The 57,671-nt window shown below is 70.5% G+C and carries 44 protein-coding genes and 2 pseudogenes (2 of these 46 only partly in view); 17 read left to right on the forward strand and 29 right to left on the reverse strand.

The genetic code is table 11. The features are described 5' to 3' along the window. The 7 genes from HNP84_RS31470 to HNP84_RS31495 all read right to left on the reverse strand — a co-directional run. On the reverse strand, positions 1–2,057 hold the 5' portion of the coding sequence (locus tag HNP84_RS31470) for an alpha/beta hydrolase (RefSeq protein WP_185053579.1). 130 nt of this gene lie to the left of the window's left edge; only the first 2,057 of its 2,187 coding nucleotides appear in the window; its start codon is at positions 2,055–2,057; its stop codon lies off the left edge, out of view. 194 nt (positions 2,058–2,251) lie between these two features. Next, a complete protein-coding gene (locus HNP84_RS31475; RefSeq protein ID WP_185053580.1) occupies positions 2,252–3,274 on the reverse strand; it encodes a LacI family DNA-binding transcriptional regulator in 1,023 nt (340 codons plus the stop codon). A 352-nt stretch (positions 3,275–3,626) separates the two neighbouring features. After that, on the reverse strand, positions 3,627–6,038 hold the full coding sequence (locus tag HNP84_RS31480; protein ID WP_221336985.1) for a glycoside hydrolase family 3 N-terminal domain-containing protein: 2,412 nt from the start codon (positions 6,036–6,038) through the stop codon (positions 3,627–3,629). Between the two features lie 550 nt (positions 6,039–6,588). After that, on the reverse strand, positions 6,589–6,723 hold the full coding sequence (locus HNP84_RS55360; RefSeq protein WP_281396331.1) for a hypothetical protein: 135 nt from the start codon (positions 6,721–6,723) through the stop codon (positions 6,589–6,591). A gap of 172 nt (positions 6,724–6,895) precedes the next feature. Continuing rightward, the gene (locus HNP84_RS56320) at positions 6,896–7,057 is read right to left on the reverse strand and encodes a winged helix-turn-helix transcriptional regulator (RefSeq protein WP_221336986.1); all 162 of its coding nucleotides are present in this window, start codon (positions 7,055–7,057) and stop codon (positions 6,896–6,898) included. Positions 7,058–7,201: 144 nt separating this feature from the next. Next, entirely contained in the window at positions 7,202–7,900 is a 699-nt protein-coding gene (locus HNP84_RS31490) for an alpha/beta hydrolase fold domain-containing protein (RefSeq protein WP_246518972.1), read from the reverse strand. 706 nt (positions 7,901–8,606) lie between these two features. Then, positions 8,607–10,136: an AfsR/SARP family transcriptional regulator gene (locus HNP84_RS31495; RefSeq protein WP_185053581.1), complete on the reverse strand. Its 1,530-nt coding sequence runs from the start codon at positions 10,134–10,136 to the stop codon at positions 8,607–8,609. 671 nt (positions 10,137–10,807) lie between these two features. Here HNP84_RS31495 and HNP84_RS31500 point away from each other — a divergent pair. The 3 genes from HNP84_RS31500 to HNP84_RS31510 are packed head-to-tail and all read left to right on the forward strand — an operon-like array spanning position 10,808 to position 12,908. Beyond that, a complete protein-coding gene (locus HNP84_RS31500; RefSeq protein WP_185053582.1) occupies positions 10,808–11,224 on the forward strand; it encodes a helix-turn-helix domain-containing protein in 417 nt (138 codons plus the stop codon). 47 nt (positions 11,225–11,271) lie between these two features. Continuing rightward, positions 11,272–11,736: a hypothetical protein gene (locus tag HNP84_RS31505; RefSeq protein WP_185053583.1), complete on the forward strand. Its 465-nt coding sequence runs from the start codon at positions 11,272–11,274 to the stop codon at positions 11,734–11,736. A gap of 20 nt (positions 11,737–11,756) precedes the next feature. After that, positions 11,757–12,908, forward strand: a complete 1,152-nt coding sequence (locus HNP84_RS31510; protein ID WP_185053584.1) for an MAB_1171c family putative transporter — start codon at positions 11,757–11,759, stop codon at positions 12,906–12,908. A gap of 139 nt (positions 12,909–13,047) precedes the next feature. Here the strand turns inward: HNP84_RS31510 and HNP84_RS31515 are convergent, their stop codons facing one another. Next, complete coding sequence (locus HNP84_RS31515) at positions 13,048–16,197, reverse strand: type 2 lanthipeptide synthetase LanM family protein (RefSeq protein ID WP_185053585.1); 3,150 nt, start codon at positions 16,195–16,197, stop codon at positions 13,048–13,050. Then, positions 16,190–16,339, reverse strand: coding sequence for a hypothetical protein (locus tag HNP84_RS31520; RefSeq protein ID WP_185053586.1), 150 nt, complete (start codon positions 16,337–16,339; stop codon positions 16,190–16,192). The genes HNP84_RS31515 and HNP84_RS31520 overlap by 8 nt, the downstream gene beginning before the upstream one ends. A gap of 243 nt (positions 16,340–16,582) precedes the next feature. Here HNP84_RS31520 and HNP84_RS31525 point away from each other — a divergent pair, with 243 nt between their 5' ends. After that, positions 16,583–17,752 (forward strand): serine hydrolase domain-containing protein, encoded by a 1,170-nt coding sequence (locus HNP84_RS31525; RefSeq protein WP_185053748.1) that lies wholly within the window; start codon positions 16,583–16,585, stop codon positions 17,750–17,752. 130 nt (positions 17,753–17,882) lie between these two features. Continuing rightward, positions 17,883–18,770, forward strand: a complete 888-nt coding sequence (locus tag HNP84_RS31530; RefSeq protein WP_185053587.1) for a CPBP family intramembrane glutamic endopeptidase — start codon at positions 17,883–17,885, stop codon at positions 18,768–18,770. Positions 18,771–18,879: 109 nt separating this feature from the next. On the opposite strand, the gene HNP84_RS31535 is transcribed toward HNP84_RS31530, so the two are convergent. Further along, positions 18,880–22,161 (reverse strand): AfsR/SARP family transcriptional regulator, encoded by a 3,282-nt coding sequence (locus tag HNP84_RS31535; protein ID WP_185053588.1) that lies wholly within the window; start codon positions 22,159–22,161, stop codon positions 18,880–18,882. 255 nt (positions 22,162–22,416) lie between these two features. On the opposite strand from HNP84_RS31535, the gene HNP84_RS55365 reads away from it, so the two are divergent. From HNP84_RS55365 to HNP84_RS31565, 7 genes and pseudogenes are all read left to right on the forward strand, one after another. Further along, a complete protein-coding gene (locus HNP84_RS55365; RefSeq protein ID WP_312926179.1) occupies positions 22,417–22,779 on the forward strand; it encodes a serine hydrolase in 363 nt (120 codons plus the stop codon). Between the two features lie 139 nt (positions 22,780–22,918). After that, positions 22,919–23,242 carry a hypothetical protein gene (locus HNP84_RS31545; RefSeq protein ID WP_185053590.1) on the forward strand — a complete coding sequence of 108 codons (324 nt, stop codon included), beginning with the start codon at positions 22,919–22,921 and terminating at the stop codon, positions 23,240–23,242. A gap of 89 nt (positions 23,243–23,331) precedes the next feature. After that, positions 23,332–23,685: a periplasmic substrate-binding domain-containing protein gene (locus tag HNP84_RS31550; protein ID WP_185053591.1), complete on the forward strand. Its 354-nt coding sequence runs from the start codon at positions 23,332–23,334 to the stop codon at positions 23,683–23,685. Then, positions 23,682–24,236 (forward strand): annotated as a pseudogene (locus tag HNP84_RS56835) (ABC transporter permease); the annotation flags it as partial. The gene HNP84_RS31550 and the pseudogene HNP84_RS56835, both read left to right, overlap by 4 nt. A 73-nt stretch (positions 24,237–24,309) precedes the next feature. After that, the gene (locus HNP84_RS55375) at positions 24,310–24,648 is read left to right on the forward strand and encodes an ABC transporter permease subunit (RefSeq protein ID WP_281396333.1); all 339 of its coding nucleotides are present in this window, start codon (positions 24,310–24,312) and stop codon (positions 24,646–24,648) included. Positions 24,649–24,731: 83 nt separating this feature from the next. Beyond that, positions 24,732–25,505: pseudogene (locus HNP84_RS53745) on the forward strand (ABC transporter permease); the annotation flags it as partial. After that, a complete protein-coding gene (locus HNP84_RS31565; RefSeq protein ID WP_185053593.1) occupies positions 25,502–27,289 on the forward strand; it encodes a dipeptide ABC transporter ATP-binding protein in 1,788 nt (595 codons plus the stop codon). The pseudogene HNP84_RS53745 and the gene HNP84_RS31565, both read left to right, overlap by 4 nt. A gap of 137 nt (positions 27,290–27,426) precedes the next feature. Here the strand turns inward: HNP84_RS31565 and HNP84_RS31570 are convergent, their stop codons facing one another. From HNP84_RS31570 to HNP84_RS31610, 9 genes are all read right to left on the reverse strand, one after another. Further along, positions 27,427–28,005, reverse strand: a complete 579-nt coding sequence (locus tag HNP84_RS31570; RefSeq protein WP_185053594.1) for a dihydrofolate reductase family protein — start codon at positions 28,003–28,005, stop codon at positions 27,427–27,429. Positions 28,006–28,443: 438 nt separating this feature from the next. Continuing rightward, positions 28,444–29,298, reverse strand: coding sequence for an alpha/beta fold hydrolase (locus tag HNP84_RS31575; protein WP_185053595.1), 855 nt, complete (start codon positions 29,296–29,298; stop codon positions 28,444–28,446). A 241-nt stretch (positions 29,299–29,539) separates the two neighbouring features. Further along, positions 29,540–30,490 carry an ABC transporter permease gene (locus tag HNP84_RS31580; protein WP_185053596.1) on the reverse strand — a complete coding sequence of 317 codons (951 nt, stop codon included), beginning with the start codon at positions 30,488–30,490 and terminating at the stop codon, positions 29,540–29,542. A 108-nt stretch (positions 30,491–30,598) separates the two neighbouring features. Next, entirely contained in the window at positions 30,599–32,125 is a 1,527-nt protein-coding gene (locus HNP84_RS31585) for a sugar ABC transporter ATP-binding protein (RefSeq protein ID WP_185053597.1), read from the reverse strand. Next, positions 32,122–32,976, reverse strand: coding sequence for a sugar ABC transporter substrate-binding protein (locus HNP84_RS31590; protein ID WP_185053598.1), 855 nt, complete (start codon positions 32,974–32,976; stop codon positions 32,122–32,124). The genes HNP84_RS31585 and HNP84_RS31590 overlap by 4 nt, the downstream gene beginning before the upstream one ends. Positions 32,977–33,486: 510 nt before the next feature. Beyond that, positions 33,487–34,152, reverse strand: coding sequence for a GntR family transcriptional regulator (locus tag HNP84_RS31595; RefSeq protein ID WP_185053599.1), 666 nt, complete (start codon positions 34,150–34,152; stop codon positions 33,487–33,489). 7 nt (positions 34,153–34,159) lie between these two features. Next, the gene (locus HNP84_RS51425; RefSeq protein ID WP_221336989.1) at positions 34,160–34,468 is read right to left on the reverse strand and encodes a VOC family protein; all 309 of its coding nucleotides are present in this window, start codon (positions 34,466–34,468) and stop codon (positions 34,160–34,162) included. Next, entirely contained in the window at positions 34,465–35,007 is a 543-nt protein-coding gene (locus HNP84_RS31605; protein WP_185053600.1) for a VOC family protein, read from the reverse strand. The genes HNP84_RS51425 and HNP84_RS31605 overlap by 4 nt, the downstream gene beginning before the upstream one ends. Next, complete coding sequence (locus HNP84_RS31610; RefSeq protein WP_221336990.1) at positions 35,004–36,236, reverse strand: alpha/beta fold hydrolase; 1,233 nt, start codon at positions 36,234–36,236, stop codon at positions 35,004–35,006. The genes HNP84_RS31605 and HNP84_RS31610 overlap by 4 nt, the downstream gene beginning before the upstream one ends. Before the next feature lie 205 nt (positions 36,237–36,441). On the opposite strand from HNP84_RS31610, the gene HNP84_RS31615 reads away from it, so the two are divergent. Then, positions 36,442–38,619, forward strand: coding sequence for an alpha-ketoacid dehydrogenase subunit alpha/beta (locus HNP84_RS31615; RefSeq protein ID WP_185053601.1), 2,178 nt, complete (start codon positions 36,442–36,444; stop codon positions 38,617–38,619). A gap of 32 nt (positions 38,620–38,651) precedes the next feature. Continuing rightward, positions 38,652–39,929: a 2-oxo acid dehydrogenase subunit E2 gene (locus tag HNP84_RS31620; RefSeq protein ID WP_185053602.1), complete on the forward strand. Its 1,278-nt coding sequence runs from the start codon at positions 38,652–38,654 to the stop codon at positions 39,927–39,929. Positions 39,930–40,070: 141 nt separating this feature from the next. Here the strand turns inward: HNP84_RS31620 and HNP84_RS31625 are convergent, their stop codons facing one another. After that, positions 40,071–40,784, reverse strand: a complete 714-nt coding sequence (locus tag HNP84_RS31625; protein ID WP_185053603.1) for a DUF4386 domain-containing protein — start codon at positions 40,782–40,784, stop codon at positions 40,071–40,073. A gap of 226 nt (positions 40,785–41,010) precedes the next feature. Between HNP84_RS31625 and HNP84_RS31630 the strand changes: the two genes are divergently transcribed. Beyond that, complete coding sequence (locus HNP84_RS31630) at positions 41,011–41,646, forward strand: hypothetical protein (RefSeq protein ID WP_221336991.1); 636 nt, start codon at positions 41,011–41,013, stop codon at positions 41,644–41,646. On the opposite strand, the gene HNP84_RS31635 is transcribed toward HNP84_RS31630, so the two are convergent. From HNP84_RS31635 to HNP84_RS31655, 5 genes are all read right to left on the reverse strand, one after another. Then, positions 41,627–42,292: a response regulator transcription factor gene (locus HNP84_RS31635; protein WP_185053750.1), complete on the reverse strand. Its 666-nt coding sequence runs from the start codon at positions 42,290–42,292 to the stop codon at positions 41,627–41,629. The genes HNP84_RS31630 and HNP84_RS31635 overlap by 20 nt on opposite strands. After that, on the reverse strand, positions 42,289–43,482 hold the full coding sequence (locus HNP84_RS56325) for a sensor histidine kinase (protein WP_185053605.1): 1,194 nt from the start codon (positions 43,480–43,482) through the stop codon (positions 42,289–42,291). The genes HNP84_RS31635 and HNP84_RS56325 overlap by 4 nt, the downstream gene beginning before the upstream one ends. Before the next feature lie 80 nt (positions 43,483–43,562). Then, positions 43,563–44,303, reverse strand: a complete 741-nt coding sequence (locus tag HNP84_RS31645) for an ABC transporter permease (RefSeq protein WP_185053606.1) — start codon at positions 44,301–44,303, stop codon at positions 43,563–43,565. Beyond that, complete coding sequence (locus tag HNP84_RS31650) at positions 44,300–45,193, reverse strand: ABC transporter ATP-binding protein (RefSeq protein ID WP_185053607.1); 894 nt, start codon at positions 45,191–45,193, stop codon at positions 44,300–44,302. Before HNP84_RS31650 ends, HNP84_RS31645 begins: the two co-directional genes overlap by 4 nt. 568 nt (positions 45,194–45,761) lie before the next feature. Beyond that, positions 45,762–46,820, reverse strand: coding sequence for a methyltransferase (locus HNP84_RS31655; protein WP_185053608.1), 1,059 nt, complete (start codon positions 46,818–46,820; stop codon positions 45,762–45,764). Positions 46,821–47,570: 750 nt separating this feature from the next. Here HNP84_RS31655 and HNP84_RS31660 point away from each other — a divergent pair. Beyond that, the gene (locus tag HNP84_RS31660) at positions 47,571–48,506 is read left to right on the forward strand and encodes an AfsR/SARP family transcriptional regulator (RefSeq protein WP_185053609.1); all 936 of its coding nucleotides are present in this window, start codon (positions 47,571–47,573) and stop codon (positions 48,504–48,506) included. A 34-nt stretch (positions 48,507–48,540) separates the two neighbouring features. Here the strand turns inward: HNP84_RS31660 and HNP84_RS31665 are convergent, their stop codons facing one another. From HNP84_RS31665 to HNP84_RS31680, 4 genes are all read right to left on the reverse strand, one after another. After that, on the reverse strand, positions 48,541–51,192 hold the full coding sequence (locus HNP84_RS31665; protein ID WP_185053610.1) for a LuxR C-terminal-related transcriptional regulator: 2,652 nt from the start codon (positions 51,190–51,192) through the stop codon (positions 48,541–48,543). Between the two features lie 223 nt (positions 51,193–51,415). Then, complete coding sequence (locus HNP84_RS56330; protein WP_185053611.1) at positions 51,416–52,543, reverse strand: 2-oxo acid dehydrogenase subunit E2; 1,128 nt, start codon at positions 52,541–52,543, stop codon at positions 51,416–51,418. Then, the gene (locus tag HNP84_RS31675; protein ID WP_185053612.1) at positions 52,540–53,526 is read right to left on the reverse strand and encodes an alpha-ketoacid dehydrogenase subunit beta; all 987 of its coding nucleotides are present in this window, start codon (positions 53,524–53,526) and stop codon (positions 52,540–52,542) included. Before HNP84_RS31675 ends, HNP84_RS56330 begins: the two co-directional genes overlap by 4 nt. Then, positions 53,523–54,452, reverse strand: coding sequence for a thiamine pyrophosphate-dependent dehydrogenase E1 component subunit alpha (locus HNP84_RS31680; protein ID WP_185053613.1), 930 nt, complete (start codon positions 54,450–54,452; stop codon positions 53,523–53,525). Before HNP84_RS31680 ends, HNP84_RS31675 begins: the two co-directional genes overlap by 4 nt. 395 nt (positions 54,453–54,847) lie before the next feature. On the opposite strand from HNP84_RS31680, the gene HNP84_RS31685 reads away from it, so the two are divergent. Next, positions 54,848–57,671 carry the 5' portion of a non-ribosomal peptide synthetase/MFS transporter gene (locus HNP84_RS31685; RefSeq protein WP_185053614.1) on the forward strand. The gene runs 2,552 nt beyond the window's last position, so 2,824 of the gene's 5,376 nt are visible here — the first part of the coding sequence; it begins with the start codon at positions 54,848–54,850; the stop codon falls past the right edge of the window.

The raw sequence follows: 57,671 nt of genomic DNA on the forward strand, positions 1-57,671 counted from the left end.
ATGAACGACGGATACACGAAGTCGGTCTGGTCGCCGACGTACACGCGCAACAGCTTGGTGCCGTTGTTGATCGCCTGCGCGTCGACGCCGGCGGCGCTGCCGAACCCGGCCGAGAACGCCGCGACGTAGGCGAACTGACCCGGGTACGCCTTAAGCACCCCGAACGTCTGCCCACCGCCCATCGAGAGGCCGGCGAGGGCCTGCCGCGACGGGTCGCTGGAGATGTTGTACCGGGCGCGGGCCGCCGGAACGATGTTCTCCAGCAGCTCCCTGTTGAAGTTGGAGACGTTGCCGTTGCCCATCACGACCACCATCGGCACCAGGTCCCCGTCGAGGAACTGGTGGTCGAGGATCTGCTTGGCGCGTCCCATCTCGACCCAGTCGGTGTAGCTCTGGCCGCCACCATGCTGGAGGTAGAAGACGGGATACGGCTCCGCGCGGTTCGGATCGTATCCGGGCGGGGTCCACACCAGCGCGGTCCGGTCCTGGTTCGCCACGGTGCTCCGGTACGTCATGCTCTCGACCTTTCCGCCCTGACCGGCGGGAACGTCCGAGAGCAGGCGCGCCTTCTCTCCGGGGATGAAGAAGGTGCTCCAGGTCGGCTCGGAGGTGACCTTCGTCGGGTTCGACACGTCCTTGACCGCGACCCGATCCACGATCACCCGGTAGTAGTAGAACCACGGGTCGAGCGGACCCACGGTCGCCCGCCACCGGTCGCCCGCCTTCGACAGCGGGATGCGCAGCCAACTCCCGTTGGGAGCCCAGTTCGCCCACACCGTGACGTGCTGCGCGTCCTTGAAGTCCGTCGTGGTCTCGAAGGTGACGAACCCGTCCTCGGCCACGAACGGCGTCGGCGTGGTGCCGGGCGCCGGCGGGGTGAACTCGCCCTTCAGCGGCCCGTGACCGGCGCTCGGACCGTGATTCGACACCTTGCGGAACAGCCGCGGCACGAAGTCGATCAGATTCTCCTGCCAGGCGTTCCAGTTCGCCCCGGCGTCGGGGTTGACCCCGTCGAACTCGTACCTGATACGGGCGCGGTCCAGCGCCTTCGTCAGGCGGTTGGTCGCGTTGTACGCGGGGTCGGTCACGTTGCCCGTGTACAGACGCACCAGCTTGACGCCGCGGTTGATCGCGTTCGCGTCCGCCCGGCCGGCGCTGTCCGTCAGCAGGCCCGAGAACGAGCCGGCGTAGGCGAACTGGCCCGGGTGGGCCAGAGCGGCACGCAGCGCCCGGGTCCCGCCCTCGGTCACACCGGCGATGGCCTGGTGCGCCGGGCCGCGAAGGACGCGGTAGCGGTCCGCGACCGCCTTCCGGAGATCCTTCACCTGCTTGTCGCCGTCCGACGCGTCACCGTCGGCGATCACGACCACCATCGGCTCCATGGCCTTCTGGGCCGACAGGTTGTCGAAGATCTGCTTGGCACGACCGAGGTCGAGCCAGTCGGTGGCGCTCCCGCCGTCGCCGGACTGCAGGAACAGCACCGGGTAGGCCTTGGGGCCGTTGGCCGAGTAGCCCGGCGGCGTCCATACCTGAGCCGACCGCTCCTTGCCGCCGGTCCGGTAGGTCAGGGGCTCGACCTTGCCGCCCTGCCCCTGCGGCGCGTCCGCCAGCAGGCGTGCCGAGTCGCCCGGAACGAAGAAGGTGCTCCACAGCGGCTTGGACGCCACGCTGGTGCCGTTCGTCGGATCCTTCAGACCCTTGGTGTCATCGCCCGTGACCTGGTAGTAGTACAGGCCGGGCTTGAGCGGGCCGAGGACCCCCGACCAGACGTCGCCCCGGCGGGTCAGGCCGAACTCCGCCCAGGTGAAGGAGGGGCCGAAGTTGCCCTCGACGACCAGCTGCGACACCTGGCCCGCGTTGGCCTGCACGTAGGCCGCAGGGACGCTGAACGTCGTGTAGCCGTCCTCGGAAACGCTCAGCCACGGCGTGTCCGCCGCCACCGCCGGCCGCGGCGCGAGCAACACCGCCGCGATCACCATGACCCCGGCGACGATCGCCGCCGGAATCCGGCGCACGCCCTTGGGGCGCGAGCTGACATGATAGAATAACGATGTCATACCGAAACTCCCTTGATGGCCGGCCGCGGATGGCACCCGACTGGCCGGCCTGACTCATCGGTGGACATTTGCCGGTGGGTTGTGTGTCTGCACCTCCGTCCGTCACGGGGGTTGCCCTGTTCACCTGTACGTTCGGTGCGTCTGCTGTCCGCCCGGACGTCAGGTGTGCTGGGACGCCGCACCCGTGGGTGGCGTCACGGTCCCAGCAAGCTCTTCGGTGCGGCGGTGGAGCCGCGGACCACCAAGCGGGTCGGGAGCACGACCTGGGTGGGGCCCTCCCATTCACCGCTCACCAATGACTTCAGCATGCGCGCGGCCTCGTACCCGAGCCGGTACATCGACTGGTCCACGGTGGTCAGGCCCGGTTCGGCCAGCGCGGACTCCGGAATGTTGTCGAATCCGACCACCGACAGATCGCCGGGAACGCTGAGCCCCATGCCCTTCGCGACCTCCAGGGCCTTCAGCGCCATCCCGTCGCTCGCCGCGAAGATCGCCGTCGGACGATCCGCCCGGTCCAGCAGCGCCCGCGCGAGCGGGACCGCGGACTCGGGATTGAAGTCCCCTCTGCCGATCAGCGTGGGATCGACCGGAACACCGGCTTCGGCCAGCGCCCTGCGGTAACCCTCCTCGCGCGACCAGGCGGCCGCCATGTTGGAACGGCCGGCGATGAATCCGATACGCCGATGACCCAGGCCGAGCAGATGCTCGACCACCGCGGTGGCGCCCGTGAGGTTGTCCGCCGTCACCGACGGCACCGTCGAGTCTCTCGCCGGATCGATGACCACGACCGGGGTGCTGCTCCGCACCTCACCCCAGGGCGTGACCACGATGCACCCGTCGGTGAGCGTGCCCGACAGGCGGGTCAGATGCCGCTGCTCCCAACCCTCCGAATAGGTCCCGTAGAGGTCGCTGTTGGCGTAGATGATCAGGTCGAACCCTGACTGACTCAACGCCTCCATCACCCCCTTGAGCACCTCGGCCGTATAGGACTGAAAGCTGTGGGTCACCAGACCCAGGACATTGGTACGGCTGCGCCGCAGGCTCGTCGCCACCAGACTCGACTCGTAGCCGAGCCGCTCAATGGCCGAACGGACCTGTGCGATGGTGCTCGCGCTGACGCCGTAACGCCCGTTGACCACCCGGGACACCGTCGCGGTGGAGACGCCCGCCAGTCGCGCGACATCGCTCATCGTCACCGGCGCCCCGCCCTCGGCCATGCCGCCCTCACACATTGCAATCGTTATCGGTTACGTTTCCAGCGCCCAACGTAATCGATGACGTTTGCTAAGACAAGAGCCTTTCGGCCGACCGTAGGTCACAAAAGAACACTCACCGCATCGCCCAGGAAGGCCCAGGCAGGGCGGCGGTCGCCGGGGTTCGAGGGCATGGCGTTGGCACCGGACATCGCAGGTGTGACGCCGGATCGGGAGCGGAGGATCGGGGGGCCGTGCAGACGTCCCCCCTCCCCCAGCGGGTCACGCGGACGGCGGTGCCGGGGGGTGGCGGAGTGCGTGCTGTTCCTCCCCCACCCGCCCGGGCCGCGGCTATCCGTCTCGCCCCACCACGCCGTCATTCCACCCGGGCGGAGTGGCCTGAGAGCGCCGCGGGCGGTTCACCGACGCTGACCGTCCCCGTATAGGCCTTCTGGACCTTGGGCCGGTCCGCGTCGCCGGTGATGGTGAACGTGCCCGCGTGGGTGTGGTCGTCGGAGGAGAAGCCGACGTACACCTCGATGCGCCCGGTCTCGACGGAGTAGTTCATGTCCCGGTCGTAGAACCCGAGCTGGCCCGTGGGCAGCTGGAACCGTATGGTCGTGCGCCGGCCGGGATCGGCGGACACGCGGGCGAAGCCCTTCAGCTCCAGCACCGGCCGGGTGACGGTCGCCTGCGGGTCGCGAACGTAGAGCTGGACGACCTCCTCACCGGCGCGATCCCCGGTGTTGGCCACCGTGACGTCCACGGCGACGCTGTCGCCGGCGGTCACTTCGGCGCGGTCCAGCTCGGCCCGTTCGATGACGAACGGGGCGTACCCGAGCCCGTGGCCGAAGCAGTAGCGCGGGCTGACGGGCGAGTCCACGTAGTCGCCGTGCCAGTGCGACCGCCCGCCGGACACCTTGTGCCCGTAGAAGACGGGGATCTGGCCCACAGTGCGCGGATAGGAGATGGGCAGCTTTCCGCTCGGATTCACCTCGCCGAGCAGAACCTCGGCGATGGCCTGCGCCCCGGTCTGCCCGGGCAGCCAGGCCGACAACACCGCGGCGCACCGCTCGTGCAGGAAGTCGCCGCCGACCGGCCGGCCTGCGACGAGCACCGCCACCACGGGGGTGCCGGTGGCGACGACCGCACGGACCAGGTCCTCCTGGACCCCGGGGAGCTCCAGGCTGGACCGGTCCCGCGACTCCCCCGTGGTGGCCTCGGGCGTCAAGCCCGAACGATCTCCCAGGACCAGCACCGCGACATCGGCCGCCGCGGCGGCGGCGACCGCCTCGTCGAAACCGTCCCTGGACGGGTCGATCACATCGCACCCGCGCGCGTAACGCACCCGGTCACCCAGACGGGCCGTGAGCTCGTCACGCACCGTGCGCAGCCCGTCCGTACTCTCCTCGATATCCAGGTCGTCCGGGATCGTCATCGTCTGGCCGAGCAGGCCCCGCCGCTCGCGCGCCGCCGCCAGCACCTCGATATGCGCCACGAAGGAGTAGTCGCCCAGCAGATGCCGGGCGTTGTCGGCATTGGGGCCGATGAGGGCGATCGTCCCGGCACCCGGCCGCAGCGGCAGGATGCCGTCGTTCTTGAGCAGGACGAGGCTGCGGCGAGCGATCTCGAGCGCCACGTCCTGGTACCGCTCGGGGTTCACCACCACCGCGGCGGCGGCCTCGTCGACGTAGGGGTTCTCGAACAGGCCGAGCTCGAACTTGTGCCGGAGAACCCGCGAGACCGCTTCGTCCAGCTCGCCTTCGCCGACCTCGCCGGCGTCCAGGGCTCGTGCCAGGGCGCCCGCGTACGCGTCGGTCGCCGGAAGCTCGACATCGGTGCCCGCGGTGAGCGCCAGAGCCGCCGCCTGCCGCTTGTCCTCGGCGAAGTGGTGGTACGAATGGAGGTCCTCGACGGCGAAGTAATCCGACACGACGGTCCCGGTGAAGCCCCACTCCCCGCGGAGCACGTCCTTCAGGAGCTCGCGGTTGGCATGGCACGGAATCCCGTCCAGCTCGTGGTAGCCGGCCATCACCGACTGAAGGCCCGCCTCGCGGACCGCCGCCTCGAACGGATACAGATACACCTCCCGCAGCAGACGAGGCGGCAGGTGCGCCGGCGCCCAGTTCAACCCGCCCTCCGACGCCCCGTAACCGACGAAGTGCTTGGCCGTCGCGATGACGCCCTCCGCCAGACAATCGCCCTGGAGGCCCTGGATGAACGCCGCCCCCATGCGGGCCACCAGGTACGGGTCCTCGCCGTAGGTCTCCTCCGTCCGGCCCCACCGCGGGTCGCGCACCACGTCCAGCACCGGCGAGAGCCCCTGATGACTGCCCATCGCGCGCATCTGGGCGCGAACGGCATCTGCCAGCCGCCGGTTGAGCTCCGGCTCCCACGTGCTCGCGACGCCGATCGCCTGCGGGAAGATGGTCGCCTCCCGCGCCATCACCCCGGAGCACACCTCCTCGTGCACGATCGCGGGAATCCCCAGCCGGGTCTCCGTCACCAGGAACCGCTGGATCTCGTTCGCCACCCGCGCCACCTGTGCCGCCTTCAGGCTGGTGGCTCCGGCGATACGAGTCACGTGCCCCAGGCCGTGCCGAAGGACCGTACGCGCCCGCTCCTCGGAGTACCGGCCGCCCTCCATCACCGAGAACGCCCAGGCGCTCCCCAACTGCGCGAGCTTCTCCTCCCGGGTCATTCGCGCGAGCAGATCCGCCACGCGCTCCTCCACGGGCGCGGCCGGCTCCTTGTAGATCGCTTCGGACTCCCGCTTCACCGTGGTCACCGGGCCACTCCAATCACCGTCTCGAAGACGCCGCCAGTCGCTCCTGAACACACCCGGCCAGACCACTTCGCGCCCGGCCCGTACGTTGCCGCCGCCGCTTCCTCTCCGCACGCGCGACCGAGCGCGCCGCGGCGACGGCGTCCGGCCATCCTCACCACCGGCCACCCGGGCGGCGCCCACCCTCCGCGGCGGGTGCGACCGGACGACCGCTCACCGGACCGAACAGGTGGGAAACGCCTGTGGCAGCCGCCACCGGCGAGACCCAGCGAGCCGGATTCGGAGAGCCCGGTGGCGGCGTCACACGCCGCCACCCCGCGTCGAGCTTGACCAAGGTACCTCCACCCCATCTGTCTGCAAACGTAATCGGTAACGTTTACAATATAGACGTCGCCGATCACGCTCGCCTTGTGCCTTCCCTCTGGGTTACGCGCGCCCGAAGACCGAGCCCCGGCCCGTCCCCCCTCCCCGTCCCCCTGACCTCCCGAAACGCGAAGGTCCCGGACCACATGACGGCTGCCGGTGAGTCGTCAGTCGCGGTCGCACTCGCATCTCATGCGGCGGCGCCGGGAGACTTGCGGAGAGCCCGCTCCTGCGGTGCAGGCGCGCGGCGCATGCCGGGGACGAGCAACGCGAGGACCGCGCCGAGAACCCCGGGCACGGCGAACGCGAAGAAGCCGAACCGCACGCCCAGCTCCCTGGAAAGGATCAGCCCCGCCAACGAGGGGACCGAGAATCGCGCCGAGTCGCCTCACCGCGAGCGTTCTGTGCGATCCCCGGCCCTCCGGGTACCCCTCGCGACGGCAACGCCCAGCGCCGGGACGCCGGCCGAACAGAGCCCGGCGCAGCCGCCGGACAGCTCAATCCGCGCGGTCGTAGGCTTCCTGCGCCGCCGCCACCTCGCCGAGGTGCGCGATCGACCATTCCTGCAGCGCGCGCAGCGGCTCGCGCAGAGTGCGCCCCGCCTCGGTGAGCGAGTACTCGACGCGGACCGGAACCTCGGGGTGGACGGTGCGGCGCACGTGTCCATGGCGGTCTCCAGGCCGACGTGCGCGGTCGTCTCCGGTGAGCGTATGTGGCTCGACGTCGCCAGGTCCAGGCGGACGCCCATCTGCCGCACGTGCATGTTCGGGCAGGCGTACAGGTCCACCGTGAGGCGCCTCTCGTCACCGGACGGCGGGCGCCGCTGGGAACCGGGCCACCCACTCCCCTACGCGCTGCAGAAAGGTCGTCGCCGTGGGCAGGTGGCAGGCGTCGGGGGACACGACCGTGGCCTGGAATGCGTGCGGCATGTGGTCGTAGATGTCGAGCGTGATGTCGACGCCTGCGGTGGTGGCGGCTTCGGCGAAGCGGCGCGCGTCGTGGAGGAGGATCTCGTCCCCGCCGACGGCCAGGAGGATGGGCGGGAGGCCGCGGAGGTCGCCGTAGAGAGGGGATTGCGGCGCCTGGTCGGGCCGGGCACCGGCGAGATACTGGTCGCCGACAGGGTCGGCGGGGTCACAGCCCTGGTCGCTCGGGGTAGCCCAGTGGTTCGCGGCGAAGTCGGTGACCGGTGACAGTGCGACCGCCCCCGCAGGCAGCGGGTCACCGGCCTGGGCCAGCACCAGCAGAGTCGACAGCAGCAGGGTCGCGCCGGCGGATTCTCCGGCGAGCAGTATCCGTCCGGCAGGCACGTCTTGGGACAGGAAGCTGCGGTACGCCGCGACCACGTCTTCGATGGCCGCGGGGAACGGGTGTGCCGGGGCAAGGCGGTAGTCGACGGCGAAGGCGGGACGGCCGGTCACCTGGGAGAGGCGATAGGCCATGATGCGTTCCAACGGCGGGTTGCTGTAGGCGAAGCCCCCGCCGTGCAGGTAGATCGTCATGCCTGACTCCGTGACGGGCCGGGCTGGCTCGGGCCGGGGCGCGGTGACCCACGTGCCGGGAATCCCACCGCTACAGGGGAGAAGGGGCGTCATGTCGGCGGCCGCGTCGAGGACGGGCGGCGCGGAGAATATGGCCGGCAGCCGGGAACGGACGGCGACGCCTTCTGCGAACGTGGCGGCGATGTGCACGACGCGCATAAGATCATCCCTTCGATTCGGGCTCGGTCGGCATGGTGCGGTATGCGCTTCATGGGTGGGGGTGTCCCGCCGACGCGCTCGGCAGCGCGGTCGCCGCACATGACGGCGGCCGCGGGGGTGCCGCCGTAGTAGGACAGGTCTTCGTCGTCATGGTCGCGACGGTACGTCTGGAGCCCATGACGACGACATGGTGTGCGCTGCCGCCCGAAGGTACAGTCCGCTGTAGTGCCTGCTCGTCGCCGGGCCGTCCGAACCTGCTCGGAGGTGAGCTGTCGAGAGCTCGTCGCCGCTGCGGCTGTGCACTGCGCGCTGCACTTCTATGAGACGGGGCGTACAGCGCTCGGGGAGTCCCGGGCGTACGAATGCCGGCACAAGGCTGCGGATGTCCTGCAGCGCCTCGGCCTCATCTCCCCCATGGACAGGGACACCATCCACGCGTGCGCCGGCTCTGACCGCGAGGACTTCGCCCGGCCGCCTGCGCCCGATGCGGCGGCGACTCGGGTGCTGATCAGGCAGTGGCCGTCGCGGGCAGCCGGCCTTGTTCCATCGCCAGCCGATCTCTCAACGCGTCGAAGGTCTCCTCAGGCCGAGCGGTCAGGCGAGCGGCGGCGACGCACAGTTTCACGGGCAGCCCGCCGCACAGCCGTACCACCGCGGCTGCGGCTTCCCGCTCGGTCTCGACGCGCTCCCTCCCGACGAGCCGGGACAACAGCAGCCCTGCCTCCTCTTGCGACAACACATCGAGGTGGCATTGCTCGACATTGACCAGAGAGGCGAGTGACCGCCGGCATGTGACGACGACGCCGCAGCCGGGACCTCCGGGAATGAGCGGGCGTATCTGATGGACGTCGCGGGCGTTGTCCAGGACGACCAGGACGCGCCTTCTGCCGGTCACCGACCGGAACCGCGCCGCCGCCTCATCGACCGAGGCCGGTATGGCCGGGTTCGCGAGCCCGAATGAGCGCAAGAAGCGGCCGAGCACCTCCAGGGGTTGCAGCGGATCGCGGCCAGGCGTAGATCCGTACAAATCTACATAAAGCTGGCCGTCCGGGAAGTCGTCGGCGATCTGATGGGCGACGTGGATCGCTAAGGCGGACTTGCCGACCCCGCCTAAGCCGGTGATCGCGACGACGGGTCGTGGCCGGCTGGAGGTCAGCCGCGTGCGCAGCCGCCCGAGCTCCGTCGCGCGTCCGGTGAAGGCGCCGTTGTCGGCAGGCAACTCGGCCGGTTTCGGGAGGTCACTGACCGTCTGCGCCTCTCTGGCACGCGCGCTCGCAGAGGGTACGGCCGCACCCTTGCTGATGCGCTCGTAAGCCTGCTGAATCTCCGGGCCCGGATCGATGCCGAGTTCCGCGGCAAGCACCTTGCGAGCCGTCTGGTATGTCTGGAGCGCCTCGGCCGGGCGTCCTGCCTGGGATCTGGCAAGAATCAACTGGGCCCAGAACCGCTCGTGTGTCGGGTGCGCGTCCACGGCCGACTCCAGATCGACGATCACTTCAGCGGGCTCACCTCGGCCGATCGCCACGTCGAACCAGCGTTCTTGCGCACGCGTGCGTTCTCTCTCCAAGGCGGGCACCACTTCACACTGCAGGGACTCGGAGTCGACATCGGCCAGCGCAGGGCCGCGCCAGAGCGCCAGCGCCTCGCGCAGCATTCGGGACTCGTGCTCGATGTCGCCACGCCTCCTCGCCTCTGCGGCCAGCGAGACGAGGTTGCGAAATCGCAGGATGTCGAGCGTCTCTTCGGTGGCGAAGACGGAGTAGCCCGAGTCGCGGGTCATGATCAGGCTGCCGTCGTCTCCCAGGGCCTGCCGGAGCCGGGACATGTGCGTGTGCAAGGAGGCGCACACGTTCGCCGGAAGGCCGTTCTCCCAGATCCGGTCGGCCAGCTCGCCCTTGGTCACGAATTTGTTGGCCTGGAGCAGCAATGTGGCCAACGCGATGCGCTGCTTAGGAGACGCGATGATGACCGGAGCGGTGTCTCGGACGATCTCCAGCTGACCGAGTACGCCAAAACGCAGGCCGCGGCCTCGGATCATGGTGTGGAAGCCCCCTTTTCCCCTGAATTCAGTTACTGAGCCTCGTGCCGCCGCGATGCGAAAGCGGCGACCACGCCGTGCTGGAATGGCGTGGCCACCCCCAGGAGGCTCCGGCGTACGCTGCGCAACGGCCTCGTGGCGGAACCCGTGCGATGCGGTATCAGCGCAGGAGACCCGCACGAGCGGGCCGATGCCAAGTCGAGAACACGCCGGCGATGCAGGTGTCGCGGCGGCGACGTTTATCCCCCGTCGAGCGGCACATCCGTTTGAGGGGAAGACGAACATGATGCCGAGGTTCAAGGAAGAGCGGCCCGAACGGCCGACCGTGGCGCGGAAGGCTGGACGGCGGCGATCGGCGAAGCGGCTGTCGCACGTCCCTGGGGCGGACTACGCTTCACCGCGGCGAACGGTCAGGTCGCGCGAGGGCCACCACGGATGTGACGGCTAGGTGCGTGGTGTGTCGCCCGCCGGAGGTGGACGAGGTTTGCCTTCTTCCGCGCTCATCGTCGTCTCCCCATGAACCACCCATTCACTCCGGGCAGACCGAATGCCTGCCGGCACGTGCCCGTGGGGGCCCGCGGTAAGGAGAGCATAGACTGGCAGAGGCAAGCTGTGTCAACCTGTGTTTGGATAGCGCCTAGTGCCCTCAAACATCAGTTGGGAGGTGTGCGGTGGTCGAGGAACGGCCTAGGACGCTGGCCGACAAGCTCAATCACCTGTTCGCGACGATCCACCCGGGTGGGCGAGGACCGTATTCCAACACCGAGGTCGCAGCGGGCATCGTCGCCATGGGCGGATCGATCACGGACGCCTACATCGGGCTTCTGCGCAGCGGCAAGCGCAGCAACCCGACCTACAACCACCTCAAGGGCCTGGCCGAGTTCTTCGGTGTGAGCGTCAACTACTTCTTCGACGACGAGATCGCGGCGAAGATCGACTCCGAGCTCGAACTCGTGGTCGCGATGAGGGACAACGACGTGCTGCAGATCGCCTTGCGCAGCAAGGATCTGACTCCGCAAAACCGCAGTGCGATCCTCACGATCATCGACCAGATCCGACAGATGCAGGGTCTTCCTCCCGCGAAGTAGAGGGCAAGCCGTTGCGGAGGAGCCTGCGAAGAATCTGCTCGGCGAAGTTGCGCGAGCTCGACCTTCCGTCACCGCTGAACGTGCAGACCCTCTGCGCGCATCTGGAGTCGGTCCGGCAGCGGCCGATCGTCCTGATGCCGCTGCGCGGGATCGCGCCCGGTGGCCCCTGCGGCCTCTGGGCCGCGACCCCCGCCATGGATTTCGTGATGTACCGCGACAACACGTCGCCGGTGCATCAATCACACATCATCCTGCACGAGCTCTCGCACCTGATTTTCGAGCACTCTCACGGCCTCGAGGAGGACTACCGCCAATTGCTGCTGCCCAATCTCGGGGCGACCGCGGTCCAGCGGATCCTGGGGCGGTCGGCGTACACCGTACAGGAGGAACGGGAAGCCGAAACGCTGGCGTCCCTGCTGGCTCAGCACATCACCCGCGCACCGGCGAGCGCGGCCGACAGCGCTCGGGCCGAGTCGGCGCGTGATCAAATGTTGCAGCAGTTGCTCGAATGACATCGATCAAGTGAGCTGAATTGTCCTGGGGTGTCCTGCACATCAGCATCGCCGCACTCTGCTGGCTCATCCTGGTCGTGAAGACGGTCGATCTGATCAGGAATCCGCGATCCCGCCCGTTACGCAGCCTGATCGTGACCTGTCTCGGACTGAGCATCGCCCTGACGGTGGGGATACCACCGGTCTACGCGTCGATCGACCGGCTGACGCAGGTTCCCAACGCGGCCAAGCTGATCCAGCACCTCGCGACGGTCGGCGCCTCCTGCGCGGTCACGGTCATGCTCATACACCTCGCCCCCGACCGGCCCGATGCCGCCGGGCGGGCACGGCGGCGGATCGTGCTCGCCGGTGGCGTCGCGGCCACGATGGCGGTGCTGTTCTTCCTCGCGCCCGTCGACGTCTCCGAACCTCTGTGGTTCGCGGACCGTTATTCGACGGCGCCGTTCATTCCGCACTACATGTTCCTGTTCATCGCCGTGACCGCGGTCGCCTGCGCGGACATCGCGGTGGCGGCATGGAGATACGGGCGCCAAAGGCGGCACGGCGCCAACAGGTACCTTCGCCTGGGCGGCCGGCTGGTTTCCGCCGCCGCCGCGATCGGGGTCGCCTACTGCCTGTTCAAGGGACTCTATATTGTCGCCCGGTTCGTTGATGAGCCTCCGTCGATGGAGGAGAACGTCATCTCCACACCATTGGCTCTGGCGTCGGTGGCCCTCGGTGCCGTCGGACTGGCCCTGCCCAAGCTGGGCAGGACGGTCGAAGCGATCCACGATCGGCTCGGCCGCGTGCGCGCCTATCGACGTCTGTATCCCTTGTGGTCGGCGCTGCAGGCGGCCATGCCGGAGATAGCCCTGAACCAGCCACGCGGGCGCGAACTGCTGGCGGTCTTCGACATCGATTACCGGCTGTACCGCCGGGTCATCGAAATATGCGACGGAATGCTCGCCCTGGGCATGACCGGCTGGGCCGGTCACACGCGACTCGACCATCGCCTGGCGGCCGCCGAAGCCTCCGCCCTGGCAGACGCGCTCAAAAGAAACGAGAGATCCGGCGCGGACAGAACAACCGTTCAGCCGCCCGTCAAGGCGGGCCGATCGCTCGATGACGAGATCAAGTGGCTCGTCATGGTCGCCGACGCCTACCGCCGGCTGCCGAGCGCCCCCGCCGGGTGATGGGCACCGGTTCGGGGGAACAACGCGCAGGGCTCGTTCGTGCGGTAGGGCGGCTCGGGCCTGGTGATCCCCTGCGGGGTGCCGCCGTGCAGGCCGAGCCGGCAGCGGTGGTCATGGGATGGGCCACGTTCGAGAGGGATCAAACACCCAGGCCGGAGCGGGGGCGTTCCAGGGCGATCACCGCGGGAACGCGGTCGGGCCTGGCGGCGCGGAGCATGCCGTACCCGATGCCGGCGAGACCTGTTATCAGGCCCGGCACCTGGACCCCGCTCACGGTGCCGCACGTCCACTCCGGCCTGGCGGCGGAGGCGTGCGCCAGGGCGACGGCTTCCGCCCGCAGCCCAGGATCGTCCCGGACGGCGGCCGTCTGCAGGAGCAGCTCGATGTTCCCGAAGTCGCCGTGGCACAGGCACTGGCTGGACCCGAAGCCGTGGGCCCTGGTGGTCGTCAGGGCCGCGTCCACCTCGGCCTGGGCGAGCGGTCCTGTCAGCCATCGGGAGGCGAGCACCCTGCTGAGGCCGATGCCCATCGCGCCGTAGCACCAGAACGCGACGGGCGGCATGTCGGCCGGAAGGTCGAACGCGGAGTGGTCGCGCAGTTCGGCGAAGGTTCCCGTGCGGGGGTCGAAGCTTTCCTGCTCATAGCGGATGGCCTCGATGCCCGCGCGTACGTAGGCGTCCTCCGAGAGCAGCTCGCCCGCCCGCCCCAACGCCCACCCCATGCCGCCCGTGCCATGCGAGAAGCCGGAGATGGGACGATTTGCCTGACGTCGCAGGGAGTCGGACAGCCAGCCGGGCCCTGTACGGCTGTTGAGCAGGTGGCGGGCCGCATTGTTCATGATGTCGCGCACGCGCGGTTCGGGGCTCAGGGCGTGCAGGCTGTCGAGGCAGACGAGCAAACCTGCGCAGCCTCCGACGACGTCGTACTCGCGGTCTGTCTCGATCAGGGCGTTCAGCGGCTCGAGCAGGCTCCTCGCATGGCCGAGCAGGCGGTCGTCCTGCCACAGGGCGGCGAGGTGGCTGAGTGTGTACACGAAACCGCCGTACCCGGTCATACCGAGCTCCTGGCCCAACAGGCCGCGCCTGACCTGTGCGAGGGCCGTGTCCAGGGCGGCGCGCGCCAGCTCGGTGTGCCGGTCGTCACCGCTCAGCGCGCCGAGGTGGGCCAGGAACAGGGCGATGCCGCTCAGCCCGTGGAACAGGTCAGGTCGCAACCGGCCGAGCGACCATTCGCCCTCCTTGGTGGTGTTGACACCGAACCACTGGGCTCCCCCTTCCGCCGTGACCGCGAGCTCGCGGAGACGCTCGCCGACGTCCACGGCGGCGGTCACGAGGGCCTCCGGTTCTCCCGCGACCGGCTCCAGCGCGTAGGCGGGCATGGCCCGGACACCGTGGCTGTTGGCGGCGGCCATGCTGATGGTGCCGTGCACCAGCCAGCGCTGCCTGGCGTAGTCCTCGGGTCCGAGCGTGCGCAGACGGTCGAGCACCGCGTCCATCGCGGGCCGCAGCGGGAATCCGGGCACCGGCTCGTCGTCAGCGGCGAGCAACGCGTCGCCATCGGTGGTGGCGCTGAAGTACGGCACGTCGTTGTTCCACAGGTCACGGCGCTCAGCGTCGATGCACGGGGCGAGCGCGGGCAGGTGCGCCGTCTCCCGCCACAGCGCGTCGAAGTGCCTGTCGCGGTCGGAGCCGTCACCCAGCAGCGCCGGGTGGTAGGAGATACGGAGGATGGCCTCGTACAACATGGTAGGCCGGACGATCACTCGGACCCGGTCGCCCCTGAACATCTCCAGCACGCCCGCGAGCGCCTCCCGCTCCCGCTCGCAGATCCGGTACGCCTCGGTGAAGCCTTCCAGCACGTCTTCGCGGAACTCGTTCAGGTCGAGCGTGGCGTCCGGCGGGACGGGCCGGTGGTTCGGCGTCTCCATCGGCTTGTACGCCAGCTCGATGCGCATGGTGTCCTTGCCGAGGTCCACCAGGAACGGGATGGGCGTCGGGCTGTTCAGGTTCGTGGGATGGCCCATGCCCGACACGTCGACCAGCGTGCCGTCCTCAGTCGCCCAGGCCGGTTGCGGCAGCAGCCCGATGGCCAGGACGGAGGAGACGGTGAGCTCCCCCATGACGTGCTCGACCGCCGTCACTCTGGTGTCGCGCAGCGGCAACTCGGGAGCGAGCAGCGACTCCAGGTCGACCAGCACCGGCTGGTCGCCGGCGGCGATCAGGTTCTCCGCGTGGAAGTCGGCGGCCCGCAGCAGGTGCAGCAGCGCGAGGAGGAAACCCTGCCGGTGGTAGAAGGCGTGCAGCGCCTCGCGGTCCGCGCACGGTTCCGGCTGTACGTACTCCACCCAGCCGTACTGCCCGCGGTCCAGCACCTCGATGGTCCGCAGCGGGCGGCCGGCGCCATGGTCGTTGAACCAGCAGAGCAGCCGCTGGAAGTGGGCGTCCACGGCGAGCGGACGCGGTTTGTACATGATCTGGAGACCGTCGTGGAAGCGCAGCCGGCACACGGTGAACCCGCCCCTGTGCCTGTCACCGAGACCGCTGTGCAGCTCGGCCAAGGGGGTCGTCACGCCGAGGGCATCCGCATCGGCCACCAGCCGCTCGGCCAGCAGGGCGTTCGCGCGTACCCAGTTCCGCACGGCGACCGCGACCTGGCGGACGAGCACCGGATACCTCTCCAGCAGCCGCGCCCGGCCCTCGGCATGCTCGTACGCGGCCAGGAACCGGCGGAACCGCTCCTCGCTGCCGCCCTCTCCCAGGGCACCCGTCTCCCGCGCCTCCCACAGCTCCACCACGGCGGTACGGGAGACCATTCGATGGACGAGCTCCGTCAGCGGCCTGAGCGCCTGCTCCAGGAACACCTCCCCCTCGATCAGCGTGCTCCCGAGGCCGTCGAGCCGGGCGCGCAGCAGCTCGCGGCCGTGCCGCAGCAGCGGGGCCACCAGCGTCGAGAGGAGGTTGATGTGGGTCGGCTCCCAGTCCGCCCCGGGGCTCCCGTCGAGGAGGAAGCCGCTGTCGTGGACGATGCCCATCCACTCCGGTTCCTCGCCCGTGTAGACGGGATCGGTCAACAGGGCGAGCAGGCCATTCTCGTCCAGGCTGTCGGCCGCCAGCCGCCGTTGCCAGAGCCCGGGGGTGTCGAACGGTGGCGTGGACCGCCACCGGGCGAGCCGTTCCCTGGCGCCCTCGCCCGGCTGATGACGGGAGGCGGTCCTTCGGCGCTCCGCCAGCGGAGCCGCACGAAGAGGGGCGGGTACGCCCGCGAGGGCGTACCCGGGAACATCAAGCACAGCAGGACACCGTTCCGGAGCACACGCGCGTGGCCGAGCTGATGGTGGCGCCGACGCGGTCCTCGCTGATGGCGTGCACCTTGAACGCCTGGTCCAGCTCCAGAACAGGGTCGCCGGCGAATCCTGCGTACGAAACGTTCATGACTGCCTCCCGGTGGTCGGTGAAGGGGGTCGAACACTCCCCGCCGGTGGCGTGGGCGAAGCCCCCGTCTTCCTGCATCAGCTAACCAATCGCGCCTGTCGGGAGGCTGTCGGCTCTCTGTCTCCGGCGCCCGTCGATCGGCCGATCGTCCAGCCTGGATCGGTCGAACGGCCGGTGCCCAAGGCGCGCGCCTGCCGCGATCGTGGAACGCGCCGACCACGTACGCCGACGAAGGAAAAGATCATGTTCGTCACACATTTGGCTTTGGTCGCCACGCTGACCACCGCGATCAATGCCACACCCGAATACGGCCGGCCGGATCTACGGCGGGATGCCGAGAGGATCGTCGCCGGCGGAGTCACCGGGGTGCAGGCGCGTGTCACCGGCGGAGGCCGGAGCATCGTAGCGACGGCAGGCGTCGCCGATCTCCGGACCAAGAGCCCGGTGCCGTCGAACGGATATTTCCGGATCGGCTCCAGCAACAAGGCTCTCGTCGCCACCGTGGTGCTGCAACTGGCCGGCGAGGGGAAGCTGTCACTCGACGACACTGTGGACCGGTGGTTACCCGGGCTGATCAAAGGGCGCGGCAACGACGGGCGGAAGATCACGGTCCGCGACCTGCTCCAGCACACCAGTGGGATCGTCGATGACTACCCGTACCCGGCCGCCATCGCGTCCTCCCGCCAATACCGCCGCCACTGGCACGACACCTACACCCCGCAGCAGGTCATCTCCAGGGCGATGCGCCACAAGCCGGCCTTCGCACCCGGCAAGGGCTGGCTCTACTCCAACACCGGGTACGCCGCACTCGGCCTGATCATCGAGAAGGCGACCGGCCGCTCCTGGCATGCGGAGGTGAAACGGCGCGTCATCGAGCCGCTGGGCCTGAAGCACACCCGCTGGCCCGCGGGATCGGCCGAGCTGCCGCGACCCCACGCGCGCGGGTACAGCGTGTTCAAGACCAGCGAGGGATTCGTCGACACCACCCGGCATCGCGACGCGGACGCCTCAGGCGGGTTCATCTCCACCACGGCGGACCTCGATCGCTTCTTCACCGCCCTGCTCGGCGGCGAACTCCTGCGGCCCCGGGAACTCGCCGAGATGCGCAAGACCGTTCCCGTCGCCACGGAGTTGCGGCGAATCTGGCCAGGCGCCCGCTACGGACTCGGCCTGGTGCAACGCCCACTGCCTTGCGGCGGCACGTATTGGGGGCACGGCGGGGACATCCTCGGCTTCATGACCAGAACGGGCGTCACCGCCGACGGGAAACGCAGTGTCGTGATCTCCGTTTCGACCGAGCGCTTCGATTCGGCGAAGCGCGCTCTCCAGATCGAGGACGCCGTCGATCGGCTTGTCAATCGAGCTCTGTGCGGTGGGTCCGGGGTCGGCCGGGACATGTCGCCGGCCAGTTGACCGTCCACACGGCCGGCGGAGCGGGGCGGCAACGGGGTCGATCACCGGCAGCGGGTAGGGGAAACCACACTCCGGATCGGGGGGACCACGGGAGTTACCCGAGCGTGGGATCTTCCTAGCGTTGCGGTACATGCAGATCGTTCGACAGCACAGTGTGGCGAGTTTCTTCGTCCTGGCTTACGGGCTCAGCTGGCTCGCGTGGCTGCCCTACCTTCTCTCGCAGGACGGGCTGGGCGTCCTGCCCTTGAAGTTCCCGGTCGTGCTCGGCGACACCATGCTCGCCGGCATCATGCCCGGCGCCTATCTCGGCCCGTTGGCCGCGGCGTTCATCGTGACCGCCATCGCCGGCGGCGGGAACGGCCTGCGGCAGTGGCGCGCCCGCCTGTTCAGGTGGCGCATGGGACTGCGCTGGTACGCACTCGCGCTCGCCGGCATCCCGGCACTGCTGCTCCTGGCCACGCTCGTCCTCCCCGGCGCGGCCGCCGGCGCCCGCCTGCCCGCGGCGGAGGTGTTCCTCACCTACGTACCGCTGCTCATCGTGCAGATACTGACCGCCGGGCTCGCCGAGGAGCCCGGCTGGCGGGACTTCGCGCTGCCGCGCATGCAGGACAGGTACGGCCCGCTGCCCGGATCGGTGTTACTGGGCCTGCTGTGGGCGGGCTGGCACCTGCCCTTGTTCGTCACCGTCTGGTCAGTGGACGGACCCGACCCCGTCGAGATGGCGCTGTTCGTCGTCGCCGCCGTCATGATGAGCATCGTCATCACCTGGGTGTTCAACCACACCAGGGAAAGCCTGCCTGTCGCCATCCTGATCCACGGCAGCAACAACGCCGTCTTCGAAGTGGTCTGGCCGCAGATGTTCCCCGGACGCGACGAGTCCCTGGACACCTGGCTGGCGATGGTGATCGGGTACGGCGCGCTGTCACTCGTTCTGATCGCGTTTACCCGCGGCAGGCTCGGCCGGAAGCCGGCGCCCAGCACCGCCGACGACGTCACATCCTCGGCCGGCGCCGGGTGACGGCGCTTTGCGCCCTCTCGGCCGATGCGGCATCAGCGGGCCCGCCACCACTCGGCTGCCCGGCCACCCCAGCCATGCCCGCGTGAGTTCCCCTCTCGGGGGAGAGGAGTCAATGACCGGGTTCGGCTTCCCGGCTGCCCAGTTCCTCGAACAGTCGCATCGCCCGCTTCTGATAGGCGACGGCGTCGGCCTCGTCCGCGGCGTTGCCGAGCGTACGAAGAGTCCGCGCCTCGCCCAGGCGGTGTCCGGTCTCGCAGTGGATCTCCAACGCCAGTCGCGCCTGCCGGACTGCCGTGGCTCGATCTCCCGCCGCCAGAGCGATGTCGGCGTGTGCGCTGAGAGCGAGTCCTTCGACGACTCGGAAGGATCGCTCGCGGGCGAGCCTCAGAGCTTGATCCGCGAAGGACTCCGCCTCGGCCCTACCCAGGCCGGCTGCCGCGTTCGCCAGGCCGGTGAGAGCGACCGCCTTGACGTAGAAATGATCGTCGGCGGCCAGTTCCACCGCTCGCAGATGGTGATCCATGGCCTCGGCGTGATGGCCCGTGCGGTCGTGCACCCTGCCCAGGGCGTTGCGCGCCATCGCCTCGGCGAGGCGGTTCTCCATCTCCTGGCTGCACGCCAGTGCTCGTCGCCCGAAGTCCAGTGCTCGCTCGTATCGGCCCAGCGCACAGTGGACATCGGTGAGAGCGGTCAGGCAGTGGGGCTCGACGGTGCGGTTTCCGGCCTCTTCGAGAAGACGCAGCGCTCGATCGAGGTGCCTCAGCGCGTCGTCGAACCTCCCGAGCAGATGACAGACTTCACCAAGGTTGGTGGCGATGATGCCATCGCGATCGGCATGGAGCGGAAGAGCCTGAGTCAGATGGTGGAAGGCGGCATGCAGGTGGCCGAGCTGGGCGTAGGCCATGCCGAGGTTCACATGCTTGACACCCAGCCAGGCCGAACGGCCATCCTGCTCATCCAGCTTGATGCCGTCACGCAAGCAGCGGACCGCCTCCGCCAGTTGCCCGTGCCGCATGTGGTAGCCGGCGAGATTGTTCCGGATGGAGGACTGCCCTTCCTTCCATCCGCTCTTGTCAGCCGCTGACAATGCCTCGGCGTACAACGAGAGCTCGTCACACTGTCCCTGGAACGCGTACGCGTCCGCGAGAGCCAGCGTGGCTGCCGCCGTTCCCGGCACATCACCTTCCTCACGAGCGACCGTGACGGCCGTCCGCGCGCACGACAACCAGTCACCCGTACGCCCGCTCGCCCAGAAGTAGCTGCGCATGGCATCCGTGAGCAGCCACGTCGCCTGCCGCGGACCCGACAGCGCCGCTTGCTGGACCGCCGCAACGAGGTTGCGATGCTCGGCCGCCAGCCACGCCGTCGCCGAGGTGAGGTCGTCGAAACCGGCGGCCGTCACACCGGTACGGTCGGTGGGCAGGGGCAGCCTGGCCCAGTGAGGATGGCTCCGTTCGACGGCGGCACGGATGCTGCGCAGGTACCAGTCGTACAGCCGTCGCCTGGCCGTCTGTCGGCTCTCCGGGCTCTCCTCCGCCTCGGCGCGTTCGGCCGCGTACAGGCGCAGCAGGTCGTGAAACCGGTAGCGGCCGGGTGCGTACTCGTGGATCAGATGCGCGGTGGCGAGCCGCGCGAGTTGCCGGCCGGCGTGCTCGACGGCGGAACCGCTGAGGGCGGCGGCGGCCTCGGCGGTGAAGTCAGCGCCGGGCACCAGCCCGAGCAGCCGGAACATGGCGCGGTCGTGCGGCCGCAGGGCGGCATAGGACAGGTCCAACGTCCCTTGGACGGCGCTCTGCTCGTCGCCCTCGATGCGCAGTTCGGCGAGCCGGTTGCCCTCACGCAACTCGGCCACGTAGGCGGCCAGGCTGTCGAATCGGCCGAGAGTGAGGTTGGCGATCGCGATACGCAGTGCCAGCGGAAGGTGGGCGCACAGCCGCCCCAGTTCCGCCGCCGCTCCCGGCTCCGCCCGTGTCCGGTGCGAGCCGAGGGTGGAGGCCAGGAGTTCGGCGGTTTCCTGTGGTGAGAAGACGCCGAGTGTCAGATGCGAGGTATCACCGTGCATGGACAAGCCGCGCAGTTGGTCTCGGCTGGTGACCAGCACCACGCAGTCCGAACCTGGCAAAAGCGGGCGTACCTGCGCCACATCGCGCGCATTGTCCAGCAACATCAGGACACGCCGATCCGCCAGCATGGTACGCAGGAGCGCCGACCGGGCGTCGAGGTCCGCGGGGATCCGCTGGGCCGGGACGCCCAGGCTCTGCAGCATCATCTCCAGCGCGGTCCCCGGCTCGATCGGCCTTTCATGGCCGAAACCACGCAGGTTAACGTAGAGCTGCCCGTGGGAGAACCACTGGCTCGTCCGGTGTCCCCAGTGAACGGCCAGAGCGGTCTTGCCGACGCCCGCGGTACCGACGATCACCGCGATCCTGGGCATCCGCGTCGCCTGGTCATCGGACGGCCGGAGCAGGGCGTCCAGGGTTCGCAGCTCGCCGAGACGGCCTGTGAACGCGGCGGTGTCGGAGGGGAGCTGCCGCGGACACACCTCCGCCGGCCCCTCCTGCTGGTGCTCCGGTTCGGCGCCGACCCGGGGAGCGCTCCTTGGTGACATCAGGGCCGGCTCGGCGTCCAGGATCGACTGATGGAGGCGACGCAGATCGTCTCCTGGATCGATGCCGAGCTCCTCTCTCAGCAGGCTCGCTATGGTGTGGTACGCCTGCAGCGCCTCGGCTTGCCGGCCGCACCTGTACAGGGCGAGCATGAGCTGCGTCCAGAGCCGTTCCCGCAGGGGATGCGCGGCGGTGGCCGTCTGGAGCTCGGCGACGATCTGCTCGTGGCGGCCGGCCTGGAGAGCCAGTTCGAGCCAGCGTTCCAGCGCCTGCAGCCGTTCCTCGTCGAGGCGCCCGGCGTGGTCACGATGCAGCGACTCCGACGGCACGTCGGCGAGCGCGGGCCCGCGCCACAGATCCAGCGCGGCGCGGAGCAGCCCGGCCTCGGCGTTCTGCTCCGTCGCTTGTTCCGCACGGCGGACGAGATCGTGGAACCGGGCGACGTCGACCTCGTCGTCACCGACCTGAATCAGGTATCCGTGGTGGCGGGTGTGGATCAGCTGCTTGCCTTCCCGGCGGTTGCCGAGAACGTGCCGCAACCTGGCGATATGTGTATGCAACGCCGCTCTTGCGTCGTTCGGCGTGCCTTCGTGCCACATATGCTCGATCAGGTGGTCCGCGGAGACGTACTGGTTGGGGTGTAACAGAAGCGTGGCCAGCGCGATGCGTTGCTTGGCGGCGGGAACGACGATTCGCCGCCCCTGCCTGGTCACCTCCATCGGGCCCAGGATCCCGAAGGCGGTTCCCGATCCCTTGCTCATCCCTTGTTGCTCCGCCTGCGGCAAGGTCTGCTCCTGTCGCCGTGATGACCCGGGCTGAGGTAACGGGATTCTGCCTCACTACTGGCACATTCGGACCGTCTTCCATTTTCCCGTCATACCTGCCGCGGCGACTGCTCTCCCGTACGGGGGCGAACAAAGCGTCCCATCTGGAGGATCCTCATGCCTGTCGATCGCGCGGCTTCCCGTCCCCGTCGGGCCGGTGGCCTGGCTGCTGTGGCAGCAGCGGCCGCCTTGTGTGCCGTTTGCACTGTCACCCCTGTGCCGGCCGCCGCGCAGGCGGATCCCGAGGGCCAGAAGGTGCAGCAGTCGCTGGACGCGCTGACCGAGAGCCGGCGTTTCCCGGGTGCGCTCGCCCAGCGGCGTAGCTGGACGGGGCATGCCACAACGTTCCGATCCGGTACGGCGGCGCTCGGCACCGGATGTCCCATGGTGGGCGCGGACGCGCGGTTGCGAGTGGCCAGCACCACCAAGATCTTCACGGCTGTCGTCGTGCTGCAACTGGCGGCGAAGGGGCGGATCCGACTGGACGCACCGGTCGAGCGTTACCTGCCCGGAGTGGTCCGCGGAACGGGTGCGGGCGCCGGAATCGACGGGCGCGCGAATACGGCGTGGGATCGATGAGAAGGGCACGCAGGTCATGGTGTACACCACCTCCAGGCCGGACACCGTCGCCGAGGCACGACAGGTGACCGACCTGGTGGGCACGGCCTTCTGCGCCTGGCGATGAGCACGGTGATGGCCCGAGGCCGGGCGCCTGGGCGTGGCCGTGTTCCTGTCCCTGACGGTCGTGCTGAGCGCACCGGCCCAGACTGCCGTGATCACGACCGGTGAACGGCTGTGGGCCCTGCCTCTCATGCTCGCTCCGGGAGCAGCGGCCCTGGCGACCCGATGGGTGCTGGGTGAGGCAGTCGTGCAGGGCGCGTTCGACAAGGCCACGACCGGCGGCCACGGCTGGCTGTGGGTCGGCGAACAGGGACTGCTGTTGATCGCGGCCAACATGGCTCTGGTCGTCATCATCGGCGTCAGCCGCTGGACCATCCGAAGGTCGCCCGGGAGCCACCCGGAGGTGCTCCTTCGCCCGTGACGGCCACTCCAGTCCTCTGGAAGTCACGTGCAACGGCGAGCGCTCCCTGAAGCACGCGGCGCCGATGGACAGCCGGTCGGGGTCCACAGGTGATCCCCGGGTTCACCAGCACGCTTCCCGACCCGTCCGGGCTGATGTTCTCCTTCGTCGGCAAGGCCAACATGAAGGCCAACTTCCTCAACGCCGCGAACTTCACCACCGACACCGTGGAGAAGAACTATCCGGCTCTCGCCCCGGAAAGCGCCGCGACGTACGACAGGGAAGCGCGTTGGGCGGCCACCCGGGCCGTTCTCACCGAGGTCGCCGAGCAGGTGCCGTACGTGCCGCTCTTCACCCGCCAGAACGTGTACACGATGGCCAGTGGGCTGACCTACCTCCGGTCGCCGAGCTTCTACGACAAGGTGAGCGGCACCTGGATCGACCTGGTGCGTTCGAGCAAATGACGATCGTCCGCTTTCTGGCGCGCCGGCTGGGCGCCACGCTGCTGTTGCTGCTGGTGCTCAGCTTCCTGGTGTTCACGCTGCTCGCGGCGAGCCCCGGCTCGCCGTTGCAGACCCTGATCGGCGCTCGGCCCCCATCGCCCGAGCTCCTGGCGGCGGTCGAGGCCAAGTACCACCTGGACCAGCCGTTCCTGGTCCAGTACTGGCACTGGCTCACCGGCGCCGCCCGCCTGGACCTCGGCCAGTCGATCTCCGTCCAGACCGACCTGGCCGTGCTCGCCCTGATCGGGGACCGCGCGGCGATCTCGGTACAGCTCGGGATCTACGCGGTGGTGCTCGTGCTCGGCTTCGGCATCCCGCTCGGCATGGCGGCCGGCATCCGGCGCGGCAGCGCCACCGACCGGACCGTGTCGTTCCTGGCGACGTTCTGCATCAGCGCGCCGCCGTTCGTGCTGTCCATCGCGCTGCTGTACGTGTTCGGCGTGGCCCTCGGCTGGTTCCCCGTCTACGGGGTCGGCGAGGGGTTCAGCGAGCGGATCGTCCACCTGACCATGCCCGCGGCGGCGCTGGCCGGATTCCTGTCGGCCGTGGTCATCCGGCAGACCAGGGCGGCGACCCCTGACCGTGATGCAGCAGGACTTCATCACCTTCGCCCGTATCCGGGGGCTGAGCCCCGCGCGCGTCCTGGTCCGCTACGCGCTGCGCAACTCCGCCCTTCCCGTGGTGACCAGCGCCGGACTGCTGCTGATCGCCACGCTGTCGGCGGGACTGTTCGTGGAGCAGGTGTTCTCCCTGCCCGGGATCGGCACCCTGCTGCTGCAAGCGGTCATCAACAAGGACATCCCCGTGGTACAGGGGCTCGCCATCCTCATGGGGGCCGTGGTGGCGGTGGTCAACCTGGCGGTGGACCTGCTCGGACTGGCCCTCGACCCGCGTACGCGAACGATCTCGAAGGCAGGTGCCTGATGGCGACGATCGCGGCCACCGTCTCGTCCACCGCGCGCGGCGTGGCCAGAGCCCCGGTCATGGTGCGGCTGGCCGCCGCCTTCCTGCTGCTGGTCGCCGTCCTGGCGGTGGCCGGGCCGTGGCTGGCGCCCTACGATCCGGCCGCCCAGGACCTGATGCTGAACGTGTCGGGACCGAGCGGCGCCCACTGGCTCGGCACCGACCAGCTCGGCGCCGACGTGCTGTCGCAGGTCCTCGCGGGAACCCGGGCCGCCCTGATCGGGCCGCTGGTCGTGGCCCTCGGCACGGTCGTGCTCGGCGCCTCACTGGGCATCCTGGCCGGCTACCGCGGTGGCTGGATCGACGCGCTGCTGAACCGGCTCGCCGATCTGATGTACGCCCTCCCCTCGCTCCTGGTGATCATCGTGCTGGTCGGCGTCGTGGGCGGCGGCTACTGGTTCGCCGTGCTGGTGCTGACCGTGCTCTCGCTGCCCAGCGAGATCCGGCTGTGCCGCAGCGCCACCCTGGCGCAGGCCCGCCTGCCGTACATCGACGCCGCCCGCACCCTCGGCCTGCCCGCCGGGCGGATCATGGCCAGGCACCTGCTGCCCAACATCATGCCGACCGTGATCGCCACCTTCCTGCTGGACTTCGTCACCGCCCTGATCGGCCTGTCGGGCCTGTCCTACCTCGGCCTGGGCGCCCCGCCCGGCACACCCGACTGGGGCACCCTGCTCCAGAGCGGCCAGAACCTGCTGGCGGACAACCCGTGGATCTCGCTGGCCCCCGGCGCCATGATCGCCCTCACCGCGACCTGCTTCACCCTGCTCGGCGACTGGCTCTACGACCGCTACTCCGCGAACGGCGACCACTCATGAGCCCACTTCTCACCGTCACCGATCTGTGCGTACGCGCGGGGGACAAGACCCTGGTCCGGGACGTCGGCTTCGCGCTGGAGGCCGGGCAGAGCCTGGGCATCGTGGGCGAGTCGGGCAGCGGCAAGACCATGACCGCCCGCGCCGTCCTGGCCGCCCTCCCCGCCGGGGTCACCGCGAGCGGCGAGATCGTCTTCGACGGCATCCCCATGGTCGGCCGCAGGGAACGCGACCTGCGCCCGCTGCGCGGCACCCGCGTCAGCATGGTGATGCAGGACCCCTTCACCGCGCTCAACCCGTTGCAGACCATCGGCGAGCACATCCGCGAGTCCCTGCCCCGGCGGGTACGGCGTGACCGTGCGACCGCCCGCAGCGAGGTCGCCCGCCGCCTGGCGGAGGTCGGCCTGGACTCCGCCGAGGTCGCGGGCAGGTACCCCTTCCAACTGTCGGGCGGCATGCGGCAGCGCGTGGCCATCGCCGCCGCGCTCGCCGCGGACCCCGACCTGCTGATCGCCGACGAGCCCACCACCGCGCTGGACGCCTCCACCCAGGCCGAGATCCTGCGCCTGCTGCACAAGCTCCAGCGCGACCGCGGCATGGCGCTCGTACTCATCACGCACGACCTGCGCGTGGCCTTCTCCGTGTGCGACCGGGTCCTGGTCATGTACGCGGGATCGGTCGTGGAGGACGCCCCCTCGGCGGCGCTCATGGAGGTGCCCGAGCACCCGTACACGCTCGGCCTGCTCATGGCCGAACCGCCGGTCACGCACGTGGTCGAGACCCTCACCGCGATCCCCGGCAGCGTCCCACGGGCCGACGACGTGGCCACCCGGTGCGCCTTCGCCGCCCGCTGCGACTGGCACGTCCCGCAGTGCGCCGCGTCCCGGCCCCCGCTCGCGCCGGTCGGCCCAGGCCACCTGTCGGCCTGCACGCGCCTGGACGAGATCCGCCCCGGCCTGCGACAGCGCCGGGAGCGGGCCGCGGCCCCCGCCACGGCCACGCCTCCGCCCGCGGGCACGCCGATCCTCACCGTGTCCGGGCTGAGCATGACCTACCGCACCACCTCGATGGTCTCCCGTGCCACGGCGAAACAGGCCGTACGGGACGTCTCCTTCGAGATCGCCGAAGGCGAGTCGCTCGGCCTGATCGGCGAGACGGGCTCGGGCAAGACCACCATCGCCCGGTGCATCCTCGGCCTGCAGACCGCGACCGGCGGCACGATCCGCCTCGGCGACCTCGACGTCTCCGACCACCGGCGGCTCAGCGCGAAGGAGCGCCGCCGAGCCGCCCGGCTGGTCCAGGTCGTCTTCCAGGACCCCTACTCCTCGCTCAACCCCATGCTCACCATCGGCGCCGCTCTGGAGGAGGCGATCGCGGTCGGCGGCACCGGCCAGAGCGCCGGCGAACTGCTGGAGATGATCGGCCTGCCCGCCTCCTACGCCGGGCGCAGGCCCAGTGCCCTGTCCGGCGGCCAGCGCCAGCGGGTGGCCATCGCCCGCGCCCTCGCGGTCCGGCCCAGGCTGCTGATCTGCGACGAGCCGGTGGCCGCGCTGGACGTGTCGGTCCAGGCCCAGATCCTGGAGCTGCTGCGCCAGATCCGCCGGGCGCACGGCACGAGCATGCTGTTCATCACCCACGACCTGTCGGTGGTACGGCAGATGACCGACCGCGCCATCGTGCTGCGCCACGGCGAGATCGTCGAGAGCGGCGACACCGCCCAGGTCCTGGACAACCCACGGCACCCCTATACCGTCAGCCTGGTCGAGTCGGTCCCGGGACACCAGTAGAAAGGCCGCTCCTCATGGCGGCTCCGGAACCCGGTCGGCGACCCGAGGAGCGGGGTCAGATGCCGAACGCGCCCGGGTCGGCATCCGGCGCGCCGGCACCTGGCCGGGCGCACCCTGGTGGATCGGGAGCTGCAGCGTCAGGGCTTCAGGACGCGGTAGCGCATGTGGGTCACGGACACGCTTCCCGCGACGGGCTCCCCCTCCAGGATCAGCTCGGCCCGCTCCCCGGCGAACAGCGGCGTGCCCGCCCCCAGCAGCAGGGGGACGAGGTGGAGCCAAACCTCGTCGAGCAGGCCCGCGGCGAGCAACTGCCGAGCGACGTCCGCCCCCAGCACCAGGACGTCCTTGTCCCCTGCGGCGTCCTTGGCACGTCGGGCTGCGGCCTCCAGCCCATCGAAGGCGAACGTCCCGCCGTTGTCGCCGAGCAGGTCCTCCCTGGTCCGGTGGGTGACCACGAAGCTCGGGACGCCGGGCCACGGCGTGCCGCCCCACGGGCCCAAGCCGAGGTCGAAGGTACGCCGTCCGATGACGACCGCTCCTACGGCCGCGTCCACCTGTCGGCGGATGCCGATGTCGACCCCGCCGTCCGGGCCATTCCCGGCCATCCACTCGTGCAGCCGTTCGCCGCCGTCCCCCATGGGCTCCTCCTTCCGGACGTTCGGTCCGGTGGTGAAGCCGTCCAGGGACATCGACACATCCAGCACCACCTTGCTCATCGCGAGCCTTCCTTCGGTCCACCGGCGCCGCCATCCGGCGCCGTCACGAGTAGGTCGGAGCCGATCCGACGGTCTCGACACAGCGCCGGAAAGACCAATGGGAATGAACGTGAAGGTGGCCCCCTGGTCGGTGTGGCGGGCGGGGTCGGCGAAGGGCAGCGGGCAGTCAGGGCAGGTGCAGTGGGTCAGGCTGTCGCAGCCGGCATCGACCACCTGTGGTCAGGTCAGCGATCCGCGCCACATTAACGATCTTGGTCCGGGCGCGGGGGCGCAGGTCCCCTACTGCGCCGGCCTGCCAGGCGACCCTGATCGCCACCTGGCCCGAGGAGCGCCGTGATCGCGCACTCGCCGTGTTCGTCCGCGCTGCGGCCGAGCTAGCCGCGCGGCGCTCAACCCGCGTCGCGCCGATAGGGGTCCCGGACTGGGGATCTCGCCTGTTCAACTATCGTCGGTCCCCGGGCCGGACCTCTCCACCCCATCCAGGAAGTCGAGCAGGCGGGGAAGGACGACGTCCGGTGCTTCCAAGATGGGGCTGTGACCGATCTTCTCCAGCCGCCACAAGGTCGCGTTCGGCAGGTGCTCGGCCATTTCGTCCTGCCACGGGACAGGCCGCGGCTTGTCCTCCTCGCCGGAGACGATGAAGACGGGAACGCTGATCTGCGGAAGCAGATGAACGGCGGTGCCGCGTTCGATGACCCCCGCCATGGCGGGACGCAGGGTCTTGGGAACCTCGGCGATCCGCGACTCCCACAGCTTGACGATGTCCTGCTTGGCGGGGTCGTTGCGGGTGGTGACACCGAACATGATCTCCATGGTCTCCTGGAGCACGTCGCCGACGAAGCCCTGCCGGCCGACGTTGTCCACCCATTCCCGGAAGACCGCCAGCTGATCGGCGGGCTCGGAGCAGGCGGACGAGCCGAGGACGATCATCGACTTGACCAGTGCGGGCCGGGCCACCGCCACCCGGAAGCCCACGTCCCCGCCCATGGACTGCACGAGCAGGTGCACCCGCTTCAGACCCAGGGCTTCGGCCAGGGCGATGACGTCGGCGGTGACCGTGTCCAGATGGATGAAGTCGCCCTCGGCCGCCGCGCTCCGGCCCTGACCCCGGAAGTCTGGGCGGATGACCCGGTACCTGCCGGCGGCGGCGTCCTTGAAGCCCTCGAACATGCGGCCGTCGAGGAACAGCGAGTGGAGAGCCAGCACAACGGGAAGATCCTCCTCTCCCGTGTCGCGAACGAAGAGCTCGGTTCCGTTGACCTTGATCCGCTTCTCGGTTTCGGTGTTGCTCATGGTGGTGCCTCTCACAACGATGGGGATCGGAAAAGGGGGTGGCTGTTCAGCGGCGCGCCGCCGCCCAGGTAGCTGAGCGCCATCGCGCGCACGGCCTCCGGAGTGCACAGCGGGTCCCGCTCCGCCTTGGTGGCGATCGACGCGCCCGTGTGCTCCAGGTTGGCCCAACGCAGGACGCGGCCGGGCATTCATTTCGCCGGTGGTCAAGGTGGGAGTCGCACTTCGAAGGCCGCAGGGTCTGTCAGTGCCGTACCGAAGCAAGCAGCATGCCCCGGCTGGTACTGCTCAAGGCCGTGGCGGCCACCAGAATCCCGCCCTGGAAAAGGAACTGGACGTAGGACTGGGCGCCCAGCAGGGACAGTCCGTTGAAGGTGACGGTGACGATGAGGACGCCCACGACCGTGCCCAGGATGTGGAAATCGCCGTCCCTGAGCACGGACGCGCCGAGGAAGACCGCGGCGAACGCGTTCAGCAGGTAGCCGTCGCCGGCCGTGACCTGTCCGCTGCCGATGCGCGCCGCCAGCACGACGCCGGCCAGGCCCGCGCACAGCGCGCAGATCGCGAAGGCGATCACGGTGATGCGGGCGACCCGTACGCCGGCCATGCGGGCGGCCACCTGATTGGTGCCCACCGCCTGCATGTGATGTCCGAGCAGCGTGAAGTTCAGCGCGACCCACAGGCCGCCCAGCACGATCGCCGTGAGGATGATGGGAGCGGGGATGCCCAGCACGGACGCACGCGCGATGTCGGTGAACGGGCCGGGCGCGAGCGTGATGGGTGTGCCGTTGGAGTAGGCATAGTTGACGCCCAGCAGCATGGTGCTGGTGCCGAGGGTGGCGACGATCGGATTGATGCGCAGATACGCGACGAGCAGCCCGTTGACCAGCCCGATGATCGAGGCGGCCGCCAGGGCGAGCAGTACGGCGGCGAACCACGGAAGTCCGCTGCGCTCCAGGAAGCCGACCGCGAGGATGCCGGACAGGCTCACCACGGCGGCGAAGCTGAGGTCGAACTTTCCCGCCACCAGCGGGAGGGTGAGGCCGCCGGCGACGATGGCCAGCGTGGCGCTCTGGTTGAGGATGTTCAGCAGGTTCTGACCGGTCATGAACGCCTGCGGGCTGGCCGCGGTGAAGCCGATCAGGAGCAGGACGAGGACCGCGGGGGTTCCGTACCTGCCGCTGAGAACCAGCATGCGCTGCGCTTTGCCCGGTGCGGCCCCCGGCTCGGCCGACGGCTTCGTGGCTTTTTCGATGGTGCCTTCCATGGCGGGTACTCCGGTTTCTCGACCGCGCGGCGTCGATCACGCGTAGCAGAGATGCAGCATGTTGGGGACGGTGATCTCGCCGCCTGTCAGCTCGCCGACGATGCGGCCTTCGGCCATGACGAGCACACGGTTGCACTCAAGAAGCTCCTCGAACTCCGAGGAGATGACGAGAACGGCGGATCCGGACCGGTTGGCCTCGCGGATCCGGTCGTAGATGTCGGCGCGCGCGCCCACGTCCACGCCGCGAGTCGGCTCGTCCAGGATCAGGATCTTCGGATTGGTGGCCAGCCAGCGGCCCATGACGACCTTCTGCTGGTTTCCGCCGCTGAGGCTCATGACCGGCCGGCGGGCATCGGCCGTCTTGATCCCGAGAGTGCGGCAGGTGTGGTTCGCCGCGGCGCGGGACGCACGGGGCCGGATGAGCGGCAGCAACTTGCTCATCCGCCACCGATCCCACACCGTGATGTGGAGGTTGTCCTCCACTGAATGCGTGAGGAACAACGCCTCGGAGCGCCGCTCCTCGGGAACGTAGGCGACGCCCCGGGCGATGGCATGCGGAATGGAGCGGGGCCGGTACGGCTTGCCGTCCAGGAGCATCGTCCCCCTGTCGGGGCGATCGGCACCGAAGATCAGCCGCGCCAGCTCCGTACGCCCGGAGCCGACCAGGCCGGCGATGCCGACCACCTCGCCCTCGTGAAGCGTGAGGGATACCTCGCGCACGCTCCGCCCGCGTCCCACGTCCTGCAGACGCAACACGACGCGGGGGTGCTCGGTCACTTCGAAGGCCGTGGCCCCGGCGCCTGGCGTGACGTCGTGGCCCACGATGGCGCGCACGACGGCTTCTCGGGTGATCTCCGCTCGGGGCAGCGCCAGGGATATCGATCCGTCCTTGAAGGCGGTGACCCGGTCACAGACGGCCGTCACCTCGTCGAGCCGATGACTGATGAACACCACGGCCACGCCCGAGGCGGCCAGCTCGCGCGCCACCTTCAGCAGCGTGGCCGCCTCCTGGGCGTCCAGGGACGCGGTCGGCTCGTCCATGGCGATGAGGGCACGGTCCTCGACCAGCGCTCGCGCGATGGTGACGAGCCATTGCTGATGGACGGTCAGTTCGGAGACGGGGATGTCGAGCGGGAAGTCGATCCCGACTCGGCGGGCGGCGTCGAGCACCGCGCGAGGCACGCCGCTGAACCGGCGCGGTGTCACCATCGAGCCGCGGTGGCTGCCCAGCATGATGTTCTGCGCTCCGGTGAAGGAGCTCACCAGGTTCAGCTCCTGGTGGATGAACGCGAGTCCGAGGCGGGCCGCGTCGTCGGGACCGTGCACGTGGGCGATCTCGCCGTCGACCAGGATGTCACCAGCGTCGGGCCGCTCCAGACCGGCCAGGCAGCGGATCAGCGTGGACTTGCCGGCACCGTTCGCTCCGACGAGCCCGTGAATCTCGCCGCGCCGGAAGGAGACGTCGACGCCGCGTAGCGCGCGGATGGCTCCGTAGCTCTTCGTCAGTCCCCGTACCCGGACCAAGGGGGCTGCCTGGCCGGGCGCCGTCGTAGCCGTCGTCATGACGACTTGCTCAGCTCGGGATGGTCCGCCAGGAAGCCGTCGACGTTGGTCTTGTCGATGATTTTGTAGTCGCCGTCGATCTCGACCGGCTTGAAGTCCTTGGGAGCCGCCCAGTACTTCTCCAGCAACCGGGCGATCTCCCGTCCCTGGGACGGTCCGTCGATCCACTGGGTCGCGGTCAGCTTCCCCGCCTTGACCAGGGCAAGCGCCTCGGCGGTGCCGTTGAGGCCGTAGGTGCGGACATCGGTGCGGCCGAGCTGCTGCAGGGCCGCGACGGCGCCGGTGGCCGGGTCGTCGAAACAGGACCACACGGCGAGCCTGCCGCCCCGGGGGCGGGCCTGCGCCCACGCCTGCGTCGCCTTGTACGCCGACTCCACCTGCCCGGGGATGGTGATCTGCTGGGCGTCCATCTGGATGCCCGTCTTCGCCACGGCCTCCTCAAGCGCCTTCTCGCGGCGCTGGCAAGGCAGTCCCGGGCGATACCCGAGGGCCAGCAACGCTCCCTCGCCCCCCAGGTCGTTCACCACCCGCTCGGCCATCGGCGCACCGATCGCCACGTCCGCCGCGATGGGGACGCCCGGCCCGAGGCCGCCTCCCCAGTTGGCCACGGGGATTCCCGCGGCCTGCGCCGAGGCGACTCCCGTGGCCAGCGCATCGGTGGGGAAGACGGAGGTGGCGATCGCGTCCACACCCTTGGTGGCCAGGTTGGTCAACGCCGTGTTGGCGGAGTCGACACTGCCGTTGGCGTCCACCTCCGTGATCGTCCAGCCCTTGCTCTTCCCATAGGCGGCGATGGCGTCGAGGGCGCTGTTGGCGTAGACGTCCGATCCGGAGAAACGGATCAGTCCCACGGTTCTGCCGCCTTCTCCACCGGCGTCGGTCGTTCCGGCGCTGCAGGCGGCGAGGACGGGGGCCAGTGCGCTCAGGGCGGCGAGGGTACGGATGAAAGTTGTGCGGCGTTTCACGGGCGCACTCCTTCGTCTTCGTGAAGGGGCGGAGTCGGCTGCGCGAGTGCAGGGACGGGACTCTGCGGCCTGCTGGTACGAGTCGGGGTGAGGCGCGGGCGGGGGCGCGCTGTCGTCGCCGGCGGCTTGGATGGGCCGGGGGCGACCACCCTGGCGGAGAAGATCCTTGGGATATCTAGATCACGATCAATGGATCCATCGGTGAGGACTCATTGATGGATCCGATGTTCTCTCCGGGATCTAGCCACGTCAATGGCGTAGCAGCGATGAATTATATTGCGATGAGATAAACTCGTTGAGTTTTTGGATCCATAAATGGCGGCACACTGAAGGGGTGCTCCGCCCCTGGTGTGGCCCGCCTGGAAGCGAACGGGATACGCCGGCCGAGCGGCACGTTCACTGGGTGAACAGTTCGGGGTGCCGCGACAGCGCGAGCCGGGTCCGGCGGATGTGCCCGGCCAGGAAGCGCTCGGCGTCGGTGGAATCGCCCCGTTTGATCGCCTCTATGATCAGCCGGTGCTCGAAGTTGATCAGTTCATGCCCGGTCGGGTCAATGAGGTTGGCGTAGGCCCGCCGGTAATGCTGAGTGGTGTTCCAGAAGCGACGGACCATCGCGAGAAGCTGATCGATGCCGCAGCCCGAGTAAGTGATCAGATGGAATTCTCTGTCGAGGCTGAGGAAACGGTCCACATCACGGTTGGTCTCGATCTCCTGCTGGATCTCGTCCAGCCGTGCGATGTCGTCGGACGTGAGATTCGGCATCGACTCGCTCAGGGCGAGGGGCTCCACCCGCTCTCTCAGCTTGTAGATCGCCTGGCACTCGACCAGGTCCATCTTGGAGACCCACGCCCCGCTGTTCGGCTTGAGCACGACCAGGCCTTCGGCCTCCAGAATCCGCAGGGCCTCACGGACCGGCAGCCGGCTGGAGCCGAGAGACGCGGCGACGTCCTCCTGCATGATTCTCGCGCCCGGGGCGAGATCCCCGGAGAGGATCCGCTTGCGCAGTGTGTCGGCGATCCTCTGGCTGGCGACAGAGGATCGTCCGTCCGAGCCTGGCGGCATGGTCTCCCTAACGTGGCGGGTGCTCTGGAATCACAGGTTGCCATAACTTCGGTCCCCGGCCCCCATCGCGAGCAGTCGCCTTCTCGTAGGCCTTGCCGTGGGGGAAGGAGACGAGCTCGAACTGCATGCCCCAGGGGGCGAGGAAGTACACCCAGCGCTGCCCCTCGCTCGGGCCGGTGCCGGCGGTCGGCTCGCCCAGGACCGTCACGTCGTACGCCCGCACGTACGCCACCGCCGCGTCCAGGTCGGGCACGGTGAAACCGACGTGTTCGACCCCGGCCAGTCCCGGCAGACCGCGGGCGCCGGCGGGACTCACCGCCGCCCCCGGGGCAGCGGCTCGGACGGTCTGCGGCGCGCGGGGACCTCGATGGCCTCGACGATCAGACCGACGGTGTCCTGGGTGTCGAAGTAGGCGAACCCCCCGTCGCCGCCCTGTCCGTATCCGCTGCCGGACTGCAGCAGACCGACACCGCTCGCCGTCACCTCGCGGATCGCCTCCGCCACGGACGGCACCCGGAAGCCCAGGTGGTGAAGGCCGTAGCCATGCTCGGCGATCCACTCCGTGTAGATGCTCGGCCCCTCAAGCGACTCGATCAGTTCGATCTGCGGGGCGTTTCCGATGAGAGCGACCCGCATCCGGAACGTCCCCGGCTCGCCCCGGTAGGCCAACTGGGGGACGGTGTCGGGCCCGTAGGTGTAGATGAGCCAGTCGTCCCCGCCCAGCAGGGCCGACCAGGTGGCGATGCCTGCCGCCAGGTCGGGCACGAGGATGCCGACCTGGGCCACCGGCAGCCCCGCGAGGGGCGCCGGCAGCACGGCGGAACCCGGGACGCCGGCCGGGAGACCGGTCGTCACAGGGTCTCCCGCACGAAGTCGCGCACCGTCTGGTTGAACTCGACCGGGTTCTCGATCATCGGGTAGTGGCCGGTTCCCTCGAGGACCGCGATCCGGCTGCCGGGGATGCGGCTGGAGACCTGCTCGACCATCTCCTGCGGGACCAGCCAGTCCGCGTCGCCGCGCAGCAGCAGCACCGGGCTCTCGATCCGGCCGACGTGACCGCGGCGGTCGAAGCCGGCGTAGCCGGTGAGATCCGCGGCGATCACCTCGGGGCACACCCTGCGAAGCTGCCACACCACCTCGCGGGCGCGGTCGGGCGGGGTGCGGTGACCGGTCATGGAGCGGGACCAGCCTTCCAGGATCTGCGGCCCGTTCAGGAGCAGCATCTCCAGCAGCGTGTCGCTGACGGTCGGGGTGTAGTCGGAGCCCTCGGCCGAGATGACGGCGCGGTAGAAGCCCGGCCGCCGGGAGGCCAGTTCGAGGACCATGTTGCCGCCCATCGAGCACCCCACGATGACCGGGTTCTCCAGGCCGAGCGCTTCGATGAACGCCTCGTTGAAGTCGGCGTGGTCGCTGATGTCGCGGAAGGCGCCACCGGCCGGTTCGAGGGTCTTGCCGTGGCCGGGGGCGTCGATGGAGATGACGCGGAACTCGTCGGACAGTCCCTCCACGACGTGGCGGTACATCAGGGTGTCCTGGCCCGCCGCGTGGATGCAGACGATCGGGATGCCGTCGCCGGCCTCCTCGTAGTACGTACGCAGGCCGTTGACCGTCACGTAGCGTCCGCTGATGGCGGTGTGGCGGTCGGTCTCGGGGTCGGGAGAGTAGGGCCCGGGCTCGGCCGCGGGCCTGCCGGCCGTGGACAGCGCGCCGAGCAGACGCCACATGGCCTTGACGTTGCGCATGGCGGCGATCACGTCGCCCTCCACGGTGATGTGGCCCAGTCCCGGCGAGGTGCCCTGGAACCAGTCGACCTGACCGTCGATCACGCGGCGCCACTCCGCATCCGGGGCGACGATGGTGATGTCGGCCCCCTGCGGGTGAGACCCCTGCCGTACGGAGACGACGCGCCCGTCCCGCGTGTCGACCGTCCAGGAGGCGTGGTCACTGCGGAACTCGATGCGGGCGGGGAAGTATCTGGCCGCGTCCGCCCACTCGGAGTCCCCGTTGAGTTCGGTCTGGACCGCCTCCCACCAGGACTCCTGCTCGAACTCCTTGAGGTCACTGGGGCCACTCGGTGTCTTCACGATGACCATCCTCCATTGGATCCATCTTTCTTAGATGTAGACCTTCGCGCTCTCAACGCCGCCCGTCAACGCCTGGCATCACACGAGCTTGATAACAGTTTTATAACGTACTCTTGTATGTGGATCCATTCGAGGGGACTGTGGGACAACCGCAAGAGCTGGGCGTTCAACGGCCCAGCCGCGTGCTCACCTCATGGAGACATCCGTGCCCACACATAGAAGACTCAGCCCGACCGCGCCCTGGGTCGAGGTCATCACGACGAAGAAGGACTGGGACGCCGCCGACCCGGCACTGCTCGTCGCGATGTTCACCCAGACGCTCCTCATCAGAACCTTCGAGGAATGCGTCCTGTCCCTCGCCTCCCAAGGACTGGTGCACGGCCCCGCCCACTCCAGCATCGGCCAGGAAGGCGGCGCCGTCGGCTCGGTGCTCAGACTCACCGCCCGCGACTACATCAACGGCTCACACCGCGGGCACCACCAGTTCCTCGCCAAGGCACTCGGCTACGTGGCACCCGGCGGCATCGACCCGAGGGCCCCTCTGCCCGACGCGGTGCGCACGGTGCTCTCCCGCAGCCTGTCGGAAATCTGCGGCCTCGCCGACGGGTTCTGCCGTGGGCGCGGTGGATCCATGCATCTGCAATGGCGCGAGGCCGGCGCCATGGGGACCAACGCCATCGTGGGCGGCGGCGTCCCCCAGGCCGCCGGATTCGCCTGGTCGGCCCGGCACGCCGGCACGGACGCGGTCTCCGTCACCTACTTCGGCGACGGCGCGGTCAACATCGGCTCCGTCCTGGAGACCCTCAACCTCGCCGGTGCGTGGCGGCTCCCGCTGTGCTTCTTCATCGAGAACAACCAGTACGCGGTCTCCACACACGTCAACGAGGTCACCGCCGAACCGCGGCTGTCCGCACGCGGGCCCGGCTTCAACATCCCCAGTTGGCGCGTCGATGGCATGGATCCCCTCGCCGTGTATCTGGCGACCGGCGAAGCCGTCGCCCACATGCGCTCGGGCGGGGGGCCCACAGTCGTGGAGGCCGACGTCTACCGCTACTTCCACCAGAACGGCCCTTTCCCCGGGAGCGCGTTCGGCTATCGCAGCAAGGAAGAGGAGAAGAAGTGGCGGGAGCGGGACCCGATGGCGCTCATCACATCCCATCTGCTGCGCCGCGGCATCCTCGCCGAGGCGGAGGTGACCCGGTGCACGCAAGGCGCCAAGGCCGAGATGGACGCCATCGCAAGCGAACTCCTTGAGCCCGTGCCCGCAGGAAAGCCCGGCCAGCGGCGGATCAAGCAGCACCTGTGGCCGGACCCGGATTTCCGGGACGTGGGTGTCCGCGGAGACCTCAGCGAGTTCGACGGGGTACGGACCGCCGAGCTCACCTCCTTCCCAGGGGAACTGGAGGAGCGCACCTTCATCGACGTGGTGGCCGAGGTCATGGGCCGGCGCATGGCCGAGGACGAGCGGATCGTCGTCCTTGGAGAGGACGTTCACCGTCTCAAGGGCGGCACGAACGGCGCCACCCGCGGCCTGGCCGAGGCGTTCCCCGATCGCGTACTCGGCACGCCCATCAGTGAGAACGCCTTCGCCGGCCTGGCCGGCGGCATCGCGATCGAGGGGCGTTACCGGCCGGTGGTGGAGTTCATGTACGCCGACTTCATGTGGGTCGCCGCCGACCAGTTGTTCAACCAGATCGGCAAGGCCCGGCACATGTTCGGCGGCAGCGGCGACGTCCCGCTCGTCCTGCGGACCAAGGTCGCCATGGGCACCGGATACGGCTCCCAGCACTCCATGGACCCGGCCGGAATCTTCGCCACCGCCCCCGGCTGGCGCATCGCCGCACCCTCCACGCCCTTCGACTACATCGGCCTGATGAACAGCGCACTACGCTGCAACGACCCCGTCGTCGTCCTGGAGCATGTGGACCTCTACCCGACCACGGGACAGGTCCCGGCCCACGACATGGACTTCTGCCTGCCCGTGGGAAAGGCCGCCGTCAGGCGGACGGGTTCCGGTCTCACCGTGCTGACCTACCTCGCCATGACGAACCATGTCCTGGAGGCCGTGGCACACACCGGCATCGACGCCGAGGTCATCGATCTGCGCTGGCTGGACCGGGCGAGCATCGACTGGGACACCATCGGCACGAGCATCCGCAAGACCAACAACGTCCTGATCGCCGAGCAGGGCGCACTCGGCACCTCCTACGGCGGCTGGCTGGCCGACGAGATCCAACGCCGCTTCTTCGACTGGCTCGACCAGCCCGTCCAGCGCGTCACCGGAGGCGAGGCCTCCCCCAGCATCAGCAAGGTCCTGGAGCGGGCCGCCATCGCCCAGACCGACGAGGTCATCGCAGAGCTCAAGAAGATCACCGGTCGCTGAACCGCCGACATCAACGCACCACGGAGGAAACCATGGCCGAGCTGGTCCGCATGCCCGAGGTCGCGGCGGGTTCGACCGCAGCGGTCCTGTCCGACTGGCCCGTACCCGAGGGCGCCTCGTTCCACGCCGGCGACGCGATCATGACCGTCGAGACCGACAAGGCCGAGGTGGACGTCGAAGCCCACACGGACGGAACCCTCATCAAGGCACTGGTCCCCAGCGGCACCGAGGTCGAAGTGGGCAGCCCGGTCGCGGTCATCGCCGCGCCGGGCGAGGATGTGGGCGACATCGCCGGCCTTCTCGCCGAACTCGGCGTCACCGAACCGGCGAAGGCCAGGGCCCCCGTCCGGCCGGAGGTTCCCGGGACGGAGCGGACCACCGAGACCGCCACCGCGGGCCGGATCCTCTCCAGCCCATTGGCGCGCCGCCTGGCCCGCGACGCGGGTATCGACATCGCCACCATCACCGGAACCGGGCCAGGAGGGCGGATCGTGCGCGACGACGTCAACGCCGCGATCGCCGCCCGGACGACTCAGCCCACCACCGCCCCGCCGGCCCCGGCTCCAGCTCAGCCTGTGGCCCCCCGCTCCACGGCCGCGCCCCGTCCGGCCGCTTCCGAAGCCGGCACGGCGTACGAGGTGATCCCGCACTCGCGGATACGCCGCACCATCGCCGGCAGACTGGCGCAGAGCAAGCAGAACGCCCCTCACTTCTACCTCAAAGGACAGGTCCGCGTCGGTGAACTTCTCGCCCTCCGCCAGCGGATCAACGCGGACGGCCGGGCGAAGATCTCTGTCAACGACCTGCTCATCAAGGCCATCGCCATGGCACACGTCACAGTGCCCGAGATGAACGTGGTCTGGACGGCCGACGCGGTGCACCGCTTCCACACCGTGGACGTATCGGTCGCCATCGCCACCGACACCGGGCTGGTCACACCCGTGCTGCGCAGTGTCGAGACGCTGTCCCTGTCGGCCGTGTCCGCCCAGGTCCGCACCTTCACCGATCAGGCCCGCAACGGCACTTTGCGCCAAGGCGACCTGGAGGGAGGCTCGATCACCATCAGCAACCTCGGCATGTACGCCGTCGAAGAGTTCACCGCGATCATCAACCCGCCGCAGGCCGCCATCCTCGCCGTCGGCACGGCCACACGGATACCGGTCGTCACACAGGACGGCAGCCTGGAGGCGGCGGATGTGATGACGCTGACCCTCTCCGTAGACCACCGCCCCGTGGACGGCGTACTGGCCGCACGGTGGTTCGCCGCCCTGCGCGAAAGCATCGAGAAACCGCTACGACTGATCGTCTGAACTCACGGTTCATTGCCGTAGGGCACGGCCGTCCCGGGCGAGCCGTACGGCGATCCGCGCGTATCCCACGTACGGGCGGATCGCCGTGGTCGATCCGGGGCCGGGCCTCTGGGCCCCAGCAGGACCGCCCGCCGGACGCTGTCAGCGATGCCGGTGGGCCGTGCCGGCGGGAGCGGGGCCGGTCACGGCGACGCGACGGCCCTTGGCCAGAAGCCAGACCATGAGGGCGACCTCGCCCACGAAGGTGAACACGGCCGCTTCGAGCGCGTAGCCCGGCACGAGGAACGTGCCGAGGCTGTCCACGAGATACCCGAGCCCGGCGAAGGCGACGAGGACGCCCAGGAGCCTGGGCACGTAGCCCGAGATATAGGCGAGGTATCCCAGCAGCGCCAGGTGGAGGCCGAAGAGGGTGAGCCCGGCGTCCCAGATGTCATGGAAGGCGGTGATCTTCAGCAGCGCCTCGGCGGGCGCCTGGGGGTGCCCGGCGGCGCCGAGAAGGGCCGGCACCCCGGCGAGCTGGGCGATCGCGACGGCGAACACGGCCGCGTACACCGCGCGGAGCCACGCCGTGAGCGTGGCGAGACCCTCGTGCGCGGGCCGGAAGAAGACCATGAGGGCCCAGGCCGCGACCACATCCAGGATGGCGACCAGGAGGAGGCCGGCCACGCCGAGGCGGAACAGCCCCTCCGAGGCTCGGATGTCGCGTGCCGTCTGCTCCGCGTCGCCCGCGGTGACGAGGTTCTCCACGACGCCGAAGTTGGCCAGGCCCGCCAGGACGGCCATGCCCAAGAGGGCGAGCCCTGCGACCAGGGCGGCCCCGTGTATGGGCCGATGCGGTGTCTCCGTGGTGGTCATGCTCTCTCCCGGCAGGTCCGATGTACAGAATCTTTGACACCGTTCAATGTAATGACTCTTTGACCTTATGTCCAGAATTTTTTACATCGACAGCCGGAGCGTCAGGCGTTGCGGTAGCGGAGGACCACGAGGACCCCGGCGGGTGGTCGTCGGGGCCGGCGGAGAGGGCGACCGGAGGCGGGGGGCACGGGGACTACCTCCGCCAGTGCCGGAGGGCCTGCCCGTGATGCGGGTCCACGAGACGACCGAGCTCGTCGATGGCCAAGAGGTCGTACCGCCCGGCAAGGGCACGGCTACGCCTGGAAGGAGCCTGACGCTGGACCACACCGAGCGCCTCATCGGCTACGCCGTACCGCTCGGGATCATCGCCGTCCCCTGGGTGATCGCGCTGTCGCTGGTATGGCGCAGAGCCGGCGGCATCACCGGCGAGGACCTCGCCCGGCTCATCCGCGCCGCGGCGAGCACCCTGCCGGAGGAACGACGCCACTGGGGCGAGGCGATGGCCGCGGAACTGCCCCGGGTCACGGGGCGACGGGCTCGCCTGTGGTTCACCCTGGGGTGCGTGCGCGCGCTCCTCGCCGCGCACCGCCTCCAGCGCCTGCCCGGCACCATCGTCTCCCTGTCAGGAGGCCGTCGTACCACCCTGGTGGGCGCGGCCGCCTCCGTGACGATCGCGGCCGCGATGCTCGCCGCGCCGTACCTCGGCGACACCGGCTCGCCGAGCGGCGGCCTGGGCCGCCCCGTGCTCGCCGCACTGCTCGTCTTGGCGCTCGCGTCCCTGACCAGCGCCTTGCCGCGCCGCCGCGTGCCCTCGCGCACGATCCAGCCCTTCGGCGATCCGTTTACGGGCCGGGCGCGGTGACCAGGCCCGACTCGTAGGCGAAGACCACGAGCTGCGCCCGGTCGCGGGCCCCGAGTTTGGTCATCGCCCGCGCCACATGGGTCTTGGCCGTCGCGGGGCTGATGAACAGCCTGCGCGCGATCTCGGTGTTCGTCAGCCCCGTCCCCACCAGCGCGACCACCTCGCGCTCCCGCTCGGTCAGCGTGTCCAGCCTGGCCCGATGCCCGGCGGGGCGGGGCGGCCGGGCGGCGAACTGGGCGATGAGGCGCCGGGTCACGCGTGGGGCGAGCAGCGCCTCGCCCGCGGCGGCGGTGCGGATGGCCCGGCGCAGGTCGTCGGGGTCGAGGTCCTTCAGCAGGAACCCGCTGGCCCCCGCGCGCAGCGCCGCGTAGATGTAGTCGTCGAGCTCGTAGGTCGTGATGATCACGACCTTGGTGCCGCTCAGCCCGGGGTCGCCGCAGACGCGCTCGGTGGCGGCGAGGCCGTCCAGGCGCGGCATCCGCACGTCCAGCAGCGCCACGTCGGGCCGGGTGCGGCGGATCAGCGACACGGCCTCCTCGCCGTCGGCGGCCTCGCCCACCACCTCGATGTCGTCGGCCCGGTCGAGCATCGCCCGGAACCCCTCGCGCACCAGCGCCTGGTCGTCGGCCACCACAACCCGGATCACCACCCGTCCTCCATCGGCAGCTCTGCGCGAACGTGGAAACCGGCGCCGGGGCGGGGGCCCGCGGTGAGCGTGCCGCCCACGCTCGCGGCCCGCTCGCGCATCCCCCGCAGCCCGAACCCGGCCGGGTGGGGGTCCGGCTCGCCGTCGTGCCCGGCGCCGCCGTCGTCGGTGACGTCCACGACCACCCCACCGCCCGCGACGCGGACGTCCACCCACGCCTGCCGGGCGCCGGAGTGCTTGAGCACGTTGGTCAGGGCCTCCTGCACGATGCGGTACGCGGTGAGCTGCAGCAGCGGCGGCACCTCCGCCGCGTCGGGCGGGGCGGTCAGGTGGACGCGCAGACCGGCCTCGCGCGCCTGCCCGGCCAGCCGGGCGAGCTGCCCGAACCCGGGCTGCGGGTCCAGCGCGGCGACCGGGCGGCCCGCGGGGACGGGCGGGGCGGCCAGCGGATCGTCGGGGGCGCCGGGGACGTCGCCGCGCAGCAGCTCCAGGGCCGCGCGCACCTGCGGCCTGGCCTGCTTGGCCGCAGCCCGCACGGCGGCCATCGCGGAGCGGGCCTGCTCCGGATCGCTGTCGAGGGCATCGAGCGCGAGGCCGCTCTGGATGGAGATCGTGGTGATGGTGTGGGCGAGCACGTCGTGCACCTCGCGGGCCACGGCGATGCGCTCTGCGGCCAGGCGCCTGGCCGCCTCGGTGCGGGCGTGCTCCAGGCGCGCGTCTGCGGCGAGCCGGCGCGACCGCGCCGCGGCGCCCAGCACCACCATCCACGCCATCGCGGCGCTGGGGCCGAGGACCGGGAAGGAGGTCCACGCCATCGGGCCGGGCGGAAGGGTGGGGATGACCGACGCCGCCCCGACCACGGCCATGCCGGTCGCCAGGGACCAGGAGGACCGGCCGTACGCGGTGATCGAGTAGCAGACCGCGAAGAGGGGAAGGGCCGGCGCCAGGCCCGGATACCCGGCCGCGTTGTAGACGTAGGCGGCCAGCAGCCCGCCGAGCGCCGCCGCGACCGGGGCCCGGCGGCGTACCAGCAGCGGGGCGGTCGCGGTGAGGGCGAGCAGGCAGGCCCAGACGGCGGGCGGGTGCGGGCGCGCGGTGACGACGAGCTCGGCCGCGAGGCCGGCCAGGGTGACCGCGCCGACGGCGACGGTCAGCGCCGCGTCGGCCCAGGACTCACGCCACGCCCTCACGCGCGCAGCATAAGCGCGGACGGGCCCCGCGGACCATGGTCCGCGGGGCCTTGCGGCATCCGGGAGCATCGGGACCGCCGTCAGCGGGCCGCGGCCGGGCGCGGCGCGAAGCGCGGCCTGCGGTAGGCGAGCAGGGCGATGACCCCGAGCCCGACCGTCCAGGCCGCCAGGACGCCGATGCTCGGCCACAGCGCGGGCGACGGCCCCGCCACCTGCCAGCCCAGCTCGGCCAGCCGGTTGGAGGGCAGCCATCCCGACACCTCGCGGAAGGACTCCGGGAGCTGGGCGGGCGGTATCCACAGGCCCCCCACGGCCGAGGTCACCATGTACAGGCCGTAGCAGACCACGTAGGACGCGTCGGCGTTGACCGCGTACCCGACGGCCACGCCGAGGGCGGCGAACGGCGCGGTGCCCAGCCACATCGCGCCCACGAGCGCCGCCCACTGGCCCGGGTCGAGCCGCACCCCCTTGACCAGCACGGCGACGAGGCAGACGGCGAGGATGGCCGGAAGCGCGCTGGCCAGGCCCGCCAGCAGCTTGGCGGTGAAGACCTGCCAGGCCGGCACGGGCATGGCGCGAAGCTGGGTGAGCCAGCCGAGCTCGCGCTCCTGCGCGATGCGCGGCCCGGTCGTGGACAGCACCGCCCAGATCGCCCCGTACGCGGCCATGGCCACCATGAGGTTCACCGGGACGTTCGGGCCCTGCCCGAACAGGGTGGCGAACAGCAGGTAGAAGCCGATCGGAGTGGCCACGGCGAGGGCCAGGTAGCGGGGGTCGCGCACGGCGCGGACGATCTCCAGCCGGATCAGGTACGTGTTCATGCCTCCGCCTCCCGGGTCAGCATCAGGAAGGATTCGTCCAGGCTCGCGGGGCTCACCCGAAGGTCCCGCCAGTCCGGCACGGCCCCTGCGGCCAGCGCCCGCACGGTCGCGTCGCAGTCGGCGGTGCGCAGGGTCACCCGCTCGCCGTCCACGCTCACGCCGGTGACCCCGGGCAGGCCGGCCAGGCCGGTGTCGTCGCCGTGCGGCCCGGACACGGTGAAGACCACGGTGCCGCCTCCGGCCATCCGCCGGATCTCGGCGGGCGTCCCGGCGGCGACGACCCTGCCGCCCGCCATCACCACGACGCGGCCGGCGTTCTCGTCCACCTCGTCCAGGTAGTGGGTGGCGAACAGGACGCTGCGGCCGGTGGCCGCGTAGGCCCGCATCGCCTGCCAGAACTCCACCCGCGCCTTGACGTCGAGCGCCCGGGTGGGCTCGTCCAGCACGAGCACGTCGGGATCGGACACGATGGCCACGGCGAAGCGCAGCCGCTGCGCCTGCCCGCCGGAGAGCCGGTCCACGCGACGCCCGGCCAGCGGGGAGAGCCCCGCGAGGTCCAGTGCCCGCGCCGTCGGCAGCGGCGCCGGGTAGCAGCGCCCCGCCAGCTCCACCAGCTCGCCCACCCGGACGGCGGGCATCATGCCGGTGTCCTGCAACATGGCCGCGATCCGCCCCTCGGCGACCGCCGCGCCCGGCTCCCGGCCGCAGACGAGCACCCGTCCCGCGTCCGGCGCGATGAGGCCGAGCAGCATGCCGATGGTGGTCGACTTGCCCGCCCCGTTGTGCCCGAGGAGGGCCACGGTCTCGCCCCGGCGAACCTCCAGGGAGACCTGCTGGACGGCGCGCACCGCGCCGTAGCTCTTGCTTGCCACGCACACGCTGATTGACATGCACCGAGCATCCGCCGCCGACCCCGCCCCGGTCGTCAGCCGCCGATGGTGTCCCGTGTACTCCGATCGTGGTACGCCGACGCCCGGGGCGCGCGGAGGCGGGAGCTCCGCGGCAGGCGGAAACGAACATCGTCGGGCTGGTCCAGGCACCGATCAGCAGCGGCGCCTGGTAGGCCGCCGCGCGCTCCCAGGGGCCGGCCAGAATCACACACGCCGGACGACCTGCGGTTGATGCCCACCGCAGCAGCCTGCGCGCGGCCTCGTCGTCGGACGGCGTGCCGTCCATCATGTCCCGCAGGATCGCGGAGCGAGCATGTGGTCGCCTGCATGGCGCTGCCCCATTCCCTCGTGAGGGACGCCCACCGAAGATCGCGCCGCTCGCGATCGGCATGCCGTCACCGGCACGGGCCCCTTCTCGATCGCGATGCCGGCGCTCGTGAGCTGGATGCTCACCCCTTCGGGTTCCGCGGCATGTCCTGGTCCGACGTGGCCTGGACGCTCCTGGCGGCGGGGATCGCACCGGCGGGGGGCGCTGCTCGCCGCGACGGTGCCGGTTCTCGATCCCCGGTCAGGGGCGCCGCGGAGTGCAGTCGAGGACGACGTGCCCGAGCGGGGTTCCGTGGACGCGGGCGACGTCGAGCCCCGCTTCGCCGGCGAGCGCGATGTAGTCCTCGACGGTACGCTCGCGGCCACCGCTGAGCACGAGCATGCGCAGGTTCATCTCGGCGAACATGGCCGGGTCGTCAGCGAAACCACCGCCGCGTTGCTCGATCACGACGACCCGTCCGTGCCGCCCGGCCGCGTCGGCGCACCGGCGCAGGATGCGCAGGGCGTCGTCGTCGCCCCAGTCGTGCACCACGCGCCTGAGCACGTACACGTCACCGCCGGCGGGCAGCGGGTCGAAGAAGCTCTGGCCGGCGAACGCGCATCGCGTGTCCAGTCCGCGCTCGGCCAGGTACCGCCGGCCTCGATCCACCGTGTCCGGCAGATCCACGAGCGTGGCCCGGATATCCGGCTCGGCGCGCAGCACTTCGGCGAGCAGTGCGCCGGTGCCGCCGCCGACGTCGATCACGTGCCGCACACCGGACCAGTCGTACCCCTGGGCCGCGTCGGCGACGTCGTCGGCTCCGGTGGCCATCATCGCGTCGAACGACGCGCTCAGCTCCGGGTTCGCGGCGAGATGCTCCCAGAACGGGGCGCCGAAGACCGTCTCCCACGCCGGTCGCCCGGTGCGGACCGTGTGCAGCAGACCGGTGAACGCCAGGTCCATCTGCCCGCCGAACCCACCCAGATCGAGCCGCGTCCGCATCCCGGACGGATGGCCGGACGCCAGCAGCGCGGCGGGCTCGTTGACCGCGAACCTGCCCGGCTCCCGTTCGGTGTAGACGCCCCGGCAGACCAGGTGACGCAGCAGCCGGCCCAGCGCGTCGGGGTCGGAGCCGGACCGGCGGGCCAGTTCCTCGACCGGCACCGCGTCGCCGGCCATCAGGTCGGTGAGCCCCAGCGTGGCCGCGACGCGTACCGCCATCGGGGTGACCAGATCCGTCACGGGGGCGAGTAGCTGCCAGGCCACTTCCCACGCCGACGCCCGGCGCTGCTGGTCGCGATCGTCTTCGGCGTCGGGCACGGCCGCGCCCCCCTCTCGCGGGATCAAGGCTTGCTCGCCAGGAAGCTACCATGCGGCGAGCGCGGCCCCCTGGACGTCAAGCCGCTCCGCCGCCGGTCCCGGAGACGGTCATCCGGTCCACGTGCTCGCCCCCGCCGCGATGGTGGTGCCCAAGGCCGGCGTGGTCGCGGACGCCGGGAGATTCCTTTAAGCGGCATGTGGCCGGTGAGGGGATGTGACCGTCCTACTTGAGCAGCGATAACGCATCGTCGACGGCGTTGCGGATGGTGCCGCGGCTGACGCCCGGCGAGAACGCTGCGGGCGCTTCCCACCGGGGTGCCGCGCGACGCGCGCCGCGTGGACGGTGACCATCGGCGGTCGCGTGCCGGCTGTCGGCCTGTCCAAGGAGCGGCCTGCGGTGGACGTCTCCGCCGTGGCCCTGCGCGACCTGACAATCGGCCGTGCACCGGGTGCGCGCTCGCGCGGGAACGCGCGCAGGTGAGCGTAGTCGTAGCCCTTATCGCCGTGCAGCTTCGCGGGTCGGCGCCGGCGGGTGCGGGCCAGGTAGGCGTTGGCGGTTCCGTCGGGGTGGGGATGTCAACGGACGTTCCGTGCACGACAGTGCTCATGACGGCGCCGGAAGTTGAGTAATCATCACTCAGGACCGCGGCCGGGATCGCGTCCATCCTGGGGGCAGGGGATCGGCGTCCTTCCCGGCCGATCGCCTCTGCGGACCGTGCCGGCACCAAGGACCCGAGAAAGGCCGTCGCAATGCTCTTCCGCCTGCTGGGACGCGTCGAGATCCAGATGGCCGACACGTCCTTCGCCGTCGAATCGGCCCCGGTGAGGGGGTTGCTCGCCGCGCTTCTCCTGGAGGAGGGGCGTTTCGTGCCGGTGGACCAATTGATGCGGTCCTTGTGGGACCACCCGCCGGATTCGGCTCGCAAGAACCTGCGGTTGCACGTCGCCCGGTTACGGACCCAGCTTGCGCCCCTGGACCTGCGCGAGAAACTGGTCACCCTGCGGGGCGGCGGAGGGGGCTATCGCATGCTGGTCGACCCGGACGACGTCGACGTGGTCCGGTTCAAGCGACTGGCCGCGCAGGGCTTCGCCGAGCTGCGCGTGCAGTGCGCGGGTTCGGCCGAGGTCGCGTTCATGGAGGCCCTCGGCTTGTGGCAGGGCCCCGTAGGGCAGGACTGCACGGCTTCCGAACGGTTGAGGTCCCGGTTCACCGCATTGGAGGAGTTGCATCTCACGGTGCGGGAACGGCTGGTGGAGGCCCGCCTGCGCCTCGGCCGTACGACCGAGCTCATCCCCGAGATCCTCGACATCCTGGCCGCCGTTCCCTTCCGGGAGGCGTCATGGGCGCATCTGATGCGCGCGTACTACCTCGGAGGTGACGTGGCGGGGGCGGTCTCGGCGTGGAACCGCGCCACGGCCACGCTCGGCGACCAGCTCGGCCTGGACCTGTCCGCCGAGTTGCGCGAGCTTCACCTGTCCATACTGCGCAGGGACGACCGTGCCGTCCGCGCGCCCTACGCCTCCTGGCCGGCCGAGCATCCCGGGCCGGTGAATCCCGCGCCCCGGCAGGCGGACGACCGGGCCGAGCGTGGCCACGGGCCGGCACGGGGCGGGGCCGGGCTGAGGCCGGTGCCGGCCGGGGCGGTGCTGCGGATGCCCGCGGCCGGGCGGGCCGGAGCGGGGTGATCCGGGCCACCGGCCGGCCGCGTTCGCCGTGGGCTCAGCCGCGGAGCCGGGCGGCCAGCTCACGGCGGGTGGCGATACCGAGTTTCATGTAGACCTGCCGCAGGTGATTGTCGACGGTGCGGACGGAGACGGTGAGTTTCGCGGCTATCTCCTTGCTGGGCATGCCCTGGGAGGCGAGCAGCGCGACCTCCCGTTCTCTCCTGGTCAGCTGCGCGGTCGTCGCCTCGATGGCCAGGGCGGGGGTGCTCGCTCCCTCGCAGCGGGCGGCGAGGGACCGCGCGCGGAGGTCCGCGGCCTGGGCGGCGCGAGGGTCGCCGGTCCGTCTCAGGATCGCGGCGGCGGTGCCGGCGGCCTCGGCCGCCATGAGGTCGGCGCCGATGGTCTCCAGTTCCTCCGCCACGGAGAGCAGGTCGCCCGGGGACTGCGCGGCGAAGGCGGCGGCCAGCCGGGCGCGTACCCGGTAGAAGTGGCCGCCGCTCTCCTCGGCGATCTCGGCCAGGCGTTCCGCCACGTCTCGCGCCCCGCCGAGCCGGGCCACGTCGGTCAGCAGGATGGCCTCGAAGGAGAGCTGCCTCCGGTCTCCGGCCTCCCGCGCCGCGGCGGTGAGCAGGGCTCGGGCCTGGGACAGCTCGCCCTTGGCGGCGAGCACCCAGGCGTGGCCGAGTTGTTCCTCGGGGACCGGAACGGGCCGGGTCAGCCGGCCGTGCTCGGCGAGCGCCGCCTCGGCCGCTTCGAGATCGCCTTGCAGGGCCGCGGACGCCGCCAGCCCGGTGAGCGCCATGGGCAGGAGGATGGCGGTGTGGGGGCGGGACGCGCGGGCGAGCTCCGCGTACCAGCGGCGCGCCTGTGCGGGGTGACCGGCCAGCCACGCCGCCCGTCCCAGATGGAAGGCCAGCAGCTTGTGCTCGGTGCCCGCGTTCTCCTGCACGACCGTATCGTGGGCGAGGCTGCTCACCGACCGGGCTTCGCGCAGGCGTCCGCTCTCGGTCAGGGCCAGGGAAAGGATGGACGCGTGCGCCGCTTCGTGAGTGGTCATGGAGTACGTCTCGGCATCGACGGCCTCGCTGACGGCGATGGCACGCCGGGCCCAGTCCACGGCCTCCTCGCCTCGTCCCGTGAACGACAGTGCCGCCGACATGGTGGTCACGGCGACCAGCCACGTCATCACGTCCGGCCGCTGCCCGTCCCGCAGCCGCAGGGGTTCGAGCAGCGCGATGCTGCGCGCGAACTCGCCCACCGCGAAGCAGCCCGCGGCTTCGGCGACCTGGAGGACGTCACGTCCGAGGGGCGTCGTGACATGGCGGCGGGCGTCGCCGATGATGTCGAGGAGATTCCGGTAGGAGGTGCCGAGCCCCCAGCTGAGGTTCTGGATCCGCAGGAACGCCACGGAGACCACCTCCGGCTCCTCACGGGCCAGCCCCTGGGCCTCCGACAGCACCGCCTCGGCCCGCGCGAACTGCCCCGCCTCGTACAGGGTCTTCCCCAGCAGCAGGCGTAGCCGCACGTCGTACTGGTCCTGGGGGACGGCCTGCAGCAGGGACAGGGCGCGCTGGTACTCGCGTGCGTGGGTGGCGAGAGCCGCGGCCTGGGCGAGCAGCGCGGTGTCCGCGGTTCCGGTGGCGGCCAGTTGGCAGGTGGCCAGATGTATCGCGTCCTCCCGGCGGCGGGCTCCGCTCTCGCGCAGCAGGGCGATGTGCCGCAGCAGCGTCTCCCTGCGGCGCACCGCGGTCATGTCGGCGCGCCTTACCTCTCCGTACAGAGGATGGGCCAGCCGGACGACGGTACGCCGCCGCTCACGGCCGACGACGATCAGTCCTTCCTGTTCGAGCCGGTCCAGGGTCGAGGGGGCGGCCTCCTGGGCGAGCCGGGCCATCGACAGCGGCTCGCAGAGCGCCAGAAGGTCGAGTACGGGCCGGCTCGACGGCGGCGCGGCCGACAACCGGGACCGGATCAGGTCGCGCAGGCGCCGGGTTCCCGACAGGGGGCCCGAGGTCATCTCCCATAACTCGCCATCGCTCGCCAGGGCCCCGGATGCGACCGCCCCGGCCACGAGCTCACGCAGGTAGAGCGGGTTGCCGCCGCTGGCGGTGAACAACTGGCTGACCGTGCTGCTGCCGACGGGCCCGCCGAGGACCCGCTCCAGCAGGATTTCGACCTCTGGGCGCTCGAACTCGGCCAGGTCCACTTGGTGGACGGCGTCACCGCCGGACAACGCCGTCACGATGGTGTCCGGCGGTCCCCCCGAGCGCACGGTGCCGAGCAGAAAGGCCACGCCGGCGTCCATCAACTGTCTCAGCAGAACCGCCGAGGTCGCGTCGAGCAGATGGATGTCGTCGATGAGGAGCACCGTCGCGGACGAATCCGATCCGGGCCGCGACAGGAGCCGGGCCACGGCGGCGAACCCGGCGACGGGATCGGACAGATCGACCTGCGCGGGGAGAAGGTGCGCGATGGCTCCCAGGGGCACCGAGGCGGCGGCGGCCGTGGCCACCGCGCGTCCGACTCGCCGGCCGTGCCGCACCGCCCGCTCCGCGCACTCCTCGGCCAGGCGCGACTTTCCCACCCCGGCGGGACCGAAGATGAGAAAGCCGGTGCTCCTGGGCTCTCGGAGTACCTCGTCGAACGTGTCCAACTGCACCGCGCGGCCCACCAGCGGCCAGCGCCCCAGCACGTCCTCCTGCCGCATCGCACCCCCACCTTCGCGATTCCGCCATGCCGGATTACATGGCGATTTCTGAATGTGCAAAGGATTCCGAGTAGCGACGTTATTTCAGTGAACAGCATGAAGTAACTGTTTCCGGGGATATTCCACTGAACCTGTGTCGACCGCCTTGTTCCCCGCCATCGCCGGCCCGTCGGATCTTGGCCCGCTTCCCTCCTCTGAGCAGGCGGGATGAGGGTGAAAAGGTTCAGGACCGGCCGGGTGACTCCAGGGCCGGTCGCAGCGCGCCCAGGAACTCCGCCGCCTCGCGGCCGTTGACGAACCGGTGGTCGTAGGACAGGCCCAGGGAGACGACCTGCCGGGTCGTGAAGTGGCCGGCGGCGGTCTGAACCACTTCGGAACGCGGCGCGGTGAGAGCGAGCGCGCAGATCTGCCCGGGGAAGACCAGGGGCGCGGCCATGATCACGCCGTTCTCGGTGTGCAGGGTGACCATGATGGCGCCGCCGCGCAGATCCTCCTCCCGGAAACGCCCCTTCATCGCCACCTGGCGCAACCGGGTGAGGTCGCGGGCGATCTCCGCGAGCGTCCGCCCTCCGGCGTCCCGTATCACCGGGACCACCATGCCGTGGCCGACGTCCATGGTCACGCCCACGTCGGCGACGTCGGCCGGGGCGACCCGCCGGGCGTCGACCGGAGTGGCGAAGAAGACCGGGAAGCGGCCGAGCAGGTCGCCGACGGCCTTGACCAGCAGCTCCGGCAGGCCGATCAGCACGCGGGACCGTCTGCTCTCCTCGCGGGCGAACACGAGCGTCTCGGTCACATCGACGCGCATCAGGGTGAACGCGGACGGGATCTCCCGGTGGGACCGCTCCACGGTCTCGGCGATGCGCCGCTGGATCGGCGACGACTCGACGAGGCCGGTCTTCGGCCCCTCCGCCGCATCCGCCATGGGCTCCGGCTCGGCGGGCGCGAGCGCCTCCACGTCGGCGCGGCGGACCACCTTCACCCCGAGCGCGTTGACCCGCTCCATGGGGATGCCGTGCTGGGCGATGAACCGCCGGGCGGGCTCGGTGACGACCGGCTGCCCGGGGGCGGCCGGTTCGGCGGGCGCGGCCGGTTCCGTTCGGGGCGGGGCGGTCTCGCCGTCCCGTTCCAGCCGCGCGATGACCTGACCCGGCGCGCACTCGGCGCCCTCAGGCAGCAGATGCCGCAGCACCCCGTCCTCGTGGGCGGTGAGTTCCTCGATCGCCTTGGAGGTCTCCAGCTCGGCGATCGGGTCGCCCGCCCGTACGGCCTCACCGTCCTTCGCCGTCCACGCGGTCAGCAGGTAGACGCCGTCGTTGTTGTTGAGCTTGGGCACCTGGATCTCGGTCACGAGATCGCCTCCATGATCACGTTCTTGATGCGGCCGGGCTGGAGCAGGACCTCGCGTTCGAGGTGCGGGGCGGCCGGGATGACGCTCGCGGCGGCACCGGCCAGCGTGATCGGGCGGCGCAGCGTGGACCACAGCCGCGGGTGGAGAACCCGGGCGACCTCCGCCCCCCAGGCGCCGCCCTCGGTGCCGTCCTCCAGGACGCAGACGTGCCGGACCCGGTTCAGGCCGGGGAGGTCGGGCACCGGATACAGCCGGGCGGGGACCAGCAGCTCGCAGATCACCTCCTGCTCCAGCATCAGCTCCCATGCGGCGGACAGTGCCCGGTGGACCATCCCGCCGGGGACGATGAGCGTGCAGTCGGGCGCGGGATCGTCATTGTGGAACACCCGGGCGACGCCGCCGACGATCTCGTAGCGGAACAGGTCGTCCACCACGCCGCCGGTGTACATCGCGCTGGTGTAGAGGACCTTGTCCTCGAAGAGCAGGCAGGGCCGCTCGGTCGCGAACATGCCGGCGATCAGCTCCCCGGCGTCGTGGAAGGGGGTGAGCTCGTAGACGTGCAGGCCCGGGACGCCGATGAAGTGCTTTTGCGGGCTCTGGCTGTGGGTGGGCCCGTAGCCGCGGTTGCCCCCGGAGGGGCAGCGGACGATCAGCGGGATCGGTACCGGTCTGCCGTACATGGCGGTGGACTTGGCGGCGAAGTTCACCAGTTGGTCGAAGGCGAGGGCGGCGAAGTCGGCGAACATGATCTCGACGATCGCGGGGCGTCCGGCCAGGGCCAGCCCGGCGCCGACCCCGACGATCGCGTTCTCGCTGATCGGGGTGGACCGGACCCGGTCGCCGAACCGGTCGTACAGGCCCTTGGTGACCTTGAAGGCACCACCGTACGGGTCGCGGACGTCCTCACCCAGCAGGTGCACGCGAGGGTCGGCCGCCATCAGGTCGTGCAGGGCGCCGTTGAGGTGCGCGGAGACGCGGGTCACGGCCCCTCCCACACGGACAGGGGGCGGGCGGACACCTCGGCGGCGACGCGCTCGACCAGTTCGCGCGCTCTCAGGTCGCAGGGTTCGAAGATCTCGGGGTACAGCCGGGCGTAGCGGGTGTACCAGTCGTGCCGCGCGACCCGGGCGATCTCCTCCGGGGTCCTGGTGTCGTCGCCCTTGCTGTGCGGACCGATCCGGTGGGTGGCGAACTCGGCGACGAGCGGCAGGGAGTCCCGGCGCACCGCGGCGACCAGCGGGGCCAGCTCGGCGCGGATGTGCCCGATGTCAGTGGATGTCGTGCGGTGGTGCGGGATGTCGAAGGCGGCGGCGCGGCCCGCGACCGTGCCGGCCATGTGCGCCGCGGCCGGGGTGGACTGGGCGATCCCGTTGTGCTCGACGACGACCAGCAGCGGAACCCGCCACAGCCGCGCCATGTTGAGCGCCTCGTAGACCGCTCCTTCGCCCCAGGTGCCGTCTCCGATGTACACGCAGGCCAGGGCGCCGGTCCCCTTGAGGGTGAGCGCGGTGCCGACCGCGACCGGCAGGCTCTCGCCCTGCACCCCCGTGGACAGGAACCGGTGGTGGTAGATGTGCTGACTGCCGCCGACGCCCGCGCACAGCGCGCCCTGACGGCCCATGATCTCGGCGAGGAGCCCGTACGGCTCGGCGTGGCGGGCGAGGAAGTGGCCGTGCCCCCGGTGGTTGCTGAAGACGAAGTCGGCCTCATCGAGCAGCGGTTTGAGGGCGACCGGCACGTACTCCTGCCCCAGGCAGGTGTGGGTGGTGCCGCTGAGCCGGCCCTTGTCGAACAGGCGGAGCAGGGTCAGCTCGAAGTGCCGGATGAGCAGCAGGAGGTCGAGGTCGGCCTCGGCCGGGGGCGAGAGCGTTTCCCGCTCGGGCGGGGACAGTGCTGGTTGTGCGGTCATCTGGGCGCTCCTCTGCGTCGAGGACGGCATGCGCGACGTCCTACGGGACACGGGTGAATTGGGAGCGCTCCCAAGAGCGTAGGAGCGAGCCCTGGAGCTGTCAACGACGCCCCCGGGCACGATCCAAAGCGAGTCCGGCGGTGTCGCGCCCGTGTCCGGCGTCGTCCGCCGGACACGGGCCGGAGCGAATTCGACGGGATCGCCGCAGCTCCCGAGCCTTCGACCGGGCGGGCATGCGTTCTCCATGCGTTTTCCATGCGGAGCGTCGTTAGGTTGTCCCGTGCCAATTGGGAGCGCTCCCACATGACCCCGGTCGCACATGCAGGGGTTGCGCGGACCGCACGACCGGCCGCGACGACCCCCGACCGCCTCGCCGTCGCCGAAGGGCTGACCTGATGTCTGTCGCGGATCTGTCCGAAGCAAAGAGGGAACTGCTGAGAAACCGGCTGAAAGCCGGGCGGGAGAGCCGGACCATCCCCCGCCGGCCCGAGGGCACCGACCCGCCGCTGTCGCCCACGCAGGAACCGCTGTGGTTCACCGAGCACTTCACGCCGGGCACCTCCACCTACACCGTCGTGCTCGCCGTACGGCTGCACGGCCCCCTCGACGCCGGGCGCCTGACCGAGGCGCTGGCGGCTCTGCCCGTCCGGCACGAGAGCCTGCGCCATCGGTTCCTCGCCACGGACGAGGGGCTGCCCGGCGTCCATGTCGTGGCGGAGGCCGAAGTGCCGCTGGTCAGCACCACCGCCGAGACGGACGAGGAGGTCGTCGCGCTCATCGACGCCGAGAGCGCCATCCCCCTCGATCTCGCCGAGGGCCCGCTGCTCCGGGCCCTGGCGATCACGAAGGACGCCCGCGAGCACGTCCTGGCCCTGCTGGTGCACCACATCGTGGCCGACGGCCAGTCGGCGCAGATCCTCATGCGTGACCTGCTGGCCCTGTACCGCGGCGATGCCCCGCCGCCGCCGATCGTGCGATTCGGCGATGTCGCCCTGTGGCAGCGCGGGCGGAACCTGGACGGCGAGCTGGACTTCTGGCGGCGGGAGCTGTCCGGGCTGCCGCGCGTCGAGCTGCCCACGGATCGGCCGCGTCCGCCGGTGCAGTCGCTCGACGGCGCCACCCATGTCCGCCACCTCCCCGCCGACCTGGTGGACGGCCTCACCGCCCTGGGCGGCGAGCACGGCGCGACGATGTTCATGACGGTGCTGGCCGCCTTCCAGGTGCTGCTGTCACGCATGTCGGGGCAGGACGACTTCGCCGTCGGCACCCCCGTGGCCGGGCGCACCAGGCCCGAGTTCGACGACGTGGTGGGGATGTTCGTCAACACGCTGGTCCTGCGGGCCCGGCTGGCGGACGACCCCGGTTTCGGCGCGCTGCTGGACCGTACCAGGGACACCGTCATCGACGCGCTCGACCACCAGGAGCTGCCCTTCGCCGAACTCGTGACCGCCCTGGAGGTGCCGCGCGACCCGAGCCGGCCTCCGCTGATCGACACGCTGTGCTCGATGCACGACCTCGCCCCCGACCGCGCGGACGACACGGTCTCGGCGTTCCCACTCAAACCGGGATCGGCCAGGCACGACGTGGAGCTGTACGTCGTGCCCGGCGAAGGCGGCGGCCTGAACTGCGCGTTCACCTACCGGACCGCGCTGTTCGACGAGAGCACGATCGCCCGTATGGCCGGCTACCTGGAGGAGTTGCTGCGCGGGGCCGTGGCCGACCCCGCCATGCCGGTCAGCCGCCTGCCCCTGACCGGTGACGCCGGCCTGATCAGCGGATGGAACGACACCGCGGCCGACTTCCCGGCCACCGCCACCCTGCACGGCCTCATCGAGGAGCAGGTCGCCCGCACCCCGGACGCCACCGCCGTGACCTTCGGCGGGCGATCGTGGACCTACCGCGAACTGGACGAGCGGGCCAACCGGATCGCGCACCGCCTCATCGGGCTGGACGTGGGGCCCGGCCGCCTGGTCGCGATCTGTGCCGAACGCTCGCTCGAACTCGTGGCGGGACTGCTCGGCGTCCTCAAGACCGGCGCCGCCTACGTGCCGCTCGACCCGGACTACCCGGCCGACCGGCTGGCGTTCATGCTCTCCGACTCGGCCGCGCCCGTCGTGCTGACCCAGCGGGCCCTGGCGGAGCGGCGGGCCTTCGACGGGGCGGCTGTCCTGCCGCTGGACCGGGCGGCGCTCTGGGACGACCTGCCCGTGACCCCTCCGGAGCCCCGGGGCACCCCGGGCACGGCCGCGTACATGATCTACACCTCCGGTTCCACCGGGCGCCCCAAGGGCGTGCTCAACAGCCACCGCGGCATCGTCAACCGGCTGGACTGGATGCAAAAGCGCTTCCGTCTCACCGGCGAGGACGTGGTGCTGCAGAAGACCCCCGCGAGCTTCGACGTCTCGGTGTGGGAGTTCTTCTGGCCGCTGCTCACCGGCGCGCGGCTGGTGCTGGCCGAACCCGGCGGCCACCGCGACCCCGCCTACCTGTGCGACGTGATCACCACCGAGCGGGTCACCACAGTGCACTTCGTGCCCTCCATGCTCGGCGTCTTCCTCGCCGACGACGGCGCGGCGGGCTGCACCTCGCTGCGCACCATCGTCTGCAGCGGCGAGGAGCTACCCGTCGACCTGGCGGTGCGCTGCCTGCGAACCCTCCCCGCGGAACTGCACAACCTGTACGGACCGACCGAGGCGGCCATCGACGTCTCCGCCTGGCAGTGCACCCTCCCCGCCCTGGAGGGCCGCACCAGCGTGCCGATCGGCTCCCCTATCCAGAACATCACCCTGCACGTGCTCGACCGCCACGGCGAGGCCGTCCCCGTCGGCGTGCCCGGCGAGCTGTACATCGGCGGCGTCGGCGTCGCGCTCGGTTACCACGCACGGCCCGAGCTGACCGCCGAGCGCTTCGCCGGCGGCCGCTATCGGACCGGCGACGCCGCCCGCTGGCTGCCCGACGGGACGATCGAGTTCCTCGGCCGCCTCGACGGCCAGGTCAAGCTGCACGGCCTGCGAATCGAGCTGGGGGAGATCGAGGCGGCCCTGCGCGAGAAGGCCGGCGTGGGCGACGCCGCCGTCATCGTGCGGGAGGACGTGCCGGGCGACCGGCGCCTGGTCGCCTACCTCGTCCCGGCCGCGGGAGCCGGTGAGCCCGAGCCCGCGCAAGTACGGGCGGCGCTCAGGGGCACCTTGCCGGAGTACATGCTGCCGTCGATGTTCG

This window comes from Thermocatellispora tengchongensis, assembly GCF_014202315.1.
Taxonomy (GTDB): domain Bacteria; phylum Actinomycetota; class Actinomycetes; order Streptosporangiales; family Streptosporangiaceae; genus Thermocatellispora; species Thermocatellispora tengchongensis.

What these genes read in the sequence shown, in the direction of transcription:
- HNP84_RS31475 (WP_185053580.1), bottom strand. Translation starts at nt 3,274, where the DNA reads ATGGCCGAGGGCGGGGCGCCGGTGACGATGAGCGATGTCGCGCGACTG.
- HNP84_RS31490 (WP_246518972.1), bottom strand. Translation starts at nt 7,900, where the DNA reads ATGACGATCTACCTGCACGGCGGGGGCTTCGCCTACAGCAACCCGCCG.
- HNP84_RS31495 (WP_185053581.1), bottom strand. Translation starts at nt 10,136, where the DNA reads ATGATCCGAGGCCGCGGCCTGCGTTTTGGCGTACTCGGTCAGCTGGAG.
- HNP84_RS31520 (WP_185053586.1), bottom strand. Translation starts at nt 16,339, where the DNA reads ATGAACGTTTCGTACGCAGGATTCGCCGGCGACCCTGTTCTGGAGCTG.
- HNP84_RS31525 (WP_185053748.1), top strand. Translation starts at nt 16,583, where the DNA reads ATGTTCGTCACACATTTGGCTTTGGTCGCCACGCTGACCACCGCGATC.
- HNP84_RS31530 (WP_185053587.1), top strand. Translation starts at nt 17,883, where the DNA reads ATGCAGATCGTTCGACAGCACAGTGTGGCGAGTTTCTTCGTCCTGGCT.
- HNP84_RS55375 (WP_281396333.1), top strand. Translation starts at nt 24,310, where the DNA reads ATGCAGCAGGACTTCATCACCTTCGCCCGTATCCGGGGGCTGAGCCCC.
- HNP84_RS31565 (WP_185053593.1), top strand. Translation starts at nt 25,502, where the DNA reads ATGAGCCCACTTCTCACCGTCACCGATCTGTGCGTACGCGCGGGGGAC.
- HNP84_RS31570 (WP_185053594.1), bottom strand. Translation starts at nt 28,005, where the DNA reads ATGAGCAAGGTGGTGCTGGATGTGTCGATGTCCCTGGACGGCTTCACC.
- HNP84_RS31575 (WP_185053595.1), bottom strand. Translation starts at nt 29,298, where the DNA reads ATGAGCAACACCGAAACCGAGAAGCGGATCAAGGTCAACGGAACCGAG.
- HNP84_RS31580 (WP_185053596.1), bottom strand. Translation starts at nt 30,490, where the DNA reads ATGCTGGTTCTCAGCGGCAGGTACGGAACCCCCGCGGTCCTCGTCCTG.
- HNP84_RS31585 (WP_185053597.1), bottom strand. Translation starts at nt 32,125, where the DNA reads ATGACGACGGCTACGACGGCGCCCGGCCAGGCAGCCCCCTTGGTCCGG.
- HNP84_RS31595 (WP_185053599.1), bottom strand. Translation starts at nt 34,152, where the DNA reads ATGCCGCCAGGCTCGGACGGACGATCCTCTGTCGCCAGCCAGAGGATC.
- HNP84_RS31620 (WP_185053602.1), top strand. Translation starts at nt 38,652, where the DNA reads ATGGCCGAGCTGGTCCGCATGCCCGAGGTCGCGGCGGGTTCGACCGCA.
- HNP84_RS31625 (WP_185053603.1), bottom strand. Translation starts at nt 40,784, where the DNA reads ATGACCACCACGGAGACACCGCATCGGCCCATACACGGGGCCGCCCTG.
- HNP84_RS31630 (WP_221336991.1), top strand. Translation starts at nt 41,011, where the DNA reads ATGCGGGTCCACGAGACGACCGAGCTCGTCGATGGCCAAGAGGTCGTA.
- HNP84_RS31645 (WP_185053606.1), bottom strand. Translation starts at nt 44,303, where the DNA reads ATGAACACGTACCTGATCCGGCTGGAGATCGTCCGCGCCGTGCGCGAC.
- HNP84_RS31650 (WP_185053607.1), bottom strand. Translation starts at nt 45,193, where the DNA reads ATGTCAATCAGCGTGTGCGTGGCAAGCAAGAGCTACGGCGCGGTGCGC.
- HNP84_RS31660 (WP_185053609.1), top strand. Translation starts at nt 47,571, where the DNA reads ATGCTCTTCCGCCTGCTGGGACGCGTCGAGATCCAGATGGCCGACACG.
- HNP84_RS31665 (WP_185053610.1), bottom strand. Translation starts at nt 51,192, where the DNA reads ATGCGGCAGGAGGACGTGCTGGGGCGCTGGCCGCTGGTGGGCCGCGCG.
- HNP84_RS31680 (WP_185053613.1), bottom strand. Translation starts at nt 54,452, where the DNA reads ATGACCGCACAACCAGCACTGTCCCCGCCCGAGCGGGAAACGCTCTCG.